General features: G+C 69.1%; 36 protein-coding genes (1 of these 36 cut by a window edge). 23 read left to right on the top strand and 13 right to left on the bottom strand.

What is annotated here, in order from left to right; genetic code table 11:
- Window positions 1-214: 214 nt before the first annotated feature.
- The 3 genes from GQ56_RS0121150 to GQ56_RS0121140 are packed head-to-tail and all read right to left on the bottom strand — an operon-like array spanning window position 215 to window position 3,620.
- Window positions 215-1,492 (bottom strand): c-type cytochrome, encoded by a 1,278-nt coding sequence (locus GQ56_RS0121150; protein ID WP_031400525.1) that lies wholly within the window; start codon window positions 1,490-1,492, stop codon window positions 215-217.
- A 2-nt stretch (window positions 1,493-1,494) separates the two neighbouring features.
- The gene (locus GQ56_RS0121145) at window positions 1,495-3,114 is read right to left on the bottom strand and encodes a GMC family oxidoreductase (RefSeq protein WP_031400524.1); all 1,620 of its coding nucleotides are present in this window, start codon (window positions 3,112-3,114) and stop codon (window positions 1,495-1,497) included.
- The gene (locus GQ56_RS0121140) at window positions 3,114-3,620 is read right to left on the bottom strand and encodes a sugar dehydrogenase complex small subunit (RefSeq protein ID WP_031400523.1); all 507 of its coding nucleotides are present in this window, start codon (window positions 3,618-3,620) and stop codon (window positions 3,114-3,116) included. The genes GQ56_RS0121145 and GQ56_RS0121140 overlap by 1 nt, the downstream gene beginning before the upstream one ends.
- 307 nt (window positions 3,621-3,927) lie before the next feature.
- On the opposite strand from GQ56_RS0121140, the gene GQ56_RS0121135 reads away from it, so the two are divergent.
- The 3 genes from GQ56_RS0121135 (at window position 3,928) to GQ56_RS0121125 (ending at window position 13,238) form a co-directional block, all read left to right on the top strand.
- Entirely contained in the window at window positions 3,928-9,969 is a 6,042-nt protein-coding gene (locus GQ56_RS0121135; RefSeq protein ID WP_031400522.1) for an alpha-2-macroglobulin family protein, read from the top strand.
- A 10-nt stretch (window positions 9,970-9,979) separates the two neighbouring features.
- Window positions 9,980-12,217: a penicillin-binding protein 1C gene (pbpC, locus tag GQ56_RS0121130; RefSeq protein ID WP_031400521.1), complete on the top strand. Its 2,238-nt coding sequence runs from the start codon at window positions 9,980-9,982 to the stop codon at window positions 12,215-12,217.
- A gap of 325 nt (window positions 12,218-12,542) precedes the next feature.
- Window positions 12,543-13,238 (top strand): hypothetical protein, encoded by a 696-nt coding sequence (locus GQ56_RS0121125; protein ID WP_031400520.1) that lies wholly within the window; start codon window positions 12,543-12,545, stop codon window positions 13,236-13,238.
- A 39-nt stretch (window positions 13,239-13,277) separates the two neighbouring features.
- On the opposite strand, the gene GQ56_RS0121120 is transcribed toward GQ56_RS0121125, so the two are convergent.
- From GQ56_RS0121120 to GQ56_RS0121110, 3 genes are all read right to left on the bottom strand, one after another.
- Window positions 13,278-13,823: a GNAT family N-acetyltransferase gene (locus GQ56_RS0121120; protein WP_407638596.1), complete on the bottom strand. Its 546-nt coding sequence runs from the start codon at window positions 13,821-13,823 to the stop codon at window positions 13,278-13,280.
- On the bottom strand, window positions 13,820-15,067 hold the full coding sequence (locus GQ56_RS0121115; protein WP_031400518.1) for a multidrug effflux MFS transporter: 1,248 nt from the start codon (window positions 15,065-15,067) through the stop codon (window positions 13,820-13,822). Before GQ56_RS0121115 ends, GQ56_RS0121120 begins: the two co-directional genes overlap by 4 nt.
- A gap of 453 nt (window positions 15,068-15,520) precedes the next feature.
- On the bottom strand, window positions 15,521-16,417 hold the full coding sequence (locus tag GQ56_RS0121110) for a glutamate/aspartate ABC transporter substrate-binding protein (protein ID WP_052001439.1): 897 nt from the start codon (window positions 16,415-16,417) through the stop codon (window positions 15,521-15,523).
- A gap of 424 nt (window positions 16,418-16,841) precedes the next feature.
- On the opposite strand from GQ56_RS0121110, the gene GQ56_RS0121105 reads away from it, so the two are divergent.
- The 4 genes from GQ56_RS0121105 to GQ56_RS0121095 all read left to right on the top strand — a co-directional run bounded on the left by GQ56_RS0121105 (window position 16,842) and on the right by GQ56_RS0121095 (window position 22,804).
- On the top strand, window positions 16,842-18,500 hold the full coding sequence (locus GQ56_RS0121105; protein WP_031400516.1) for a S8 family peptidase: 1,659 nt from the start codon (window positions 16,842-16,844) through the stop codon (window positions 18,498-18,500).
- A 294-nt stretch (window positions 18,501-18,794) separates the two neighbouring features.
- Entirely contained in the window at window positions 18,795-19,163 is a 369-nt protein-coding gene (locus GQ56_RS45910; protein ID WP_160257549.1) for a hypothetical protein, read from the top strand.
- 47 nt (window positions 19,164-19,210) lie between these two features.
- Window positions 19,211-21,973 carry a magnesium-translocating P-type ATPase gene (mgtA, locus tag GQ56_RS0121100; protein ID WP_031400515.1) on the top strand — a complete coding sequence of 921 codons (2,763 nt, stop codon included), beginning with the start codon at window positions 19,211-19,213 and terminating at the stop codon, window positions 21,971-21,973.
- Between the two features lie 87 nt (window positions 21,974-22,060).
- A complete protein-coding gene (locus tag GQ56_RS0121095) occupies window positions 22,061-22,804 on the top strand; it encodes a transporter (RefSeq protein ID WP_031400514.1) in 744 nt (247 codons plus the stop codon).
- Between the two features lie 70 nt (window positions 22,805-22,874).
- Here the strand turns inward: GQ56_RS0121095 and GQ56_RS39450 are convergent, their stop codons facing one another.
- Window positions 22,875-23,159, bottom strand: a complete 285-nt coding sequence (locus tag GQ56_RS39450; RefSeq protein WP_031400513.1) for a hypothetical protein — start codon at window positions 23,157-23,159, stop codon at window positions 22,875-22,877.
- A 71-nt stretch (window positions 23,160-23,230) separates the two neighbouring features.
- Entirely contained in the window at window positions 23,231-24,106 is an 876-nt protein-coding gene (locus tag GQ56_RS0121085; RefSeq protein WP_031400512.1) for a LysR family transcriptional regulator, read from the bottom strand.
- Window positions 24,107-24,157: 51 nt separating this feature from the next.
- On the opposite strand from GQ56_RS0121085, the gene GQ56_RS0121080 reads away from it, so the two are divergent.
- Window positions 24,158-24,508, top strand: coding sequence for a hypothetical protein (locus tag GQ56_RS0121080; protein ID WP_052001438.1), 351 nt, complete (start codon window positions 24,158-24,160; stop codon window positions 24,506-24,508).
- 485 nt (window positions 24,509-24,993) lie between these two features.
- Here the strand turns inward: GQ56_RS0121080 and GQ56_RS0121070 are convergent, their stop codons facing one another.
- Entirely contained in the window at window positions 24,994-26,442 is a 1,449-nt protein-coding gene (locus tag GQ56_RS0121070) for a hypothetical protein (RefSeq protein WP_152601808.1), read from the bottom strand.
- Between the two features lie 511 nt (window positions 26,443-26,953).
- Here GQ56_RS0121070 and GQ56_RS0121065 point away from each other — a divergent pair.
- The 5 genes from GQ56_RS0121065 (at window position 26,954) to GQ56_RS0121045 (ending at window position 30,938) form a co-directional block, all read left to right on the top strand.
- Window positions 26,954-28,054, top strand: a complete 1,101-nt coding sequence (locus tag GQ56_RS0121065; RefSeq protein WP_031400508.1) for a serine hydrolase — start codon at window positions 26,954-26,956, stop codon at window positions 28,052-28,054.
- 40 nt (window positions 28,055-28,094) lie between these two features.
- Window positions 28,095-28,328 (top strand): DUF7661 family protein, encoded by a 234-nt coding sequence (locus GQ56_RS0121060; RefSeq protein WP_031400507.1) that lies wholly within the window; start codon window positions 28,095-28,097, stop codon window positions 28,326-28,328.
- 72 nt (window positions 28,329-28,400) lie between these two features.
- Complete coding sequence (locus GQ56_RS0121055) at window positions 28,401-28,856, top strand: MarR family winged helix-turn-helix transcriptional regulator (protein ID WP_031400506.1); 456 nt, start codon at window positions 28,401-28,403, stop codon at window positions 28,854-28,856.
- A 67-nt stretch (window positions 28,857-28,923) separates the two neighbouring features.
- On the top strand, window positions 28,924-29,487 hold the full coding sequence (locus GQ56_RS0121050) for an isochorismatase family protein (RefSeq protein ID WP_031400505.1): 564 nt from the start codon (window positions 28,924-28,926) through the stop codon (window positions 29,485-29,487).
- The gene (locus GQ56_RS0121045) at window positions 29,484-30,938 is read left to right on the top strand and encodes a DHA2 family efflux MFS transporter permease subunit (RefSeq protein ID WP_031400504.1); all 1,455 of its coding nucleotides are present in this window, start codon (window positions 29,484-29,486) and stop codon (window positions 30,936-30,938) included. Before GQ56_RS0121050 ends, GQ56_RS0121045 begins: the two co-directional genes overlap by 4 nt.
- Window positions 30,939-30,974: 36 nt before the next feature.
- Here GQ56_RS0121045 and GQ56_RS0121040 read toward each other — a convergent pair whose 3' ends face one another.
- A complete protein-coding gene (locus GQ56_RS0121040; RefSeq protein ID WP_031400503.1) occupies window positions 30,975-31,574 on the bottom strand; it encodes a LysE family translocator in 600 nt (199 codons plus the stop codon).
- Window positions 31,575-31,669: 95 nt separating this feature from the next.
- Between GQ56_RS0121040 and GQ56_RS0121035 the strand changes: the two genes are divergently transcribed.
- Window positions 31,670-32,545, top strand: coding sequence for a LysR substrate-binding domain-containing protein (locus GQ56_RS0121035; RefSeq protein ID WP_031400502.1), 876 nt, complete (start codon window positions 31,670-31,672; stop codon window positions 32,543-32,545).
- 12 nt (window positions 32,546-32,557) lie between these two features.
- Here GQ56_RS0121035 and GQ56_RS0121030 read toward each other — a convergent pair whose 3' ends face one another.
- A complete protein-coding gene (locus GQ56_RS0121030; protein ID WP_031400501.1) occupies window positions 32,558-34,276 on the bottom strand; it encodes a SulP family inorganic anion transporter in 1,719 nt (572 codons plus the stop codon).
- On the opposite strand from GQ56_RS0121030, the gene GQ56_RS45600 reads away from it, so the two are divergent.
- Window positions 34,275-34,439 carry a hypothetical protein gene (locus GQ56_RS45600; RefSeq protein WP_161788568.1) on the top strand — a complete coding sequence of 55 codons (165 nt, stop codon included), beginning with the start codon at window positions 34,275-34,277 and terminating at the stop codon, window positions 34,437-34,439. The two genes, GQ56_RS0121030 and GQ56_RS45600, sit on opposite strands and share 2 nt — an antisense overlap.
- 329 nt (window positions 34,440-34,768) lie before the next feature.
- The gene (locus tag GQ56_RS0121020) at window positions 34,769-36,010 is read left to right on the top strand and encodes a mechanosensitive ion channel family protein (RefSeq protein WP_031400500.1); all 1,242 of its coding nucleotides are present in this window, start codon (window positions 34,769-34,771) and stop codon (window positions 36,008-36,010) included.
- A gap of 58 nt (window positions 36,011-36,068) precedes the next feature.
- On the opposite strand, the gene GQ56_RS0121015 is transcribed toward GQ56_RS0121020, so the two are convergent.
- Window positions 36,069-37,490: an aminotransferase-like domain-containing protein gene (locus tag GQ56_RS0121015; RefSeq protein WP_031400499.1), complete on the bottom strand. Its 1,422-nt coding sequence runs from the start codon at window positions 37,488-37,490 to the stop codon at window positions 36,069-36,071.
- A 155-nt stretch (window positions 37,491-37,645) separates the two neighbouring features.
- On the opposite strand from GQ56_RS0121015, the gene GQ56_RS0121010 reads away from it, so the two are divergent.
- Entirely contained in the window at window positions 37,646-39,970 is a 2,325-nt protein-coding gene (locus GQ56_RS0121010; protein WP_031400498.1) for an FdhF/YdeP family oxidoreductase, read from the top strand.
- Between the two features lie 12 nt (window positions 39,971-39,982).
- Window positions 39,983-40,903, top strand: coding sequence for a bestrophin family protein (locus tag GQ56_RS0121005; protein WP_031400497.1), 921 nt, complete (start codon window positions 39,983-39,985; stop codon window positions 40,901-40,903).
- Window positions 40,904-40,925: 22 nt separating this feature from the next.
- Here the strand turns inward: GQ56_RS0121005 and GQ56_RS0121000 are convergent, their stop codons facing one another.
- Window positions 40,926-42,983: an FUSC family protein gene (locus GQ56_RS0121000; RefSeq protein ID WP_031400496.1), complete on the bottom strand. Its 2,058-nt coding sequence runs from the start codon at window positions 42,981-42,983 to the stop codon at window positions 40,926-40,928.
- Window positions 42,984-43,128: 145 nt separating this feature from the next.
- On the opposite strand from GQ56_RS0121000, the gene GQ56_RS0120995 reads away from it, so the two are divergent.
- The 5 genes from GQ56_RS0120995 to GQ56_RS0120975 form a co-directional block, all read left to right on the top strand.
- Window positions 43,129-44,031, top strand: coding sequence for a LysR family transcriptional regulator (locus GQ56_RS0120995; protein ID WP_031400495.1), 903 nt, complete (start codon window positions 43,129-43,131; stop codon window positions 44,029-44,031).
- A gap of 379 nt (window positions 44,032-44,410) precedes the next feature.
- Window positions 44,411-45,970, top strand: a complete 1,560-nt coding sequence (locus GQ56_RS0120990) for a DHA2 family efflux MFS transporter permease subunit (RefSeq protein ID WP_031400494.1) — start codon at window positions 44,411-44,413, stop codon at window positions 45,968-45,970.
- 169 nt (window positions 45,971-46,139) lie between these two features.
- On the top strand, window positions 46,140-46,469 hold the full coding sequence (locus GQ56_RS0120985; protein ID WP_031400493.1) for a hypothetical protein: 330 nt from the start codon (window positions 46,140-46,142) through the stop codon (window positions 46,467-46,469).
- A gap of 243 nt (window positions 46,470-46,712) precedes the next feature.
- Entirely contained in the window at window positions 46,713-47,051 is a 339-nt protein-coding gene (locus GQ56_RS0120980) for a sugar ABC transporter ATPase (RefSeq protein WP_031400492.1), read from the top strand.
- A 132-nt stretch (window positions 47,052-47,183) separates the two neighbouring features.
- On the top strand, window positions 47,184-47,284 hold the start of the coding sequence (locus tag GQ56_RS0120975) for an ABC transporter substrate-binding protein (protein WP_031400491.1). It continues 1,489 nt past the right edge of the window; the window shows 101 of its 1,590 coding nt (coding positions 1-101); it begins with the start codon at window positions 47,184-47,186; its stop codon lies beyond the right edge, outside the window.

Genomic DNA, 47,284 nt, shown 5'->3' with positions numbered 1-47,284 from the left:
GACGCGAGAACGGTTGATTCGGTGTCATGGTGTCGATCAACGAAAGCGATGCGCGTCTCGGGAACGCCCCCGGCGCACCGGATTGCCAACAAACCGGGGCGGGGGGCCGCCCGGCCCCGCCCCCCCCGCCCTGCAACAACCGGCATCGGGTGAACGCCCGATGTGCTGCGCCCCTCCTCTTGTCAGCGATCGCCCTGCCGCGCCGCACACCGCATCAGCGCAGCTTCGCGACGTCCTGCTCGGTCACCTTCGCGGCCGGATTGCCGAACTGCCCGGTCAGGTAGTTCGTCAGCGCGGCGATCTGCGCATCCGACAGCTCGTGACGGAACGCCGGCATCCCGACGTCCTCGCTGCCGGCCTTGCGCTGCACGCCGTTCAGGATCACCTGCACGAGGTTGGTCGGATTCGGCGCGCCGACCGTCGAGTTGTGGAACAACGGCGGGTAATAGCCGTCCGGCGTCCCCTTGCCCTGCATCTGGTGGCAGGTCGCGCAGTTGCCGAGATACAGGCGCGCCGGATCGATGCCCGACGACGCAAGCGCGACGCCGCGCAGCTTCAGGCCGTCCTCGGCCGGCTTGCCCCACGACGAGCGCGACTGCTTCGCGTCGCCGCCGGCGACGGCCGGCACCGTGCGGATGTACGTCGCTATCGCGCCGATGTCGGCTTCCGTCATCTGCGAGAAGCTGTGCTCCACCGCCTCGGCCATCGGGCCGGCCGCCTGCGCGAGACCCGGCACGCTGCCGGTGCGCAGGTACTGCACGAGTTGCTGCTGCGTCCAGCCGCCGATCCCCGCGTTGGGGTCGGACGTGATGTTGTAGCCGTCCCAGCCCGCGAGCACCGAGCCCGACAGGAAGCTGCCGCCCGTCTCGTCGAGCGACTTCTCCTGCATCGCGATGCCGCGCGGCGTGTGGCACGTGCTGCAGTGCGCGAGGCCCTGCACGAGATACGCGCCGCGGTTCCACTCGGCGCTCTGCGCCGGCTTCGGCTCGTACGCGCCGTCCTTCAGGAACAGCCAGTTCCAGATCTTCAGCGGCCAGCGCATGCTGAGCAGCGCGGGGATCTCGTTCTTCGGCGGCGCCTGCCTGACCGGTTCGACGCCGTGCATGAAGTATGCATACAGCGCCTTCACGTCGTCGTCGTTGATCTTCGCGTACGACACGTACGGCATCGCCGGATACAGGTTGTCGCCGTTCTTCGACACCCCGTGGCGCACCGCGCGCTCGAAGTCCTCGGGCGTCCAGTTGCCGATGCCCGTGTCGGGATCGGGCGTGATGTTGCTCGTATAGATCTTGCCGAGCATCGGGACCGGCATGCCGAGACCGCCCGCGAACGGCTTGCCGCCCTTCGCCGTGTGACACGCCATGCAATCGCCCGCGACCGCGAGGTATTCGCCGCGCTTGACCAGCGCCGGATCGGCCGCGTCGGCCGCGCGTGCGAGCCCCGGCAGCGCGAGGCAGCCGGCGACGAGGAAGGTGAGAGTAGATTTCCGCACGGTCAGACTTCCTTCTTCAGCGTGTCCGACATCCGCAGCGCGAGCGCCGCGATCGTCAGCGTCACGTTCACCGTACCGACGGTCGGCATCGTCGAGCTGCTCGAGATGAACAGGTTCGGATGGTCGAACGTGCGGCAGTCCTTGTCGACGACCGAGTCGCGCGCATCCGCGCCCATGATCGTCGCGCCCGTGATGTGGTTGTTCGGCGCGAACTCGTCGTTGAAGACGACTTCCGTGCCGCCCAGCACCTTCGCGGCCGTCGCATAGACCTCGCGCGTGTGCACCGCGCCGCGCTTCACGTAATCGTCGATCGCATACGTGATCTCGGGGCGCGGAATGCCGATCGCGTCGGTGGCCGTCTTGCTCGGCACGATGCGGTTCTCCGGTTGCGGCAGGATTTCGTGGAAGCAGTCGAACTGCACGTAGCGCGCGGAGCGGTCGCGGATCTGCGCATCGAGCTCGCCCGGCTTCATCAGCTTGCCGCCCTTGAAGATCTTCTGCGTTTCCTGGTTGATGCGCGACATGTTCGACAGGTGGATCTTCTTCGCGGCCTCGGTCGCGCGGAACGGGCCGTCGCGGAAACCGATCAGCGACGTCATCTCCTGCGGGCCGCGCCCCGGCCACAGCTTCTCGTTCGCGTAGAACGACACGCCGGTGCCCGGATGGTCCATCAGGTTGCGGCCGACCATGTCGGAACTGTTCGCGACGCCGTTCGGGAAATCGCGGTTCGCGGACATCAGCAGGATCTTCGGCGTCTCGATGCCGTTCGCGGCGATCACGAAGTACTTGCCTTCCACGCGATGGTCCGCGCCCGTCTTGTCCTTGTAGATCGCGGCGGTGATGCGCTTGTCCGGCCCGGTTTCGAGCTTGTAGACGACCGCGCTGTCGATCAGCTTCGCGCCGGCCTGCTCCGCCTTCTCGACGTGCACGATGCCGTTGTACATCGCGCCGATCGGGCAGATCGGCATGCAGTTGTTGTTCCCGCAACACGTCGGCCGGCCGTCGTACGGGCGGCTGTTGCGCGCGACCGGCTCGGTCACCACGTGAAACTTCGGGTCGTAGCCGTTGAGCGCCGTCTTGATCGTCTGCTCGTTGAACGACAACGGCAGCGGCGGCATCGGGTACGGCTCCTTGCGCGGCGAGTACAGGTCTTCCTCGGGGCCCGGGCCCCACACGCCGAGTTCCTCCTCGGCGCGCTGGTACCAATGCTCGATGTCGTCGTACTGGATCGGCCAGTCGCGGCCGACGCCGTACACGGTCTTCATCCTGAAGTCGTTCGGAATGAAGCGCCACGCCGACGCGGCCCAGTGCCACGTCGTGCCGCCCACCGCGCGGATGTACTGCGAGTTGAACTTGTGCTCGCCCTTCAGGATCAGGTAGTCGTTCGGCGGGCCGTATTCCGGATGCGGCGCCCATGCGCTCGACGGGTACGGCGCCATGAAATCGGTCTTGTCGGGCTGGTTGCGAAAGCGCTCGACGATTTCCCAGCGCGGCATGCGCGGCCCGGCTTCCAGCAGGATCACCGACTTGCCCGCCAGCGCGAGCTGGTGAGCGACGATCGCGCCCGCGACACCCGATCCGACGACGACGACGTCGGCCTTTTGCGTATCGGTATCGGCCATCAGGCTTGCCTCTCGATCGGTTTTTCGGCCCAGAAGCCGGGTTTGTTGGGGCAATACGAAGGGATCACGAGCGTATCCGATACGACGCCGAACATTAATGCTTCCTCGTACGTAATCACGACGTCGTCGACGACGCCGAGATACCACGCTTCGAGGATCTTCAGCGCAAGCGCTTCCTGGTCGGGATTCAGCGCGCCGGACGCAAGTGCGCCGGCGAGTTGCGGCAGGCTGTCGGCCGTCTTGAACGAGCCCTTCTGCAAGGCCTGCAGGAAGCGTTCGCCGAGCACGCGGCTCAGCCCCTTCTTGCCGGTCAGTGCTTCGGAAAGCGTCATGAACGTGTCGAGCGGCGCGGTGCCGGGATCGTCTGCGAGGGCCCGCAACGCCAGCGAGCCCGTCAGGCCCGCCGCCGTCAGCGCCAGTGCGCCCTGCAGCCATTGACGCCGCGTGATGCCGGTTGCGGCTGCGTCGCCAGTGCGACGCGAGTGGGGAGTGTTGTCGTTGTGCATGTTTCCTTCTCTCGAACACCGGATTCGGGAAAACCACGCTTGATATTTCTCAAACATTGGCGCGGACCTGAAATGTACGCGCACATGCGGGATCGAACAATCTTTTTATAGTTCATTAAATGTTCCGCAATCCGACATAATCGACATTCCGCCGCATTTTTGTGTCGTCGACGCGACAACGCCTCGAATCATCTGCACGGGTGTCGCACGCCGATGACATCCTGCCGGGTGCGTTTCTCGTATACGGGCGGTCGGTTAGAATCGCGGGCAATCAAACAGAAAGCTTCCCTCCGAGGGCAATCGAGCGATGAAGCAGCACAACAATCACAACGACGCGAATCGAACCGGCCGCACCACCCGGCTGCTCTGGCGCATCGGCGCCGTCGCGGCACTCGGCGGCGCCGCGGCCGTATCGCTGCACGCGCTCGCCGCGCGCACGGTAAGCGTGTCACCGCAAGGCACCGTCACCGAGGTCCGGCAGGCGGTGGTCAAGTTCGACGAGCCGATGGTCGCGTTCGGCTCGGCCGCCGCGCCGAATCCCGCCCGGGTCACCTGCAACGACGCCGCCGCCGCGCGCGGCCAGGGTCACTGGCTCGACGACAAGACCTGGGTCTACGATTTCGAGAACGACCTGCCGCCCGGCGTGCGCTGCTCGGTCGCGCTCAACGACACGCTGCGCTCGGTCGCCGGCAACGCGGCGAGCGGCCAGCGCCGCTTCACGTTCCAGACGGGCGGCCCGTTCCCGGTGACGGTGCGCCCCGGCTCGCGCGAGATCGAGGAGCGCCAGGTCTTCGTGCTGAAGCTGAACGGCCCGGCCGAACCGCGCTCGGCGCTCGCGAACATCTGGTGCGAGGCCGCCGGCATCGGCAACCGCATCCCGGTCACGGCCGCCGACGACGATACGCGCAACGCGCTGCTCGACCATTTCGGGCTGAAGCAGGACGCCGCGCGCGTGCTGACGCTGTCGTGCGCGCAGGCGCTGCCGGCGAGCGCGAAGATGCAGCTCGTCTACGGCAAGGGCGTCACGAGCCCGAGCGGCATCCCGAACGAAACGGAACGGCGCTTCGATTTCGCCGTGCGCGCCCCGTTCGCCGCGAGCTTCTCGTGCGAACGCGAGAACGCGAAGGCGCCCTGCACGCCGCTGCGCCCGCTCACGCTGTCGTTCAATGCGCCGATCTCGCGCAAGAACGCCGAGGCGATCAAGCTGCGCGGCCCCGACGGTTCGCTGTCGCCGACCTTCGCGGCCGACGACAAGAGCGAGGAAGTCACCACCGTCAACTTCAACCCGCCGCTGCCCGAGCAGGCCGGCCTGACGGTCGAGTTGCCGTCCGACCTGCGCGACGTGACCGATCGCCCGCTGTCCAACGCCGACCTGTTCCCGCTTGCGACGCGCACCGCGCCGATGCCGCCGCTCGCGAAGTTCTCGTCGGGCACGTTCGGGATCGTCGAGCGCTTCGCCGAACCCGATACGCCCGCGCTCGTGCCCGTCACGCTGCGCAACGTCGAGGCCGACCTGCATATCGACGGCCTCAACACCAAGGGTGCGCAGTTCTCCAACCTGAAGATCGACGACGACACCGCGATCCGCCAGTGGATGCGCACCGTCGACCGCTTCGACAACGGGTCGATGACGGCCGGTTCGATCGACGGCCAGATTCCCGGCCTGCTCCAGCGCAAGGGCCAGCACGCCGTCTACGTGCCGCGCCAGGCCGGCGAGCAGGCGCCCGCGCCGAAGGATCGCCTCATCGACGTGCGTTCGCTGACGCTGCTCAAGGGCCAGCCCGGCGTGCAGGCGCTGACGATGCCGCAGGCCGACCCGAAGACGCTGCGCCCGTTCGAAGTCGTCGGCGTGCCGATCGAGAAGCCCGGCTTCTACGTGCTCGAACTCGCGTCGCCCGCGCTCGGCCGCTCGCTGCTCGCGAAGCCGTCGAGCATGTACGTGCGCACCACCGTGCTCGTCACGAACCTCGGCGTGCACCTGAAACAGGGCCGCGAGAACAACCTCGTGTGGGTCACGACGCTCGACAAGGGCAAGCCCGTGCCGAACGCGCAGATCCGCGTGTCGGACTGCAACGGCGACGAGATCGCCTCCGGCAAGACCGACGCGCAGGGCCTGCTGAAGATCGACGGCGCGTTCGAGCCGAAGCGCGCATGCAATTCGTCCGATTCGGAGCAACGCTTCGACGACTACTTCGTGTCGGCGCGCGTGAACGATCCGAAGACGGGCCCCGACATGGCGTTCGTCAGCTCGGGCTGGAACCGCGGGATCGAGTCGTGGCGCTTCAATGTGCCGACCGATACCGACAGCGCGCCGACCGTGCGCGCGCACACGGTGTTCGACCGCACGCTGCTGCGCGCGGGCGAGACCGTGTCGATGAAGCATTTCCTGCGCACCGAGACGCTGCAGAGCCTCGCGTTCCCGTCGCAATACCCGACGCGCGTGACGATCCGCCATCTCGGCACGGGCCAGACGTACAAGCTGCCGCTCACGTGGGCGGCCGACCACAGCGCGGACACGCAGTTCACGCTGCCGGCCGCCGCGAAGCTCGGCGAATACAGCGTCGAACTCGAAGGCGGCCCGGAAGACGCGCCGACCGCCACTTATTACAGTGGCAGCTTCCGCGTCGAGGCGTTCCGCCTGCCGGTGCTGAAGGGTTCGATCGGCGCGCGCGACGCGCAGAAGAGCCCGCTCGTCGCCGTGAAGGAGGCGCCGCTCGCGGTGCAGATCGACTACGTGTCGGGCGGCGGCGCATCGAACCTGCCCGTGCAGGTGTCCGCGCTGATGAAGTGGGCGACGCCGCCGTTCGCCGATCGTTTCGAGGATTTCAGCTTCACGCCGTATCGCCCCGACACGGGCGACGGCAACGCCGACGACGATTCGCAGGACGGCGACAACGCGTCGGCGTCGAACAACGATCCCGATGCGACGAAGCTGATCGCCGACAAGCTGCCGCTGACGCTCGACCGCAACGGCGCCGGCTCGGTCACGCTCAAGGGCCTGCCCGACGTCGACGCGCCGAAGCGCATCGCGCTCGAGGCGACGTTCGCCGACCCGAACGGCGAAGTGCAGACGATCCGCGGCGACACGATCCTGTGGCCTGCCGCCGTCGCGGCCGGCATCAAGGCCGGCCACTGGGTGTCGGTCGGCCAGCGCGTGCCCGTGCAGGCGCTGGCGGTCGATCTGCAGGGCAAGCCGCGCGCGTCGGTGCCGATCGAGATCAAGGGCGTCGCGCACGTCACGACCTCGTCGCGCAAGCGCATGGTCGGCGGCTTCTATGCGTACGACAACAAGAGCGACACGCGCGATCTCGGCGTGCTGTGCTCGGGCAAGACCGACGACAAGGGCCGCATGGCTTGCGACGCGACGCTCGAACAGGCCGGCAACGTGCAGCTGATCGCGGTCGCGAAGGACGGCGACGGCCACACGTCGAACGCGTCGACGTCGGTATGGGTCACGCGCGAGGACGAGCTCTGGTTCGGCGGCGACAACACCGACCGGATCGACGTGATCCCGGAAAAGACCTCGTACGAACCGGGCGAGACCGCCCGCTTCCAGGTGCGGATGCCGTTCCGCTACGCGACCGCGCTGGTCGCGGTCGAGCGCGGCGGCGTGATGGAAACGCATGTGGTCGAGCTGAACGGCAAGAACCCGACCGTCGACCTGAAGGTCGGCGACACGTGGGGGCCGAACGTCTACGTCTCGGTGCTCGCGCTGCGCGGCCGGATCCGCGAGGTGCCGTGGTACTCGTTCTTCACATGGGGCTGGAAGGCGCCGATCGAATGGGCGCGCGCATTCTGGCGCGAAGGCCGTCACTATGAAGCGCCGACCGCGTTCGTCGACCTGTCGAAGCCCGCGTTCCGCTACGGCCTCGGCGAGATCAAGGTCGGCACGGGCGCCCATCGCCTCGGCGTGACCGTGACGACCGACGCGACGCGCTACACGGTGCGCGGCAAGGCCCAGGCGCACGTGAAGGTCACGCTGCCGAACGGCCAGCCCGCGCCGGCCGGCACGCAGATCGCGGTCGCGGCCGTCGACGAGGCGCTGCTCGAACTGATGCCGAACAACAGCTGGGACCTGCTCGACGCGATGTTGCGGCGGCGCGCGTACGGCGTCGAGACGGCCACCGCGCAGATGGAAATCGTCGGCCGCCGCCACTTCGGCCGCAAGGCCGTGCCGGCCGGCGGCGGCGGCGGCAGCGCGCCGACGCGCGAGCTGTTCGACACCCTGCTGCTGTGGAATCCGCGCGTGACGCTGGACGCCAACGGCAGCGCGACCGTCGAGGTGCCGCTGAACGACGCGCTGACGAGCTTCCGCATCGTCGCGATCGCGGCGGTCGGCCCGGACCGCTTCGGCTCGGGCAGCACGTCGATCCGCAGCATCCAGGACCTGCAACTGATCTCGGGCCTGCCGCCGCTGGTGCGCGAAGGCGACGCGTTCCGGGCGCAAGTGACGCTGCGCAACACGACCGACCGCGCGATGCAGGTCGTCGTCACGCCGCGCGTGACCGGCCTCGACGTCGCGCCGCAAACCGTGTCGCTCGCGGCCAACACGGCGACCGAAGTCGCATGGACGATCACCGTGCCCGAGCAGGCGCTCGACGCGGCCGGCGCGCTGAACTGGCGCATCGAGGCCGCCGAGCAAGGCGGCAAGCGCGCGTCCGACGCGCTGGCGGTCGCGCAGAAGGTCGTGCCCGCGCTGCCGGTGACCGTGCAGCAGGCGACGCTCGCGCAGGTCGACGGCACGCTGACGGTGCCCGTGTCGGCGCCGGCCGGCGCCGCGAACAACGCGCAGGGCGCGCCGCGCGGCGGCATCGCCGTCTCGCTGCAATCGAAGCTCGCCGACGGCCTGCCGGGCGTGCGGCGCTGGTTCGAGCGCTATCCGTACCGCTGCCTCGAGCAGCAGACGTCGCGCGCGATCGGCCTGCGCGACCCCGCGCAATGGCAGGCGCTGGTCGCCCGCATGCCCGTCTATCTCGACAGCGACGGGCTCGCGAGCTACTTCCCGCCGTCGTCCGACGATTCGCACGCGGGCAGCGCGACGCTGTCGTCGTATCTGCTCGTGGTGTCCGACGAAGCCAGCCGTCTCGATCCGCGCTTCGCGCTGCCGGAAGATGTACGTACGCAGCTCGAGGCCGGGCTCGCGCGCTTCGTCGACGGCCGCATCGAGCGCAACACGTGGGCGCCGCGCCAGGATCGCGACCTGCGCAAGCTCGCCGCGATCGAGGCGCTGTCGCGCTACGGCGCCGCGCAGGGCCGCATGCTCGGCTCGATCGAGATCGCGCCGAACCAGTGGCCGACGTCGGCGGTGATCGACTATCACGCGATCCTCACGCGCGTGAAGGACATCCCGCAACGCGACGAGAAGCGCGCGCAGGTCGAACAGATCCTGCGGGCGCGCCTCACGTACCAGGGCACGCAGCTCGTGTTCTCCACCGCGCGCGACGACGACCTGTGGTGGCTGATGACCAGCAACGAGACCAACGCGGCGCGTCTCGCGCTGGAATTCGCCGGCGACCCGGCGTGGAAGGACGAGATGCCGCGCGTCACCGCCGGCCTGCTCGCCCTGCAGCGCCAGGGCGCGTGGCAGACCACCACGTCGAACGCACTCGGCCTGCTGGCGGTCGAGCGCTTCTCGCGCACCTACGAGAGCACGCCGGTTGCCGGCGCGACGAAAGTCGCGCTCGGCGGCGACGAACGCACGATCTCGTGGTCGCGGGCGCCGGCGCCCGCCGACACGCCGGCGTCGGCCACCGCCGCCACGCGTGCCGCCGCCGCCCGCAGCGTGCTGCTGTCATGGCCGCGCGCGTCGCAGGCGCCGGCCACGCTGTCCGTCACGCAGGACGGCACGGGTCGCCCGTGGGCGACGATCGAAAGCCTCGCGGCCGTGCCGCTGCGTGCGCCGTTCGCGGCCGGCTACCGGATCACGAAGACCGTCACCCCCATGTCGCCCGCCGTCAAGGGCGTGCTGACACGCGGCGACGTCGTGCGCGTGCATCTCGACATCGATGCGCAGAGCGACATGACGTGGGTCGTCGTCAACGATCCGATCCCGTCCGGCGCGACGATCCTCGGTTCGGGCCTCGGCCGCGACTCCGAGGCCGCCACGCAGGGCGAGAAAACGCCGGACGGCGCGTGGCCCGCGTTCGTCGAACGCGATTTCGACGGCTACCGCGCGTATTACGACTATTTGCCGAAGGGCAAATTCTCGGTCGAGTACACGGTGCGGCTGAACAACGTCGGCACGTTCGGGCTGCCGCCCACGCGCGTCGAGGCGCTGTACGCGCCGTCCGTGTACGGCCTGTGGCCAAACCCGCCGATGACCGTGAAACCGGCCGACGCGGGCAAGTAACGAGGCCGTGATGATCGATCGGGTATTGCCGCGGCCGGCGCGTTTCGCCGGCCGCGTAGTCGTCGCCGTCGTGCTGGCCATGCCGCTCGTCGCGCATGCGCTGCCGAACTACGACGAAGTGCGCCGCAACTGGCGCAGCTCCGACTGGGTACTGCTCGCCCGCGACGGCACCCCGCTGCAGCGCACGCGCGTCGACCTCACCGAACGGCGCGGCGACTGGGTGTCGCTCGCGGACGTCTCGCCCGCGTTTCGCGAGGCGATCGTCGTGTCCGAGGACAAGCGCTTCCATGAGCACAGCGGCGTCGACTGGCGCGGGATCGCCGGCGCCGCATGGGGCAACCTGTGGAACGAGCGCACGCGCGGCGCGTCGACCGTCACGATGCAGCTCGCCGGCTTGCTCGGCGACGCGCAGCGCCGCTCGGGCCAGCGCTCGCTGCCGCAGAAGGCCACGCAGGCGGTCAACGCGTTGCTGCTCGAACGCGGCTGGCGCAAGGACCAGATCCTCGAGGCCTACCTGAACCTGGTGCCGTTCCGCGGCGAGACGGTCGGGCTCGCCGCCCTGTCGCAGGTGCTGTTCGGCAAGGCGCCGTCGGGGCTCGACGCGCGCGAGGCCGCGATCGCGGCCGCGCTCGTGCGCGCGCCGAATGCCTCGCCCGCGAAAATCGCCGAGCGCGCATGCCGGATCCTGCGCGACATGCATGCCGAGCAGGCATGCGCGTCGCTCGACGGCTACGTGCAGCTCGTCACCTCGCGTCCGGCCGGCGCCGCGCGCGACGACGGCGCCGCCCTCGCGCCGCACTTCGCGCGCCGCATCGCGGCCGAGGTCCGGCCGGCGGCCGGCGCGCAGGTCCGCACGACGCTGGATGCGCCGCTGCAGCGCTTCGCGCGCGATACGCTGATGCGCGCGCTGACCGAACTGAACGCGCCCGCGCACCGCCGCAACGTGCAGGATGGCGCGGTCGTCGTGATCGACAACGCGACCGGCGAGATTCGCGCGTGGGTCGGATCGTCCGGCGCGCTGTCGAGCGCGCGCGACGTCGACGCCGTGCTCGCGCCGCGCCAGGCCGGCTCGACGCTCAAGCCGTTCCTCTATGCGCAGGCGATCGACGAGAAGCGGCTGACGGCCGCGTCGCTGCTGGACGACGCGCCGATCAACCTCGCCACCGGCGGCGGCCTGTACATCCCGCAGAACTACGACAAGGATTTCAAGGGCTGGGTAAGCGTGCGCAGCGCGCTCGGCGGCTCGCTGAACGTCCCGGCCGTGCGCACGCTCGTGCTCGTCACGCCGCACCGCTTCGCGCGCACGCTGACCGCGCTCGGCCTGCCGCTCACGCAGGAAGGAGACTACTACGGTTTCAGCCTCGCGCTCGGCAGCGCGGACGTCACGCTGCTGTCGCTGACCAACGCCTATCGCGCGCTGGCGAACGGCGGCGTCGCGCGCAAGGTCGTCGACCTGCCGGCGCCGACGCCGGCGGCCGGCGCGTCGGCCCCCGCGAAGGCGGACGCCGGCACGCGCGTGTTCAGCGAGGCGGCCAGCTTCGTCGTCACGGACATCATTGCCGACAACAACGCGCGCGTGCGCACGTTCGGTTTCGACAACCCGCTCGCGACGCGCTTCTTCTCGGCAGTCAAGACCGGCACGAGCAAGGACATGCGCGACAACTGGACCGTCGGCTTCACGTCGCGCTATACGGTCGGCGTGTGGGTGGGCAATGCGGACGGCTCGCCGATGTGGGACGTCTCGGGCGTCACCGGCGCGTCGCCCGTGTGGTCGGCGGTGGTCGGCTACCTGCACCGCGACCAGCCGAGCCGCGCGCCGCGCCCGCCCGCCGGCGTCGAGACGCGCCGCATTACGTTCGAACGCGATATCGAACCGTCCCGCAACGAGTGGTTCGTCGCGGGCACGGCGCTCGACACGGTCCGGCTCGCCGCGCCCGTCACCCCGGGCAAGGACGGCGCACGCGCGCCGCTGACGATCGGCGCGCCGACCGACGGCACGATCTTCGCGATCGATCCGGACATTCCGCCGAAGAACCAGCGGATCTGGTTCGAGCGCTCGGCCGGGCGCACCGCCAAGTTCGCATGGCGGCTCGACGACAAGGTGATCGGGCGCGCCGATCGCATCGCGTGGATGCCGTGGCCGGGCCGGCATCGCCTCGAACTCGTCGATGCGCGCGGCAACGTCGCGGATGCGATCAGCTTCGAGGTGCGCGGCGCGTTCGCAAAGACGGCCGCACGCAAGCCCTGAGCGCGCGCGGCGGCCGGGTTCGCCGGCCGTGCTCGCGTTCGGCGGCCGCCGGGCGAGGAATCGGGCCGCGGCTCGGCCGGGATCGCCGCCCGGTTCGCGACGTTGAAATCCGGACGCGGCCGGTCGCTGCCGCGCGTCGCGATCGCGACGGCCGCGCGCCGGCGGATCTGCCCGCCATAGCGCCGCACCGTCCCGGTGAAAGCGGGCCGGCTCAGGCGTTCGTCATTTCAGGATCCCGTCGTACCGCCCCGATGTCGGACGTAGAATGCAAACGGCGCCGCTGCGGCGCGTGCCGGTTGCCCCACTTCATACGAGGCCAGCGACCATGAACCTGCGTATCCAGCACTTCCGCTTCCGCCGCCCCGCGCTGGGCGCCCTCTGCATTGCCGCCGTCTCGACGCTGCAGGCGTGCAACGGCGATGCCTGCTTCGGCGTGGATGTCTGCTTCAACGACAACACGCAAGCCGTCGCACTGTCGGGCACGGCCGCCACGGGCGATGCGCTCGCGAGCGCGCAGGTGACGGTCAGTTGCGCGACGGGCTCCGCGACGACGCTGACGGACGGCGGCGGCAACTACAGCGTGACCGTCAACGCCGTGCTGCCGTGCGCGATCACCGTCACGTCGGGCGGCACGAGCCTGCATTCGCTCGCCTACGCGGGCGGCACGTTCAATACGACGCCCGAGACCGAGCTGCTGCTGGTCTATCTCGCGGCCCAGCTCGGCACGAACACGGCCGGGCTGATCGGCAATTTCCAGGGCAATGCGCGGTACCGGCAAGCGATGGGAAGCGCGAACACGGTGCAGGCCGCGCAATCGGCCGTGGCGGGCAACCTGCAGCAGCGCTATTCGCTGACGCTCGCGGCCCCGGCGTTCCTGACCACGCCGTTCACGGTCGGACAACCGGGTGTCGACAGCGATCTCGTCGCGCTGGCCAACGCCGGCGCGATCGACTCCAACGGATTGCCCGACCCGGTCGCCGTTACGCTTCTGACGCAGGCAGGCGCGGCCCACCCGCTGTAAGCGGCCTGCGATGCTGACGCACCGGGCCGGCATCGGGCGTCAGGCGTCCGCCTCGCTCGTGCCGTCAGCCAGCAGCGCCCACCGTTCGTGGTCGCGCCATTCGCCGCCGAGGCGCAGATAGCGCGGCGAAAAGCCCTCTTTCATGAAGCCGAGCCGCCGCACCAGCGCGATCGACGCGAGGTTGCCGGGCTGGATGTTGGCCTCGAGCCGATGCAGCCCGAGTTCGCCGAACGCGACGCCGATCGCCGCGCGCAACGCATCCGTCATCAGCCCCTGGCGGCTGAACGCCGCCATTCCGTAGTAGCCGAGATACGCACTCTGGAACACGCCGCCGACGATCTCGTTGAGGTTCACCACGCCGACCACCGCCCCCGACGCGCGCTCACGCGCGACGAGGCCGACGTTCGGCCCGGTCAGGCAGCGGGAGAACCACTGATCGAATCCCGCCTGGTCGACGAACGAATCGACCCAGGGCAGATGGTGGTTCCGGCTCGCGCGGTTGGCGGCGATCAGGTCGGCGGCGTCGGAACGGGCGACACGGTTCAGCACGACCGGATTCAGGGCGCCGCCGGCGGCGGCGCTCACGCGGCCTCCCCGCTCGCGCACACGACGGGCGCGGCCTGCTGCTGCGACAGGTAGCGCAGCAGCTTGGCGACCATCCACACGACGATGCACGACAGCGCGACGAAGAACACCGCGAGCGGCGTCAGCACGTGGATCGACACGAAGCCGGCCAGGCCCATCATCGCGGACGACACGAGCAGCAGCGCGCACCCGAGGATCGCGCTCGTCAGGCCGGCGATGTGCGGAAACAGCGAATTGCCCTTGGCCATCAGCGTCGGGTACATCGCGCCGGCGCAGAAGCCCATCACGAGCACCGGCGTCGCGAGCGTCCAAACGCGCAAGCCGACGGTCAGCGCCAGGACCAGCATCGCGACCGACGCGCCCGCCATCGTGCGCGCGCCGATGCGCAGCCGCTGCTCGGCGCTCGGCAGCCCGGGCCCGTGGAGCCGGTTCGACAGGCCGCCGAGGAAGTACATGAGGCCGATCCCGAGCGCGAGATAGCCGAAGAAGGTCGGCGGCTTGTGCAAGGTGGTCTGCACCATGAACGGCCCGACGATGTTGAACACGAGCAGGATGCTGTAGCACAGCCCCTGCGCGAGGAAGCAGCTCTGGAACACCGGGCTCGCCAGCACCTTGCCCGCGTTCGTCACCAGCGTGCGCGGCTCGAGATGCACCGGCTTCGGCAAGGTCTCCCGGTAGCGCCACAGCAGCGCCCACATCACCAGCGAGTACACCAGCAGGAACACCAGGCACGCGCGCCAGCCGAACCATTCCTGCAGGTGCGCGCCGATCACCGGCGCGACGATCGGCGCGAGCCCCCATGCGATCGACATGTACGTGAACGCGTGCAGCAGCGCCTGCCCGGCAAACGAATCGGTGATGATCGCCTTCGCGAGCAGGTTGGTGGTCGCGATGCCGAAGCCCTGCAGGCAGCGCGCCAGCACGAACGTCTCGAGGTTCTGCGCGCCGAGCGACAGCAGGCAGCCGATCGTATAGATCACGAGCCCGAACGCGAGCACGCGCTTGCGCCCGTAGGCGTCGGCGATCGGACCGAAGATGAGCTGGCCGAGCGCATAGGCGGCCATGTAGCCCGACACGCTCGACTGGATCGCCTGCGGCGTGGTCGCGAACGAACGCGCCATGTCGGGCAGCGCGGGCACGTAGATGTCGATCGCCAGCTGGCCGGCGGACGCGAACAGGCAAATCAGGAACAGCAGAAAGCGCGGCGAGTTCGACTCGCGCGCAGGGGTAAGCGTGGCGTTCATGGAGACCGGGATCGATGTGGACAGCAGTGACGCAGCCGCGCGATGTTCGAAATGCGAACATGCGTGCGTCGTGGCGAATGTCGTATTGTGCCTGTTGTCGCGTCAGGCAGCCGGATGTCCCTGGCACGGACGCGGTTGAATGCCGGTTGCGGCCCGGGCGGACATGCGCTGGCCGGGGGGGCGGCCGAGGCCGCCTTGATCCGGCACCGTCAACGTTCCCGATGGCGCGTTGCGCGAGCCGCACGATTCGTTCGCGGCTGATCCGGGCCGTTACGTTTGAGCGAACGACGAAGATGCGATGCCGTTCGTACATGGCGGCGGGCGCAACGGCGCCGGCCGCGCGCGGGCCGGAAATCAAGGTCCGGCGTGTTTTCCGATCCCGCTTTCGCCCCGGAACCGCCGGCATGCGCCGACGGTCTTTCATTGCCGGACTCCGCTCGGCGCCACGCCGGATCAGTACTGCGCCTGATCCGTCGGATTCCTGAACAGCTGCCGCATCTCCGCCGACAGCGGATAGTTCAGACTCACGCCCTTGGGCGGAATCGGCTGCGTGAACCACTGGTTGTACAGCTTCTCGGCCGCACCGGACGTCTGCATCCTTGCGATCACGTCGTCGACCACATGCTTGAACGCGGGATCGTCCCTGCGCATCATGCACGCATAGTTTTCGTGGACGAGCGGCGTGCCTGCCACCGTGTACGCGCCCGGGTTGCGATCCTTCGCGATTTCGCCGTACAGCAGCGGCTCGTCCATCACGAACGCCACTGCGCGCCCGGTCGTGACGTTCATGAACGCTTCGGCGTGATCCTTCGCGCTGATGATCGTCATGTTCATCGCCTTCTCTTCGTTGAGCTTGCGCAACAGGCGTTCGTCCGACGTGCCGGCCGTCGTCGCGACCGTCTTGCCGGCCAGGTCCGAGAAGTCCTTCACGCCGGAATCCTTGCGCGTGCTGAAACGGATGCCGTAGAGAAAGATGCTGTTCGAGAACGCGGCCTGTTTCTGCCGTTCGAGCGTGTTCGTCGTCGATCCGCATTCGAAATCGATCGTCCCGTTCTGCAGCAGCGGAATCCGGTTCTGCGACGTGATCGGAATCTCCTTCACCGCGAGGTTCGGCAGGTTCAGTTCCGTCTTCAGCCGGTCGACGATGCGCGACGCGATATCGCGCGAATAGCCGATGTTCTTCTGCTGGTTGTCCGAATACGAGAACGGCACCGACGATTCGCGAATGCCCAGCGACACGACGCCGGTGTCCTTGATCTTCTTCAGCGTACCGGTGAGGGCCTGTGCGTGCGCGGCGCCCGCCAGCGCACAGGACAACGCGACAGCCAGCCAACGGAAGCGGCGATCCATGCTTTTCTCCTGACGAAAGGTTGATCGAATCGCGATCGTACGCCCGACAAAAATTCGCATCGCATCAGGCGATGCGTAAACAACCTTCCAGCGTGGCCGCGCGCTGAAAGACGTTTTCCGTGCCGCGCAACGCCGCCCGCGCCGGACGCCCCGCCCGAGCGGACGCGCACGACCCCGCGGCGGCTTTCCGTACCGGCCGTTCCAAACGCGCGTTCGTGCTGCGACGCAGCAACGTAATCGTTTGCGCCCGCCCCGTTTTTTCTCGTGAAACGCACTCAAGAAGCCGTCGCGCACGCCGTTACCCAGTGCATGGCGCGACGCAGCAACCCCGCTGCGGCCGCCAGAAAAAAAACGACAAGGTCCGGCATTGCCGGACCGGCGCCACCGCCGGCACGACGGTTATCTACGAGGATCGAGTTTCAACATGAGAACCAAACGTTTCAATATCGCGCTGGCGCGCTCCGCACATGTGCGCATGCTCGCCGGCATGTTGTCCGCCGCGGCCCTCCTGCCCCTCGCCGGTTGCGGCGGCGGTGGCGGCGGCGACGGCAGCAACCCGTCTTCCTCCAATGCGGCACCGGCACCGGCCCCGACGCCGGCCCCGACGCCCACGCCCACCACGACCGGCAGCAATGCCTGCGCGACCCAGCAGGCCGCCGTGCAGATGGCGGCGCAGACCACGCAGACCGCGCAGGCTGCCCCGACCGAACCGCCGATCGATCACCTGATCGTCAAGCTGAAGACGCTGACGGCCACGCGTGCGATGGCCGCGACCGACGACGGGACGCGGCTCAATGCGGTCATCCAGCGCTCGATGACGCGCTGGACGGCGCCGGCCACCGGCAGCGCACGCGCCTATGCGAGCACGATCCCGCAAACGCAGCTGAACGTGCAGGTCGAGCGGACGATCTCGAGCGGCGCCGCCGTGCTGTCGATCGGCCAGCGCATCGCGGCCAGCGACGCGGCCGCGCTCGCGCAGGCGTTCGCGGCCGATGCGGACGTCGACTACGCGGAACCGGATCACCCGATGCGGATTCGCGACACGCCGAGCGATCCGCTCTACAGCCAGCAGTGGTACCTGTTCGACCCGACCGCCGGCATCGACATGCCGCCGGCGTGGACCGTGACCAAGGGTTCGCCGACCGTCGTCACGGCCGTGCTCGACACCGGCTACCGTCCGCATGCCGACCTCATCGGCAACCTGCTGCCCGGCTACAACTTCATCAGCAACGTCAACACCAGCAACAACGGCGAGACGCGCGGCCCCGATGCAACCGATCCGGGCGACTGGGTCACGCAGCAGGACCTCAGCAACGCGAGCGGCCCGTACTATCAATGCGCGAGCGAGCCGAGCAACAGCAGCTGGCACGGCACGCGCGTGATGGGCGTGATCGGTGCGACCGCCAACAACGGCGTCGGCATCGCCGGCATCTCGTGGCTCGGCCAGATCCTGCCGGTGCGCGTGCTCGGCAAGTGCGGCGGCACCACGAGCGACATCGCGGACGGGATGCGCTGGGCAGCCGGCATTCCGGTGAGCGGCGTGCCGAACAACCCGACGCCCGCCAAGGTCATCAACCTGAGCCTCGGCGGCGTCGGCACGTGCAGCACGACGTTCCAGCAGGCGATCGACGACGTGACCGCGAAGGGCGTGACCGTGGTCGTCGCGGCCGGCAACGACGGCCTGTCGACCGGGCTCGACCAGCCCGCGAACTGCCGCGGCGTGATCAGCGTCGGTGCGACCGACACGAACGGCCTGCGCGCATCGTTCAGCAACTTCGGCTCCGACGTCGCACTGAGCGCGCCGGGCGTCAACATCCTGTCGACGTCGAACACCGGCACGACGACGCCGGGCTCGGACACCTACGGTCTGGCGAACGGCACCAGCCTCGCGACGCCGCAGGTGACGGGGGTCGCCGCGCTGATGCTGTCGATCAACAGCAACCTCACGCCCACGCAGATCCAGCAGAAGCTGCAGGGCGGCACGCGCACGACCAAGCTGTCGGCCAGCACGTCCTGCACCGCGATGCCGGCAGGCTCGGGCATCCTCGATGCAGGGGCCGCCGTCGCATCGGCCAACCCGTAACCGCCACCCTCTCCCGCGCGGCCGCGCGCATGCCGATCCGGCGTGCGCGCGGCCATTTTGTTGCGGCCCGTCCCGCGCCTCGCCGCCCGCACCTCGACCCGATTACGTTTCTCGAAATAACAGCTGACAAAAGGGTTGACGCTTCGCACAGCGACCCATTACCATCGCTCCCGTCTAATTACATGGAGTGTTCTGTGAACACCGATGCGAGTTGTAGTTGGTGCTTGACCAACTTGACTGCTGCCTGAGGAAAACGCGCAGAGCCTCGTCTTCTGCCGCATCCCGGGAAGCAGGATGCGGCGTCTTTCCGGCCTGAACGGCCGGATCTCCCGCCGAATTTTCGATGTTGTCGAACGCATGCGACGCGCCGTCGCGCGTGCGTTCGCGTTGCGCGCAGCGCCAGCCGCGCGCGCATTCCGTTCGCGTGCCGTCCGGCCGTACGCCTTCGTGCGTGCGGCGCCGTCGATCGCCCGCGCCGACTATCCGCAACCGACAGGAGTGCAGATGAACTCAGACGACAGTAGTCGATTACCGCTCGCCGGTGCGACGCTGCGCATCGTCCCTCCGGTCGCACCGCACGCGCCGGCGAGCGTTCCCGCATTCTCCGATCCACAGCCGATCGCGCCTGACGCGACGCGGCGGGGAGCGCTCGTGCGTCGATAACGTCACGGCCGCTCCCCGCCCGCCGCCTCGTGCGCAAGGAGCGACTCATGACACGACACAATCCGTCCCAAAAGAAACAGCGCGGCTTCATCAAGGCCGGCGCCGGCCAGCAGAACGATCCGCGCATCATGCGCGCCGCGCAGGAAGCGGCCCGCCCGCTCGAGGCCACGCTGAAGTCGCTGAACACCAGCACGCGCGGCCTCACCTACGACCAGGCCGCCGACCGCCTGCAGCACTACGGCCCGAACGAAATCGCGCACGACAAGCCGCCGCACTGGACCCGCCAGTTGCTGCTCTCGTTCCACAACCCGTTTGTCTACGTACTGCTGGTGCTCGCCGCCATCAGCTTCTTCACCGACGTCTACTTCGCCGCGCCCGACGATCGGGACTACGTCGGCATGACGATCCTGCTGACGATGGTCACGATCAGCGCGCTGCTGCGCTTCGCGCAGGAATTCCGTTCGCTGCGCGCGGCCGAGAAGCTGAAGGCGATGGTCCGCACGACGGCCACCGTGCAGCGCTCGGTGACCGACACGTCCGAACCGGCGCGCCGCGAGGTACCGATGCGCGAAGTCGTGACCGGCGACATCGTGCACCTGTCGGCCGGCGACATGATCCCGGCGGACGTACGCCTGCTGGCGTCGCGCGACCTGTTCATCAGCCAGGCCGTGCTGACCGGCGAGGCGCTGCCCGTCGAGAAATACGACACGCTCGGCGCGGTCGCCGGCAAATCCGCCGGCACGCGCGCGGCCGGCGCGGCGACCGACGCGTCGGCATCGCTGCTCGATCTCGAGAACGTCTGCTTCATGGGCACCAACGTCGTCAGCGGCACGGCGACGGCCGTCGTCGTCGCGACCGGCGAAGACACGTACTTCGGCTCGCTCGCGCGCAACGTCGTGAGCCACAAGCGCATCGAGACGAGCTTCGACCGCGGCGTCTCGAGCGTGAGCTGGCTGCTGATCAAGTTCATGTTCGTGATGGTGCCGATCGTGTTCATGATCAACGGGCTGACCAAGGGCGACTGGCTGAGCGCGCTCACGTTCGCGCTCGCGGTGGCCGTAGGTCTCACGCCCGAGATGCTGCCGATGATCGTCAGCGCGAACCTCGCGCGCGGCGCGGTCGCGATGGCGCGCCGCAAGGTCGTCGTGAAGCGCCTGAACTCGGTGCAGAACTTCGGCGCGATGGACGTGCTGTGCACCGACAAGACCGGCACGCTCACGCAGGACAAGATCATCCTCGAGCACCACCTCGACCTGTCCGGTCACAAGGACGAGGAGATCCTGCGGCTCGGCTGGCTGAACAGCTTCCACCAGAGCGGCCAGAAGAACCTGATCGACATCGCGGTCGTCGCGCGCGCCGACGAGATCGGCGAACGCGCGAAACCGCAGGGCTACAAGAAGATCGACGAGCTGCCGTTCGACTTCGTGCGGCGGCGCCTGTCGGTCGTCGTCGAGGACACCCGGGGCGCGCACCTGCTGATCTGCAAGGGCGCGGTCGAGGAAATGCTGGCCGTCTCCACGCACGTGCAGGACGAGGACGGCGTGCGTCCGCTCGATTTCGTCGCGCGCAAGCGGCTGCTCGAGCAGGCCGGCGCATACAACGAGGACGGCTTCCGCGTGCTCGTGGTCGCGACGCGCACGATCCCGCGCGGCGACGAGCGCCAGCAGTACCGCACCGCCGACGAGCGCGATCTCGTCGTGCGCGGCTTCCTGACCTTCCTCGATCCGCCGAAGGAATCGGCCGCTCCGGCGCTCGCCGCGCTGCGCGAGAACGGCGTCGCTGTGAAGGTGCTGACGGGCGACAACCCGATCGTCACGATGAAGGTGTGCCGCCAGGTCGGCCTCGAGCCCGGCAAGCCGATGCTCGGCATGGAAATCGAAGCGCTCGACGACACGGCGCTCGCGCAGGTCGTCGAACACACGACCGTGTTCGCGAAGCTGACGCCGCTGCAGAAGGCGCGCATCGTCAAGGCGCTGCAGGCGAACGGCCACACCGTCGGCTTCCTCGGCGACGGCATCAACGATGCGCCCGCGCTGCGCGACGCCGACGTCGGCATCTCGGTCGACAGCGGCGCCGACATCGCGAAGGAAACCGCCGACATCATCCTGCTCGAAAAGAGCCTGATGGTGCTCGAGGAAGGCGTGATCAAGGGCCGCGAGACGTTCGGCAACATCCTGAAGTACCTGAACATGACCGCGAGCTCGAACTTCGGCAACGTGTTCTCGGTGCTCGTCGCCAGCGCGTTCCTGCCGTGGGAGCCGATGCTCGCGACGCAACTGCTCGTGCTGAACCTGATCTACGACACGTCGCAGATGCTGCTGCCGTGGGACAAGATGGATCCGGAGTTCCTGAAGAAGCCGCGCAAGTGGGAAGCCGGCAATATCGGCCGCTTCATGCTGTGGGTCGGGCCGACGTCGTCGGTGTTCGACATCACGACGTACATCCTGATGTGGACGGTGTTCGGCGCGGGCGCGATGTATCACCTGAACGGCGGCACGGGCGGCCAGATCGTGATGAACTCGGGCTGGTTCATCGAGAGCCTGGTGTCGCAGACGCTCGTCGTGCACCTGCTGCGCACGCAGAAGATCCCGTTCCTGCAGAGCACGGCCGCGCTGCCGGTGCTGCTGTCGACCTTCACCGCGATCGCGATCGGCTGCTGGCTGCCGTTCTCGCCGTTCGCGGAATCGCTCGGCTTCATGCACCTGCCGGGCACCTTCTGGCTGTGGCTCGCCGCGACGATGGCCGGCTACATCCTGCTCGCGCAGATCGTCAAGACGATCTACGTGCGCCGCTACAAGCAGTGGTTCTGACGCCGGCCCGATTCCGGCCGGACGACAGGGCGGCCGGCCCGCGCCACGCGCGCGGGCCGGCCCTCACGACGCACTACGGATAACGTGATGAAGAGAATCCTTCCGCTCGCCGCCGCGAGCGCCCTCCTCGCGCCGTTCGACGCCCTCGCCACCCATCCGCTCGTCAGCGACGACACGGGTACGCAGGGCAACGCGAACTGGCAATTCGAATTCAACGCCGAGGAAACCTCGAAACAGGAAGAAAACGGCCGCCACCAGCTGTGGAACGCGACGCTCACGCGCGGGTTCGGCGAGCACGTCGATCTTTACGTGAACGCGCCGTATACGCATCTGCAGACGCGCACCGACGAGAACGGCGCCGGGATCGGCGATGTCGAGATCGGCATGAAATGGCGCTTCGTCGAGCGCGGCCCGCTGTCGATCGCGCTGAAGCCGAAACTGACGGCGCCGACCGGCAACGACCGGCGCGGGCTCGGCACCGGCCGCGCGGGCGCCGGCGCAACGCTGCTCGCGCAGCTCGACGTCGCGCGGCTGTCGTTCCTCGCCAACGCGGGCGTGACGTACCAGCCGAACCGCCAGGGCGACCTGACGTCGATCTGGGCCGTGTCGGGCGCGGCGATCTACAAGGCGACCGACAGGCTGCAGATCGTGGCCGACATCGGCACGTCGCGCAACACGGCAAGCGGCGCCGGCGCGAACCCTGCATTCGTGATCGCGGGCGCGATCTATTCGCCGAAGCCGTGGCTCGATCTCGACGTCGGCTACCGGCGCGGGCTGAACGACCAGACCTACGATCATTCGGTGATGGGCGGCGTGACCGTGCGCTGGTAACGCACCGGCGCGCCGTCCCGACCCGCCGGTCGAATCGACGGACCACGGGCCGCTTCCAGCGGCCCGTTTCTTATCGGGTGTCGTTCGCGCCGAACAGTTGCGCGCACACGGCGCGCCCTTCTTCGGTCAGCGTCGCGCTGCCGGTGCCGTCCTCGTTCAGCGTGGTCGCGCTCAGGCCAGCGGTGTCGAGCTGGGTCAGCACGCGACGCAGCGTGCTCATCGGCAACTGCGCGCGCTTCGCGATCTTCGGCAGCGACCAGCGCTTGCCGGCCGGATCGCCGGCGGCCTCGTTCAGCGTCGCGAGCGTCGCGACGAGCGCGGGATCGAGCGGGGATTCGTCGGATTCTGATGTCATCGGTTGGGATTCGTGAGCCGGCGCCGGGCCGGCATTCGTCGGAGCGGTGCCCATCGACACTATACGCGCCGTCATGCGCTCCTGATCGCGGCGCGCATGAACGACACGAAATGCGTCGTGACGGGATCGTCCCGATCCGACCGCCATGCGAGCCCGACCCGCCACTTCGCGTCCCGGCCGCCGAGCGGCAGCACCGTCGCGTCGCGCAGCAGATATCGGGCGCGCGACGGGACGAACGCCACGCCGACGCCGGCCGCGACCGACGTCAGCACCGACTGTACATCCTCCGCCTGCTGCGTCACGTGCGGCACGAAGCGGCGTTCGACGCACCACCGGTCGATCTGCGCGGCGAGCCCCGGGCCGCGCGCGCGCTGCAGCGCAATGAAGCCGATTTCGTTGAGCACGTCGAGATCGGCCGGCACGCGCCTGAAGCCGAGGTGCGGCGGCACCGCGAGCGCCAGCCCTTCGTCGATCACCTTGAACGAGGACAAGCCTTCGTCGGACGGCAGGCGCAGGAACCCGGCATCGAGCTTGCCGGCGCGCAACCGGCGGGTCTGCTCGGACGACGACAGGTCGCTCAGCGTGACGGCGATGCCCGGATTGCGGCGGCGAAATTCCGCGACGAGCTTCGGCACGAGCGTCAGCACGGACAGGCAGATGCCGAGCCGCAGGTGGCCGCGCTGCCCGCTCGTCGCTTCCCGCGCGCGGGCGAGAATCTCGTCGGCATCGCGCACGAGCGCCTGCGCGTCGGACAGGAAGCGTTCGCCGAACGGCGTCAGTTCCGCGCCGTGCCGGCCGCGTTCGAACAGCTTGCCGCCGAGGCTCGCCTCGAGCGCGCCGATCTGCTTGCTCAGCGCCGGCTGGCTCATGTGCAGCGCATCGGCCGCGCGGCTGAAATGGCACAGCTCGGTGACCGTCAGAAACGTTCGCAGCAGTTTCAATTCCATTCTTTAAAGGAATCGTAGCGATCGAAACATTCATTTTACCGATCGAATGCGATGACGTTCAATATGCGCATGCCCTTCCTCGAATCGACCGACATGTCCCTGCTGCCCACATGCGAATGCCCGCCTGACGACCCCTCGTGTACGGCGAGCGCCATCGACGCGCCCGCCGCGACGGCCGATCCGCGCGCCCCGCGGCAGCGGACCGAACGCGCCGACGGCCGCGGCCGCCGCTTTCGCTTCGGCGACGCGGTGGATGCCATGAGCGCGGCGAACGGTACGCCTCCGCGCGCCGCGACCGGCTCGATCGCGATCAGTTTCGCGGTGGTGTCGCGGCGGAACTGGCCGCCTCAAGGGTGGCCGGCTCCGGCCGTCCCCGAGGGATCGAGCGGATCGACACGGTAGCGGTTGCCGCCCGTGGCGACGGCGTACGACACACGGCCACGGCCGCGACCAACCATTCGTGCGATCTCGACCGCCGCGGATATCGATCCTGCCGGCACGCGAGGCGTGCGGAATCAGCCAGGCTTGTGATCGGCACGTCGGTCGGCGCAGCGCCGTGAACGGCGGGATTGCGCACCGGCTGCCGCGCTCGCGCCGACAATCGTCGAAAACCGGGCGCCGCGCAGTTCGACGCGATCGACGATTTCAACCGCGAAACGCGCTCCATCGAGATTGACTGCTCACTGCCGCCGGCGCGAACGATCCGCACACGGCGGCCGACCGTCGGCTGGCACGGCTGGCCGTCAGCGACTCCGCACGATCGTCGGATCGACGCCAGCGCAACGCGCTGGCCATGACCGTCTCGCGTCTGTTTCCGCTCCCGTGGAACACACGTGGATGCCGCGTTCGCCCACCGTCCGGCACGACAACGCCACGCCCCTTCCGAACTATTGCGGGTTGTTCGTGCCTTGTAGCTGGATGTCGTCCCCGCACCAGGTCGCCCGCATCCGCTTGCCGTTGCCGAGATCGACCACCGTATCGTCGAGCGTCGTATCGACCGCGGTCTTGAACAGATATCGATAGCGACTGTTTTCATACCCGACGGAATAGCCCGCCGGCAATTTCTTTGGCGCGATGGCCCTGAGCGGGCCAAACCGGTGCGCTAGCTCCGGAGTCGGAGCGGCGAGCTTCGCGAGCGCACCGCACAATGGCCCGTCGTTCCTCGACAACCCGCTCCGCAGGTTGATGAACCCGAGTTCGTCGGCAAGATAGCCGGCTGCCGGGCCGCTCAAGTGCCCGGAAAACTGCACGCCAGCCGTTATCGTCTTGCCGCCGAAATTCTGATGCAGCGGATCGAGATCGAAGATTTGCTTTCCACCGAGACCGAGATACGACGAGCCTTCCATCAGGAAATAAACGAAATCGGGCACGTTGGCGATTCGCTTGATATCGTCGAACTCGTGGAAATACAGCACATCCTGTCCGCTGCGAGCGACCCGGAACTCGTCCGGCTGGGCGTCGGGGACGCATTTCAGGTCCGGCGCACCCGGCACCGGGCACACCGGAACCAGCATCTGGAACGTTGCCGCCCGCACGCCGTCCATGGGCTTCTGGCCCAGGTAGATGTGCTCGCCGTCGCTGATGAGGGCCGGCTGAAGCGTGGCCGGAGGGCTCAGCAGCTGCAGTTGCGCTTTTACATCCGGCCGGTAAACGGGACCGTCGAGCGCATCGATTGAAAACACCCGCCCGGCATTGACGGCGAACGTAGCGCCGACCACCTCGACCGGCCCGGGCACCATCCGCGGGTCCGATCGCTCCTCCAGATAGACGTGGTTGCGGTCGTACGCCCACCCGTCGGTCGCCTTGGCCCCCTTGGGCACGAAGGTCTTGAAGGTCGCGGGATCGGCGCCCGGAATCACGTCCGCGCCGTCGAACACCTGCTGGCCGTCGGTTGCATGGAGCCGGTCCAGGACGCGCAGCGCCGCGCCCCGTTGCGTGAGCAGATAATAGTGTCGTGTCTCGTTGTCCTCATGACGGCGCAGACTCGACGGCAGCAGACACGCAAAGTCCGGTACCGGCCCCCCGTGCGAACACGAATCGTTGTATTCGTGCAATTCCGAAATGAAATACCCGCGGCCGTCCACCACGCCATACTGATCGCTCAGCATCTTGACGGCCGCATGCCCGCACGTCCCCCCGCGCTCGGCGGCCAGCGCGCCCATGCTTTTACCGGCACGCGCCAACGGGTACCAGTACTCCCGACAGACATTCACCGTGTAAGCGTGCGCCGAACCGGCGACACCGAGCAATGCGAGTGCCAGCACCAATGCGCGACGCACTCGCGCGCTCGACCGCAGGTTCACGCGAACACCGGCTTGCAAAGTCTTTTTTTGCATAAAAATGGGTTCAGTTTTGCTGGACCGTCTATCGTCGAAGAGAGGCAGCCCCGTTCGACCAGACCGTTTTTGAATTTTTCAGGTGGAACATCCGGGGCGCTCGTGCTGCCGATCCGGCCGCAGGCAGCGCGGCGAAGCATGCGTCATCGGGCGTCCGGTCCCGGGTTGCGCGGGCAAGCGCGGCTGCGAGACAACGGTGGCGATGATACCGGGATCGGGGCCGGGTCAGCCCGCGAATTCATCCCGCAATCGTTGCCCGCGCCACCATCGGACCCGCCCGGTTCGACGTGACAACGCCCTTGCCGGTCGCGCTTCCGTTGGTCCGGCACGCGCGACATATCGACGCGAATCGGCACAAATCGCCGCACAACGCAGCGATAACCCGCAAAACTGCGCTGCCGGAACGGCGCGCCACCCTCATCCGCGCCCGATCGACCGTATAATTTTCCGCACCCGCTGACCGCCCACGCATCTCGCGTCGCCTTGCCGCGCGCGAGAAGGAGACTTTCGCTTGACCGGCTTCATCGCGCGCCTGCCCCTCGCCCGGACCATCCTGCCCGTCGTCCTGTCGATCCTGATGTTCGCCGTTTCGGCGCACGCGTCGTCCACGCCACGCAAACCGCCGCCGCGCGCCGCCCATTCGCATGCACCGGCGAAGGCCGTCAAGAAAACCGTGAAGAAGCAGCCGGCCCGGCATCGCAAGCCGGCCGTCAAGCCTCGCCGCCCGCACGTGAAGCACCATGCCGTCAACCGTCACGCGGCGCCCGCCGCGCGGCATCGCGCCGCCAGACGCACGCCCGCCGCGCCCCCGCACCCGCACCCGGCGGGCAAACCGCGCCTGATGGCGAGCTGCGGCTACAGCCCGCGCGCGGTCAATGCGCTGCACTCGCGTGCGGCCTACGTGCTCGACGTCGACTCCGGCACGCCGCTGCTGGCCCGCAATGCGCGCACGGTGAGGCCGATCGCGTCGATCTCGAAGCTGATGACGGCCGTCGTCGCACGCGACGCCGATCGTCCGCTGAACGGCGTGCTGCGCGTCACCGCGCACGACCGCGACACGATCAAGTTCACCGGGTCGCGCCTGCAGGTCGGCTCGGAACTGTCCCGCCGCGAGATGTTCCATATCGCGCTGATGTCGTCGGAAAACCGCGCGGCCGCCGCGCTGAGCCGCGACTATCCGGGCGGGCGGGCCGCGTTCGTCGATGCGATGAACCGCGAAGCGCGCCGGCTCGGCATGCGCCACACGCGCTTCCGCGAACCGACCGGCCTGTCGCCGCACAACGTATCGACGGCAGAGGATCTCGCGAAACTCGTCGGCGCGGCGGCGCAGGATCCGCTGATCCGCTATTTCTCGACGGATACGTCGACCACCGTACGCCCCGGCGGCGACGAGCTGCTGTACGTGAATTCCGACCCGCTCGTCCGCTACCGCCGCCTGCCGATCCGGCTGCAGAAGACCGGCTTCATCAACGAGTCGGGGCACGGCGTCGTGATGCGCATGCGCGTGAAAGGCCGGCGCGAGACGGTCGTCCTGCTCGGCGCGCCGACCCGCGCGGGCGTCTCGAGCGATGCCATCAAGATCCATCGCTGGCTGTCCTGCTCGATCCGGTAAGCGCCGGCGGCCGGCGCGCTCGCCCCACGGGAGCGCTGCCATGCAGGACGAATACCGCTTCAACGCATTCGGACGGCGGCTCGCCGTCGTCCCGAAGAACGGCCGCCGGGCCGGGTTCGATCTCGGCGCCGAAGGCAAGCGGCGACCGGCCAACCTGCATGTGCCGTCCGCGTTCGCCGCGGACGAACCCGCGCAATACCTCGGCGACCTGCTGCCCGAAAACGCGCCGCCGAGACGCGGCGAAGCCGTCCCCGCCACCTCCGGTCACACGTAGCCGGGCGACCGGCCGCACCGCGATCCGGCGCCAACTCGACAGTCAAACTTGCAAGTTTGACTGTCATGTCCTATGATCCGCCGCATGAATCCGCCACGCAAACCCGGCGTTTCCGCCGACATCGTCGCCGCCGACCTGACCCTCGCGGTCGGCCAGTTGATCCGCCGGCTCCGCTCCGAGATCGACTCGCAAGGGCTCGGCATGTCCCAGACCAGCGCACTCGCGCGGCTCGAACGGCACGGGCCGATGACGACCGCCGATCTCGCGCGCGCCGAAGCCATGAAGCCGCAGTCGATGAAGTCGATTCTCGCGAGCCTCGAGGAAGACGGGCTGGTCGAGCGCGAGCCGCATCCGACCGACGGCCGGCAGATCCTGTTCAGGCTGACCGCGGCCGGCCTCGACGCGCGGCTCAAGCGCAATGCCGCAAAACACCGGTGGCTCGGCGCCGCGATCGAGCAGCTCGATCCCGACGAGATCGGCGCGCTCGCCGCCGCGATCCCGCTGATCCGCCGCATCGGCGAGCAATGAATCCCGCCGGCGCGCCCCACCGCATCCGCGCGCACGGCTTTCCTCGTCCATTTCACGGAGTTCCATCATGAGCGCAACCCGTCTCGACCCGCACACGGCACTCGTCGTCATCGACCTGCAGAAAGGCATCGTCGCCCTCCCCACCGCGCACCCGGTCGAACCGGTGATCGCGCAGACCCGCGAGTTGCTCGACGCATTCCGCGCCCGCGGCCTGCCGGTCGTGCTCGTCAACGTTGCCGGCGGCGCACCGGGCCGCACGGAGCAAGCGCCGCGCACCGCGCCGCTCCCCGCCGACTGGGCCGAACTCCTGCCGGAACTGAACCGGCAGCCAAGCGACCACCTCGTGACGAAAAAAACCTGGGGCGCGTTTACCGGCACGGATCTCGACGCATACCTGAAGGCAGCCGGCGTCACGCAAATCGTGCTGACCGGCATCGCGACGAGCATCGGCGTCGAATCGACCGCGCGGCAGGCGCACGAACTCGGCTACAACGTCACGCTCGCCGTCGACGCGATGACCGACCTCAACGCGGATGCGCACGTCAACAGCATCGAGCGCCTGTTCCCCCGCCTCGGCGAAACGGGCACGACGCAGGACATCGTCGCGCTGCTCGACCAGCGCGGCGCGTGAGCGATCCGCGCCGTCGGCCGGCGCCGGATCACGCGGCCGGCCGGCTCGATCCGGCGATCTGGAAGGTCAGCGCGGTCGCGGTGCTGGGCTCGCTGCTGTCGCAGCTCGACGCGACGATCGTCAACGTGTCGCTGTCGAGCCTCGCAACCGACCTGCACGCGAGCCTCGCGACGATCCAGTGGGTGACGAGCGGCTACCTGCTCGCGCTGACGCTGGTGCTGCCGCTGAACGGCTGGCTCGTCGACCGGATCGGCGCAAAGGCGCTGTACCTGTGGTGCTTCTCGGCGTTCACGCTCACGTCGGCCCTGTGCGGGCTCGCGTGGTCGGCGCCGTCGTTGATCGCGTTCCGCGTGCTGCAAGGGGTGAGCGGCGGGCTGCTCGCACCGATGGCGCAGATGATGATCGCGCGGGTCGCCGGCCAGCAGATGGCGCGCGTGATCGGGTACGCGGCCGTACCCGTGCTGCTCGCGCCGATCCTCGGCCCCGTCGTCGCCGGGGCGATCCTGCAGTACACGTCGTGGCGCTGGCTGTTTCTCGTGAACCTGCCCGTCGGCATGCTGGCGCTTGCGCTGGCCGTGCGGTTCCTGCCCGGCGACCGTGAAGACACGCAGCAGCGCGAGCTCGACTACGTCGGCCTCGCGCTGCTGTCGCCGGGGCTCGTGCTGTTCCTGTACGGCATCGAGCGGATCAACGAAGTGCTCGGCATCGCGGCGATCGTCGCGTCGGCGCTGTTGCTCGCGGCGTTCCTGCGGGTCGAAACGCGCAAGGGCGACCATGCGCTGATCGATCTTGCGCTGTTTCGCGGCAAAGTCTTCGCCGCGGCCGCGTCGACGCAGTTCCTGTCGAACGGCGCGCTGTTCGCGGGCCAGATGCTGATTCCGATATTCCTGATCCAGGCGTGCGGCCGCACGCCCGGCGAAATGGGCTGGCTGCTCGCGCCGATGGGCCTCGGCATGCTCGTCACCTATCCGTCGATGGGCGCGCTGACGAGCCGGTTCGGCGTGCGCCGGCTGGCCGCCGCCGGCGCGCTGCTCGCGCTCGTCGCGACGCTGCCGTTCGCTTACCTTGCACTGACCGGCTACGATCCTTACGTGCTGGTGCCGGCGCTGTTCCTGCGCGGCATGGGCCAGAGCGCGATCGGCGCGCCGTCGATCTCCGCCGCGTATGCGTCGGTCGAGCGCCGCAACCTGCCGATGGCGACGACCTCGCTCAATATCGTGCAGCGTCTCGGCGGCCCGACCTTCACCACCGTGTGCACGCTGTTCCTCGCGTGGCGGCTGCAGGCCGAATCGGCGACGGGCGGCGGCACGCAGGCCCACGCGTACGCGTGGGCGTTCGGCCTGCTTTGCGTGCTGCACGCGGCGAGCTTCGTCACGGCGCTGCGGCTGCCGTTGTGGTCGGCCGGTGCGGGCGGGCAGCCGGCCGGCACCGCGCGCGCCGCTTCGCGCTGACCTTCGGGCGGCCGCACGACGCGTGCGGCCGCCCCGCTACGGCAGCCACATCGGCACGATCGAGATCACGAGCAGCACGCCGAGCCCGGCATTCAGCCAGTGCCACTGCCGCTCCGTGCGCAACACGCGTGCGAACAGCAGCCCGGCGAAACACCAGAGCGACAGCGACACCATCGCGGCCACGCCGAACGCCAGCCCGAGCAATGCGCCGAGCCGGGCCGGCCCGGACGCGAGCGCGGCGAACGACGCGGCCGCACCGAGCGTCATCGCCCAGCCTTTCGGGTTGTGCCAGAGCATCCAGACGCCGCTGATGAACCCCTGCGGCCGGTGCACCGCGGCATCGAGCCGCGGCTTGCCGCCGCGCCCGATGCGCACGGCCAGCCACACGAGGTACACCGAACCGGCCGCCTTCATCGCGAGCTGCAACGCGGGCAGCGCAAGCAGCACGCCGCCGAGCCCGGCCGCGGCGGCAGCGGCCATCGACGCCAGGCCGACCGCGATGCCCGCCATCATCGGCAGCGAACGCCGATAGCCGAAATGCGCGCCCGAGGCGGTCGCGAGCGTCGTTGCGCCGCCCGGCGTCACGGTGGACACGATCACGAACAGCATCAGCGGCAGGTAGTCGCGGAACGGCACGGCAGCTCCCGGTTGTCGTTGTCGAAACCCCGTTTTACCCGCGATCGTCCCATTACGACAGCGAAAGCTTTTTATGCCTGCCATTAGCATTCATAATGCATCGCATGGCACGTAACCTCGACATCGCGCTGCTGCGCGCCTTCGTCACGGTCGCCGATCATCGCAGCATGACGGCGGCCAGCCGTGCGCTGCACCTGACGCAAGGCGCGATCAGCCAGCAGGTCGCCCGGCTCGAAACGCTGTCCGGCCCGCTGTTCGTCCGCGAGCACCGCAACCTGCTGCTCACGGCCGACGGCGAGCGCCTGCTCGGGCAGGCGCGCCGGCTGCTCGCCGTGCACGATGCGCTGCTGACCGACATGACGGCCGGCGCGGTCGAAGGCACCGTGCGTCTCGGCGCGCCGCAGGATCTCGTCGGCGCCTGTCTCGCGCCGATCCTGAAAGCCTATGCGCAGGCGCATCCGCAGGTCGCGCTCACGCTCGTGTGCGCGGCGTCGCCGGAGCTGCGCCGGGGGCTCGCGCAGGGCGAACTCGACGTCGCGCTGATCGAGGCGCCAGTCGGGCCGTCACGCGGCGAATGCATCGCAGTCGACCGCCTGGTCTGGGTCGGCGCGAAGGGCGGCACCGCGTACCGGAACACGCCGCTGCCCGTATCGATGGTCGCGCAGTCCTGCGCGTTCCGCCCGACGGTGCTCGACGCGCTGCGCGGCTGCGATCGCGCGTGGCGCACCGTGTTCGAGCACGGCAGCATCGACGCGACTACCGCGACCGTGCGCGCCGACCTCGCCGTGACCACCTGGCTCGCGTCGACCGTGCCGGCCGATCTCGACATCCTGCCGGCCGGCAGCGGCCTGCCCGCACTGCCGAACTTCGCGATCAACCTTCATCTGCCGCGCGGCCAGCGCACGCCGGCCGCGACGGAACTCGCCCGCCACCTGCGCAACGGCTTCGCGCGCCTGCGCGCGGCCGCCTAGCGCCGGCTCACGCTACACCATGCCCGGCTCCTGCGGCGCGGGCGTCGTGCCGGCAGCCTCGAGCGCCTGGTGCAACGTCGAAAAGATGCACGATGCGCCGACGATCTCCGTGATCCGGTGACGATCCATGTCCGCTCGCAGGTAACGGTTGACACGCCCGAACAGCACGCCGATCCCGCGTGCATGCAGCATCCTGACGAGGTCGGCCAGCGTGCGCGCGGCCGAATAGTCGATGTCGGTGACCGCCCCCGCATCGATGACGAACCAGCGCGCCGGCACCGGCGCCGCATCGACGAGCTCGGTCACTTCGGCGGCGAACAGGTGATCGTTCGCGAAGAACAGGTCGGAGCCGAACCGGTAGACGATCAGCCCCGGCGCCGTCATCGCGCCGCGCCGCGCTGGCACCGGCTGCCACCGGCCGTTGCCTTCGACGGGTTCGAGCACCATCGTGTGGGGCTGGTAGCTGTGGCGCACGTGCCGCATCAGCGACAGCGCGACGGCCAGCAGGATGCCGTGCTCGACGCCGACCGTCACGACGGCCACGGCCGTTACCAGCGCAAGCGTGAATTCGCCGGGGCTTTCCTTGCGGATCGCGGCGAGGCTGCGCACGTTGATCAAGCCGAGCGCGATCGTGAACACGATGCCGGCCAACACCGCATGCGGCAAATACTGCAGCGTCGTGCTGAAGAACAGCAGCACCGCCGCCACCACGGCCGCAAACGCGAGATGCCCGATCTGGCTGCGCACGCCCGCGCCGTCGGCCATCGCGGTCTGCGTCGGGCTGCCGTTGACGACGAACGCGCCGCCCACCGCCGCGGCGGCATTCGCGGCCGCGAGGCCGAGGATGTCGGCATTGGTATCGACGTCCTCGCCATACTGCTGCGCGAACACGCGCGCGGCGGCCGCGCTCTGCGCAATGATCATCACGAAACACGACGCGGCGACCGGCACGAGATCGAGGCACTGCTGCCAAGTGACGGACGGCCAGCGCAACGGCGGCAGCCCGCCCGCGACCGGCCCGAGCACCGCGATGCCGTGCGCGGCGAATCCGAACACGTTGCTCGCCGCGATGCTGCCCGCGACCGCGATCATCGGCATCGGCACGCGCGGCAGGAACCGCTTGCACGCGAGAATCGCGACGACGACGAGTGCCGCCAGCGCGAACGTCGGCCGGTTCGTGTGGACGAGATGCGTGACGACGTAGTCGAGCTGCGCCAGGCTGCGCGAGGCCGGGTACGGCACGGCCAGCCCGAGCATGTCGCCGAGCATCGCGATCGACACCTGCACGCCGACGCCGGCGAGAAAGCCGACCAGCACCGTGCGCGACAGGAAATCGGCGAGAAAACCGAGCTTGAAGATGCGCGCGAGCAGCAGCATCGCGGCGGTCAGCAGCGCGACCATGCCGGCCAGCGCCACATACTCGGCGCTGCCGGCCGGCGCCATCGACGAAAGCCGGCTCGCGAAGATCGTCGCGGTCGCGGAATCGGCGGCCACCACCAGGTGCCGCGACGCACCGAAGCACGCGAACGCGACGAGCGGCAGGAACACCGTGTAGAGGCCCGTCACGGCCGGCATGCCGGCGATGCGCGCGTAGCCGAGCACTTGCGGGATGTCCATCGACGCGAGCGACATGCCCGCGAATACATCGCGGATGGCGGTCGCGCGGCGGATCGGAAGGATGCCTTTCAGCAGCCGCACGCCCGACGGGCGGCTTTCGTTGGAATCTTGCATGCGTGAAGTGCGTGAGGTCGAAATGACGGGGTTCGCGAAGTCGTTCGCGCATCGTGCCCCGGCCGGCATCCCGTGGCAAGTGCGCGAACGGATCGCCGGCCGCTCACCGCCGGCGAACGGGCCGCGCGCCGGCGCGCCGCCGACGCATGCGACGTCCGCATGATTGCATGGATCGCCGTTCGCGCGCCGCGAAGCCCCGGGCCCGCCGCGACAGCCTCCCGCCGGTCGCGAGCCGACACGCAAGCCGCCGCGCGCCGCTGCCGGCGGCCCCTGCGCTCGCCGGCCGGCGGTGCGGCGGCCTGCCCGCCCGGCCTCACCCGATTACAGAGGAGACCTGCCCAATGGTGAGCAAGTTCGGGAGCCGTGCGATGCACGAACAGCAACGCGCCCGGAACCCGATGGCACAATCACGGTCCCTTTCATGCGCCCTTCATCGGGCGCGCGCCGCATGACGGCGCCGATTCAACGCACCAGAAGGCCCCTGCCCACCCCATGACCCCGCACGAATCCTGGATGACGCCGCTCGCCGGCCTCCTCGTCCTGCTCGCCGCCGCCGGCGCGATCGCCGCCGCCGTCCATTTCCTGCTGTTTCGCGTGGTTGCGCGGCTCGCGCGGCTGTCCGCCACGCGCGTCGACGACGCGCTGTTCGAATTCGGCGCGTTCAAATGGCTGAACCGCATCGTCCCGTTCGTCGTGATCAGGCTCGGGCTCGGCGCGGTGCCCGGCGTGCCGGATCAGGTCGCGCAGGTTGCCGACAAGATCCTGTTCGCGCTGATCGCGTTCCTCGTGACGATGACCGTGAGCGCGACGCTGTCCGCCCTCGAGCACGCGCACCGCACGCACCATCGCGACCAGCCGCGCCTGTCGCTCAAAGGCGCGATGCAGCTCGTCAAGCTCGTGATGTTCATCACGGCCGCGCTCGTCGTGCTCGGCGATGCGACCGGCAAGCAGATCGGCCTGCTGCTGTCCGGCATCGGCGCGATGTCCGCGGTGCTGATGCTGATCTTCAAGGACACGCTGCTCGGCCTCGTCGCGGGCGTGCAACTGTCGTCGAACGACATGCTGCGGATCGGCGACTGGATCACGATGCCGTCGGCCGGCGCCGACGGCACGGTCATCGACATCACGCTGAACACCGTCAAGGTCGCGAACTTCGATCACACGATCATCACGGTGCCGACCTGGAAACTGATCACCGAGAGCTATCAGAACTGGCGCGGCATGACCGAAGCGGGCGGACGCCGGATCAAGCGCGCGCTGTTCGTCGACGCGACGAGCGTGCGGTTCCTCGGCAACGACGAAATCGAACGGCTCGAGCGCCTGACGCTGCTGAAGGACTATCTCGAGGACAAGGTCGACGCGATCGCGCAATGGAACGGCACGCTCGGCGCGGCCGGCGACTGCGCGGCGAACCGCCGCCAGCTGACCAATCTCGGCACGTTCCGCGCGTATGTCGCGAATTACCTGAAAGGCCATCCGCGCATCCGCCGCGACATGACCTGCATGGCGCGGCAGCTGCCGCTCACGGCCGAAGGCATTCCGCTCGAACTGTACTGCTTCACCGATACGACGTCGTGGGTCGACTACGAGACCATCCAGTCCGACCTGTTCGATCACCTGATCGCGGTGCTGCCGGAGTTCGGGCTGCGCGTGTATCAGCACCCGTCGGGGTTCGACATGCGGCAGATGGCCGGCGCCCTGCAAGCCGGGGCGCAGGCGCCGCACGCGGGTTGATGCGCGCGACGGCGGCCGGCGGCCAGCGACCGGCCACCGCTTGCCGCGCCCCCTGCGCTCACCGCGCCGCGCACTCCGACGCGAGCCGCCCGAGCGTCTTCAATGCGTCCTCGATCTGCCGCGACCACGGATAGCTGTAGTTGAGCCGGATGAAATTCCGGTAGTCGGCGCCCGCCGAAAACATGTGGCCGGGCCCGACCGTGATCCGCTGCGCGAGCGCCTGCGCATACAGCGTCATCGCATCGACCCGCGGCGGCAGCTCGACCCACAGCACGTACCCGCCCTGCGGCTGCGACAGCCGCGTGCCTTCGGGGAAGAAACGGCGCACCATCGCGCTCATCAGGCTCGCCTGCTGCGCGTACTGCTTGCGCATGCGCCGCAGATGGAAATCGTAGCCGTCGTGCTTCAGGTACTCGGCGATCGCGAGCTGCTCGATCGCGGGCGTCGCGAGCGTGTTCAGGAATTTCAGCTTCTCGACCTGGTCGCGGTAGCGGCCCGGCATCGCCCAGCCGATCCGGTAGCGCGGCGACAGGCTCTTCGTGAACGACGCGCAATGCAGCACCAGCCCGTCGCGGTCGAACGACTTCAGCGCGCTCGGCGTCGCGTCGCCGAAATGCAGCTCGTGATAGACGTCGCTCTCGATCGCCGGCACGCGGTGCTTCGCCAGCAGCGCGACGAGCGCGCGCTTGCGCGCGTCCGACATCTGGAAGCCCAGCGGATTCTGGAAATTCGGCATCACCATGCACGCGGCGATGCGCTCGCGCTCGAGGATCCGTTCGAGCGCGTCGAGATCGATGCCCTCGACCGGGTGCGTCGCGACTTCGAGCGCGCGCATGCCCATCCGCTCGATCGCATGCAGCATCGCGTAGAAGGTCGGCGACTCCACGGCGATCGTGTCGCCCGGCCGCGCGACCGCCTGCAGGCACAGGTTGATCGCCTCGGTCGCGCCGATCGTCATCACGATCTCGCCCGGTTCGACGGCAATCCCGCGCTCCGCGTAGCGCCGCGCGATCTGGCGGATCAGCTCCTGGTTGCCGGGCGGCAGGTCGTCGATCACGCCCCAGCGCGTGCGGCGCCGGCCGATCGTCTGCGCATAGCGCGCGAGACGCTGCACCGGGAACTGCGACGCGTCGGGATACGGCGAACCGAGCGGCACCGCGTCGTCGCGCGCGATCGAACGCAGCGTCGACAGCACGAGCCGGCTCACGTCCACGGCCGACGGCTCGGCGGCCGGCGCCGACATGTGCAGCTCGGCCTCGGCCGGCGCCGGCGCGCGGGCCCGCACGAAATAGCCCGACTGCGGCCGGCTCTCGATCAGGCCGCGGCTCTCCAGCACCAGGTACGCGCGCAGCACGGTCGTGACGCTGAGCTGCTGCTGCCGGCTCGCCTGCCGCACCGACGGAATCCGCTCGCCGGGCCGGTACACGCCGCGCTCGATCTGCGCCTGGAGCTCGTCGGCCAGTTGTTCGTAACGCTTCACCCGCCTCCCTTTCAATCACCCTTCGACAACACAGTTGCGATATATCCGCCCGGAATGATCGCAACTGTACTCTTTTTTGAAGTGACGAGGTGTACACACAGCCGGCCGGGCGCGGCGCGTACTCTGCATGCATCGACCCCGACACCCGCTGCACCATGAAAAAGAAATCCGCCACCGCGCGCATCGAACCGTACACTCACCCGGCCGCCGGCTGGGGCGCGCTGAAAGCCGTCACGATCAACCTGATCAAGGAAAAGGTCGCCGGCGGCAATTACCGTACGCTGCTGCGCCAGAACCAGCCGGACGGCTTCGACTGCCCCGGCTGCGCGTGGCCCGATCGCCAGCACGCATCGACGTTCGAATTCTGCGAGAACGGCGTGAAGGCGGTGGCCGCCGAAGCCACGAGCAAGCGCGTGACGCCCGAATTCTTCGCCGCGCACACGGTCACCGAGCTGCTCGAACAGACCGACTTCGAACTCGAACAGCACGGCCGGCTCACCGACCCGATGGTGTACGACGCACCGACCGACCGCTACGTGCCGATCGCGTGGGACGACGCGTTCGAGCTGATCGCGCGTCACCTGCGTGCGCTGCCCGACCCGAACCAGGCCGCGTTCTACACGTCCGGCCGCGCGAGCAACGAAGCCGCGTTCCTGTACCAGCTGCTCGTGCGGCTGTACGGCACCAACAACTTCCCCGACTGCTCGAACATGTGCCACGAGGCGACGAGCCGCGGGCTGCCGCCGTCCGTCGGCGTCGGCAAGGGCACCGTCACGCTCGACGATTTCGAACACGCCGACACGCTGCTGATCTTCGGCCAGAACCCGGCCACCAACCACCCGCGGATGATGGGCGAGCTGCGCGAGTGCGCGAAGCGCGGCGCGACGATCGTGTCGATCAACCCGCTGAAGGAGCGCGGCCTCGAACGCTTCGCCGATCCGCAAAGCCCGATCGAGATGCTGACGATGTCGGGCACGAAAATCGCGTCGACGTTCATCCAGCCGACGATCGGCGGCGATTTCGCGCTGATCAAGGGGATGGCGAAACGCGTGCTCGAACTCGACGACGCCGCGCAGGCCGCCGGTGCGCCGCGTGTGCTCGATACCGCGTTCATCGGCGAGCACACGGCCGGCTTCGACGCATTCGCCGACGATCTGCGCAACGAGAGCTGGGCCGCGCTGACGGCCGAGAGCGGCGTGCCGTACGAGCAGATCGACAGCCTCGCGCAGCTCTACGCCCGCAGCGAACGCGTGATCGCGACGTGGGGCATGGGCATCACGCAGCACAAGCATTCGGTCGCGACCGTGCAGATGCTGACGAACCTGATGCTGATGCGCGGCAACATCGGCCGCCCCGGCGCCGGCCTGTGCCCGGTGCGCGGCCACTCGAACGTGCAGGGCAACCGCACGGTCGGCATCGAGGAAAAGCCGACGCAGGCGTTCCTCGACCGGCTCGGCCGCGTGTTCGATTTCGAACCGCCGCGCCATCACGGCTACGACGTCGTCGAGACGATCGAGGAGATGCTCGAAGGCCACGTGAAGGTGTTGATCGGCCTCGGCGGCAACTTCGCGATGGCGACGCCCGACACGCCGCGCACGTGGGAAGGCATGCGCCGCTGCGACCTCTCCGTGCACATCACGACGAAACTGAACCGCAGCCACCTGATCCACGGCCGCGACGCGCTGATCCTGCCGACGCTCGGCCGCACCGAGATCGACCTGCAGGACAACGTCGCGCAAGGCGTGACGGTCGAGGATTCGATGAGCATGGTCCACGTGTCGTACGGGATGAACAAGCCGGCGTCGCCGAACCTGATGTCGGAGCCCGCGATCGTCGCGCACATCGGCCACGCGCTGTTCGGCAGCGGCAAGATCGACTGGCTGGCGTACAAGGACGACTACGCGAAGATCCGCGACGCGATCGAGGCGACCTTCGACGGCTTCTACGACTACAACGCGCGCATCGCGAAGCCGGGCGGCTTCCACCTGCGCGTGGCGTCGCGCGACCGCGAATGGCTCACGCCGACCGGCAAGGCCAACTTCTTCGCGCACGCGCTGCCGACCGACACGCCGATCCAGCTCGCCCGCGCGCAGCACGGCGAACGGCTGATGACGCTGATGACGACGCGCTCGCACGACCAGTACAACACGACCGTCTACGGGCTCGACGACCGCTATCGCGGCGTGTTCGGCCAGCGCCGCGTGGTGTTCATCAACCGTGACGATCTCGCGATGCTCGGCCTGAAGGCCGGCGAATGGGTCGACATGGAAACCGTGTGGCACGACGGCATCGAGCGGCGCGCGGACGGCTTCCTGCTCGTCGAGTACGACATTCCGCGCGGCTGCATCGGCGCCTACTACCCGGAAACCAACCCGCTCGTGCCACTCGACAGCGTCGGCGACGTGTGCAACACGCCGACCTCGAAATCGGTGCCCGTGCTGCTGCATCGCGCCGCCGCGCCGGCATCGATCGCCGCCTGACGGAGCCCGACGATGATCGTTCGGCCGCGCGAGCACTGGCTGCGGATGCTGCTCGTCTGGAATGGTTCGGTGCTGCCGACCATCCTGCCGCAGCTCGTGCTGACGCTCGCGATCAGCATCGTCGCGGTATGGGGCGGCGGCCGCGTGCTCGGCGAGAAGGTGCCGCTGAACCCGACGCCGTTCACGCTGATCGGCCTGACGCTCGCGATCTTCGCGGGGTTTCGCAACAACGCGAGCTACGACCGCTACCGCGAGGCGCGGCAGCTCTGGGGCGGCGTGCTGACCGCGTCGCGCACGCTGGTGTCGCAGGCGCTCTCCTACGGCGCGATCGGCCCGGACGACGGCGCGCGGCGCGCATTCGTGCGCACGGTCGTCGCGTTCGTCTATGCGCTCAAGCATCAGCTGCGCGGCACCGATCCGGCCGCCGACCTGCGCGGCCTGCTCGACGACGGCGCCTACGCGCGCATCGTCGCATCCCGGTTCCGCCCGGTCGCGATCGTGCACGGGCTGCGCGAGGCCTTCGCCGCGCGCGCCGACGCGGGCCATCTCGCCGACACGCGGCTGTGGATGCTCGACGCGCGCCTCGACGACCTCGTCGCGATGGTGAGCGGCTGCGAGCGCATCGCGTCGACGCCGATCCCGTTCTCGTACGACGTGCTGCTGCACCGGACCATCTATGCGTACTGCGTGCTGCTGCCGTTCGGTCTCGTCGATTCGATCGGCGCGGCGACGCCGTTCGTCAGCGTGTTCGTCGCCTATACGCTGATCGCGCTGGACGCGATCGCGCACGCGATCGCCGAACCGTTCGGCGACGGGCCGAACCATCTCGCGCTCGATGCGATCACGCGGCAGATCGAGCGCTCGCTGCTCGAACTGAACCGCGAGCCGCTGCCGGCGGAAGTGACGCCCGGCAAGGCCTACCGCCTCAGCTGACGCGCGCGCCGCGCCGACTCGTTCAGTCGCCGTGCCCGCGCAGGAAGCCGCCATGCGCGGCGGCCGCATCCGCGATCCGCTGCAGCAGCATGGCGCCGCGCCACAACGCGTGCGCGTCGCCGCCGTCGCGCGCGGCGGCGCGCCGCCGCAGCACGCGGGCCGCCGCGTCGCAGGTCCGGTCGAGCCGCGCGAATTCCGCCCGCGCGATCCGCCCGCGCACCACGGCGGCGGCCCGGCGCACCGCCGGCTCGCGCGTCGCCAGGCCGGCGAGCGACAGCAGGCTGTCGCCGAGCCCCCAGATCGCCAGCAGGTCGCGCAGGTCGTGCTCGATCAGCGTCTGCGGCAGGCTGCCCGCGAAGCCGAGCGCGCGCGCGAGGCGATCCGCCGTGCAGCTCAGCCACGTGCTCGCGGACCACGCGCCCGGGTCGCGCGCCATGCCGGCCAGATCGCGCCGCACCGCGCGATGCAGGCGCCGCCGGCTCGTGCCGGGATCGCCGGGGAACACGAGCGCGTACACAAGCGCGCCGAAGGCGATGCCGAGCAGCGTGGCGAGCGCCGAGTTGAGAAACGCGGCATCGCCGATGCGCGCCACATTGTTCGGCGACGTGAAATTCCAGAAGAAGATCGAAAACGCGCTGCCCATCGCCGCCGTGCGCGGATGGCGGATCGCGATGCCCGCGCCGATCAGGAACACGCCGAGGATATAGGCCAGCATCTCGAACCCCGACACGGCGGGCAGCAGCGCGAAATTGCAGATCACGCCCGCGGCGGCCGCGCATGCCGTGCCTTTCAGGAAGCCGACGGCGGCGCGCACCGAGTTCGGCCGGGTCGAGAACAGCGCGCAGACCACGGCCACGATCGCAACGAAGCCGCCGCCCGACGGCCACGCGGTGACGATCCAGATCGCCGACGCGGCCAGCACCGCGAGGAACGCGCGGAGGCCGTTGTGCCACGCGAGCACCGGATCGCGGTGAAACGCATAGCGCACGCGCAACGGCGGCGGCTCCGGCCGGTCGAGCCGCGCCCGGCTCGCGAACGCGCGCTCGAAGCCCGCGAGCAGCGCCGCCAGCGCGTCGAGCGTCAGCAGGCGCGACGGAGCGGAGCCGGCCGGATCCGCGGAAGTCGCGCGCAACGCGTCGTCCACCCGCGCGCGCAACGCGGCCATCTCGCGCGCCCGGTCGTCCGCATCGTCCGCGTCACCCGAGTCGGGCAACCCGGCGACGCGGTCGAGCGCGCGCGCCACCTCGTCCACCAGCGGATCCGGAGCGTCGCCGCCGCGCGCGGCGTGTTCGCGAATCGCCTGCCCCGCGGCCTGCGCGGTCAGCACGCCCAGCGCCGCCGCACGCAGGTGGCCGATCGCGTTGCGCACCGGCGGCGCGCCGGCGGCCGCATATTCGGCCGCCGTGTCGAGTTCGAGCGCATCCGCGAACAGCCGGTGCACGGCCCCGCCGTTCGGCTCGCGCCGCAGCGCGCCCGCCGTGACGGCAACCGCGCGATCGACATAGCGCGCGAGCCGCGTGCGCATGTCCGCCACCGGCGAGCCCGGCGCGAACACCGTCTCGAACGTCGCGCCGCACAGGATGCCCACCACCACGTACAGGCACCGCGCGGTCGCGATGTCGAACGCGTGCAGCGGCGCGGACACGGCGTCCATCGCGACGATCGCCGCCGTGTAGCCGGACAGCACCGCCGCATACGCGCGGAAATTCCGCAGGAAGGTCGCGACGCCCGCGCACAGGCCGATCCACGCCGCGAGCGCGAGCAGGAACAGCTCGGGCGTCTGCGCGAACAGGCCGGTCAGCACGAGCGCGACGGCCGCGCCGATCACCGTGCCGAGGATCCGGTACTGGCTTTTCGACAGGCCCATCCCGCGGCTGCCCTGCGCGACGATCCATACGGTCGAGGCGGCCCATACCGGGTCGTCGAGGTTCATCCGGAAGGCGATGTAGAGCGCGAGCAGCGAGGCGGCCGTATTGCGCAACGCGAAGCCGACGGCGCCGGGCGGCAGCGCGGGCCGCGCGTCGCGCAGCGCGGTGCGCACGGCCGCGAGCGGCGGCAAAGGGGGAAAGGCGAATTTCATCCGGCGAGGATACGGGCGCGCGCCGCCACCGCTAAGGTGCGCGGGCAGGATGCGTTATTGCACCGGGCGGGATAATCGCCGCCGCGCGCGGCGATCCGCGCAGCGACGGTAAGATGCGCGCAGACCGAACCCTGAAGCGACCTGTATGGACTTCGAAAGCATCCGGATATTCCTGCGCGTGGTGGAACGCGGCAGCTTCACCGCCGCCGCCACGCAACTCGACATGCCGCTCAGCCGTGTGAGCCGCAAGGTCAGGCAGATCGAGGACGATCTCGGCGTCCAGCTGCTGTACCGCACCACGCGCCGCGTGTCCGTCACCGAGGCCGGGCGCGACTACTACGAGCGCTGCCTGCGCGCCGAGGAGATCCTGCTCGACGCGGACCGTCAGGCCCGCGCGCTGCGCGTCGCGCCCGAGGGAACGCTGCGCGTGCTGGTGCCCTACTCGATCGGCCTGTTCGAGCTGGAGCCGGCGCTCGCCGAGTTTCGCCGGCGCTACCCGCTGGTCCTGCTCGTGCTGATCTACGACAACAGCCCGCTCGATCTCGTCGAGCACGGCTTCGACGTGGCGCTGCGCGCGGGCGTGCTGACCGACTCCAGCTACATCGCGCGCTCGCTCGGCTGGTCGCAGGCGAAGCTCGCCGCGAGCCCCGCCTATCTCGACCGCGCCGGCCGGCCCGCCACGCCGCAGGATCTCGCGCGACACGACCTGCTGCTCGTCGGCCGCGACGCGCCCAGCCAGACGCTGCGGCTCACCAACACGGCCGGCGAGGTGGCCGACGTGCCGGTGCGGCCCGTGCTGATCACCAACGAATCGGTGACGGTGCTGCGCCAGGCCGCCGGCGGCGGCGGCATCGCGCTGATCTCGACGCACTACACGGCCCGCCGCCTCGAACGGAACGAGCTCGAAATCGTGCTGCCCGACTGGCACCGGTCCGACGACGTCGAGCTGCACGCGCTGTACCCGCGGCGCGCGACGCTCGACAGCAAGGTGCGCGCGTTCGTCGACTTCCTCGCGGAAGTGTTCACCACCTGGCGCACCGCGCCGTGACCGGCATGACCCCGTCGATTATTGCGAACGGCGAAATCGATTAATGAGCGCGCCCGTGTTGATGGCGGCTCGCCGCGCCATTAGGCTGTCGCGATGCCAAACGACTCCACTCCCGACGGCAGCCGCCTGACCGCTGCCCGCAGGCGCGTCACGCGCGTCCCGCCCTCCTGACCGGCAGCACGCCGTCCCGCGAAGCCCGCGATGGGCTTTGCACATCCGATCGAGCAGCACGTCGCGCGCGTCGGCCCAGCATGCGGGGCCGCACCGTGCGCGGCGTGCATCCGTCCAGCACGCCGGTCCGTGCGTGCGCCGCTTTCGCGCGCGCGGACCGGTACCCCGCGCCAGCCGCCGCGGGCCCCATCCGTCAAGCAGGAAACCCATGTCCTCTCCGTCATCTCCCGCCCCGCTGTCGGGCGGCCGCCTGGCGATCGGCACGATCGCCGTGTCGCTCGCGATGTTCATGAACGTGCTCGACTCGTCGATCGCGAACGTCGCGATCCCGACGATCTCGGGCGACCTCGGCGTGTCGGTCGACGAAGGCACGTGGGTCATCACGATCTTCGCGGCCGCGAACGCGGTGTCGATTCCGTTGACGGGCTGGCTCACGCAGCGCTTCGGCCAGGTGCGCCTGTTCGTCACGTCGATCCTGCTGTTCGTGATCGCGTCGTGGCTGTGCGGGATCGCGCCGAACCTGCCGACGCTGCTCGCCGCGCGGATCCTGCAGGGCGCGGTCGCCGGGCCGCTCGCGCCGCTGTCGCAGGCGCTGCTGCTCGGCGCATGGCCGCGACAGAAATCGTCGAGCGCGCTGGCGCTATGGTCGATGACGGCGCTGGTCGGCCCGATCGCGGGGCCGTCGCTCGGCGGCTGGATCACCTACGACTACAACTGGTCGTGGATCTTCTACATCAACATCCCGGTCGGCTTCTTCGCGGCCGCCGTCACCTGGATCGTGTTCCGCGACCGCGAATCGGCCACGCGCCGCCTGCCGATCGACAAGGTCGGCCTGCTGCTGCTCGTGCTGTGGGTCGCGTCGCTGCAGATCATGCTCGACAAGGGCAAGGATCTCGACTGGTTCAATTCGCCCGTCGTGATCGCGCTGGGCATCGTCGCGCTGATCGGCTTCGCGTTCTTCCTCGTGTGGGAGCTTCACGAGGCCAACCCGATCGTCGACCTGCGACTCTTCACGCAGCGCAATTTCGCGGGCGGCACGATCGCGATCTCGGTCGCATACGGGATGTTCTTCGGCACGCTCGTGCTGCTGCCCCAGTGGATGCAGGGCTATCTCGGCTACCGCGCGGTCGATTCGGGGCTCGCCACCGCGCCGCTCGGGCTGTTCGCGGTCCTGCTCACGCCGGTCATGGGGCGCCTGCTGCCGCGCACCGACCCGCGCTATATCGCGACGCTCGCGTTCGTCGGCTTCGCGGTCGTGTTCATGATGCGCACGACCTTCTACACCGACGTGTCGCGCTGGGACCTCATACTGCCGACGCTGCTGCAGGGCATTCCGATGGCGATGTTCTTCGTGCCGCTGACGTCGATCATCCTGTCCGGGCTGCCGCCGGAAAAGATCCCGGCCGCCGCCGGCCTGTCGAATTTCGGCCGGACGTTCTGCGGCGCGGTGGGCACCTCGCTGATCAGCAACGCATGGAACGACCGCACGATCCTGCATCACGTGCGGCTCACCGAGCAGGCGAGCGTCACCAACCCGGTCTTCACGCAGCAGGTCGACACGACGCGGTCGCTGCTGCACCTCAGCCCCGATTCGGCACTCGCGCTGTTCAACTCGTCGGTCGATTCGCAGGCGGCCGTCATGGGGCTGAACGACATCTTCTACGTGTCGGCGCTGATCTTCATCGCGATCATTCCGCTCATCTGGATCACGAAGCCGAAGCGCTCGGGCGGCGGCGATGCCGACGCGGCGGCGGCCGGCGCGCACTGATCCGCGGCGGCCGGGCCCCGCGCCGCGCGCGCCGGGCCCGCGCCGCAATCCGCAGACGTAACAAAGACTTGCAATCGATACGGGCAGAAACGTCAACAGCCGGTGTCCGCTCCGCGTTTTTTGGTCAAGCGCCCACGATCCGCGGCGCGCAACGACAGGAGAACACACCATGCGAGCCCTTACCCGCCACTTCGCGATTGCCGCCACCCTGATGTCGGTGCTGACCGGCACCGCGTTCGCCGAGACGCCGTGGCAACAGGCGCACCCGCGCCGCGAAGAGGTCAACCAGCGTCTCGCCAACCAGAATCGCCGCATCCACCAGGACGTGAAGGACGGCGAGATGTCGCACGCCCAGGCCGCGCGCCTGCATCGCGACGACCGCAAGATCCGCCAGGAAGAGCGGGACATGGCCGCGCAGGATCACGGCCACATCACCAAGAGCGAACAGCACGTGCTGAACCAGCAGGAAAACGCGGTCAGCAACAAGATCGGCCAGTAACGCCGGCCCGCGCCCAGTCGCCATTGCCCTGAACGCCCGCTGCCGCCGCGCGGCGGCGGGTGCCTGTTGTATCGAATCGTTTCAACGCCCCGACTGCGTCAAACGCTGCGGGTATACTCCGACGTCAGCCGCCCGGCGTATCGACCGTCAAAAACGGCCCGATACCCGGCGGTTTCGTCGCGAAGCCTCGCGCTTCGCCTCCCCCGCGCCCCGGCCTCGATACGGGACACCCGACGACCGACCATGAAACGATTCCTGCTGCTCCTTCCCGCCGCCCTGCTCGCCGCCTGCGGTTCCGCGCCCTCGTCCGATCCGTCCTCCGCCTCCACCGGCGACGCGCCGATGATCTTCGTATCGTCGCAACGTCCGGCCTACGCGATCGCCGAGTGCCTCGACGGCCGCCTGTCGGGCACCGAGCAATCGCAGCACAACGGCGTGACCGACATCGCCGTCGGCTCGAACTCGTACTTCGTCACGCTGACGCCGTCGGGCAACGGTTCGGTCATCAAGGTCGTGCGCGGCTCGGGCAACGAGCCGGCCGAGGAAGCGATGCGCTTCGCAATCGCGCGCTGCGCGATCTGATCCGCTCCGCAACCCGCCGATGCCGGGCGCCCGCCCGGCCTTCCCGCGCACCGCCGCGCGCACGCCGGATATTTTCATCCGGCCCCCGTCGATGAGAGAATCGCACCACGATTCCTTTCCGATGGAGCCTGCATGAAGCACCTGCTGTCCCGACTGTTCGTCAGCGCCGCGCTCGTCGCGCTGGTTCCGGCGCTGCCGGCGCACGCCGCGACGCCGCCCGGCATTTTCGTGGT

Source organism: Burkholderia paludis (assembly GCF_000732615.1).
GTDB lineage: Bacteria > Pseudomonadota > Gammaproteobacteria > Burkholderiales > Burkholderiaceae > Burkholderia > Burkholderia paludis.
The sequence above is the reverse complement of the archived record's forward strand: the minus strand, read 5'-3'. Positions and strand labels throughout refer to the sequence as shown.

Coding starts and splice junctions, on each gene's coding strand:
- GQ56_RS0121145 (WP_031400524.1), bottom strand. CDS start 3,114: ATGGCCGATACCGATACGCAAAAGGCCGACGTCGTCGTCGTCGGATCG.
- GQ56_RS0121140 (WP_031400523.1), bottom strand. CDS start 3,620: ATGCACAACGACAACACTCCCCACTCGCGTCGCACTGGCGACGCAGCC.
- GQ56_RS0121135 (WP_031400522.1), top strand. CDS start 3,928: ATGAAGCAGCACAACAATCACAACGACGCGAATCGAACCGGCCGCACC.
- pbpC (WP_031400521.1), top strand. CDS start 9,980: ATGATCGATCGGGTATTGCCGCGGCCGGCGCGTTTCGCCGGCCGCGTA.
- GQ56_RS0121125 (WP_031400520.1), top strand. CDS start 12,543: ATGAACCTGCGTATCCAGCACTTCCGCTTCCGCCGCCCCGCGCTGGGC.
- GQ56_RS0121115 (WP_031400518.1), bottom strand. CDS start 15,067: ATGAACGCCACGCTTACCCCTGCGCGCGAGTCGAACTCGCCGCGCTTT.
- GQ56_RS0121110 (WP_052001439.1), bottom strand. CDS start 16,417: ATGGATCGCCGCTTCCGTTGGCTGGCTGTCGCGTTGTCCTGTGCGCTG.
- GQ56_RS0121105 (WP_031400516.1), top strand. CDS start 16,842: ATGAGAACCAAACGTTTCAATATCGCGCTGGCGCGCTCCGCACATGTG.
- GQ56_RS45910 (WP_160257549.1), top strand. CDS start 18,795: ATGCGGCGTCTTTCCGGCCTGAACGGCCGGATCTCCCGCCGAATTTTC.
- mgtA (WP_031400515.1), top strand. CDS start 19,211: ATGACACGACACAATCCGTCCCAAAAGAAACAGCGCGGCTTCATCAAG.
- GQ56_RS0121095 (WP_031400514.1), top strand. CDS start 22,061: ATGAAGAGAATCCTTCCGCTCGCCGCCGCGAGCGCCCTCCTCGCGCCG.
- GQ56_RS39450 (WP_031400513.1), bottom strand. CDS start 23,159: ATGACATCAGAATCCGACGAATCCCCGCTCGATCCCGCGCTCGTCGCG.
- GQ56_RS0121085 (WP_031400512.1), bottom strand. CDS start 24,106: ATGGAATTGAAACTGCTGCGAACGTTTCTGACGGTCACCGAGCTGTGC.
- GQ56_RS0121080 (WP_052001438.1), top strand. CDS start 24,158: ATGACGTTCAATATGCGCATGCCCTTCCTCGAATCGACCGACATGTCC.
- GQ56_RS0121070 (WP_152601808.1), bottom strand. CDS start 26,442: ATGCAAAAAAAGACTTTGCAAGCCGGTGTTCGCGTGAACCTGCGGTCG.
- GQ56_RS0121060 (WP_031400507.1), top strand. CDS start 28,095: ATGCAGGACGAATACCGCTTCAACGCATTCGGACGGCGGCTCGCCGTC.
- GQ56_RS0121055 (WP_031400506.1), top strand. CDS start 28,401: ATGATCCGCCGCATGAATCCGCCACGCAAACCCGGCGTTTCCGCCGAC.
- GQ56_RS0121050 (WP_031400505.1), top strand. CDS start 28,924: ATGAGCGCAACCCGTCTCGACCCGCACACGGCACTCGTCGTCATCGAC.
- GQ56_RS0121035 (WP_031400502.1), top strand. CDS start 31,670: ATGCATCGCATGGCACGTAACCTCGACATCGCGCTGCTGCGCGCCTTC.
- GQ56_RS45600 (WP_161788568.1), top strand. CDS start 34,275: ATGCGTGAAGTGCGTGAGGTCGAAATGACGGGGTTCGCGAAGTCGTTC.
- GQ56_RS0121030 (WP_031400501.1), bottom strand. CDS start 34,276: ATGCAAGATTCCAACGAAAGCCGCCCGTCGGGCGTGCGGCTGCTGAAA.
- GQ56_RS0121020 (WP_031400500.1), top strand. CDS start 34,769: ATGACCCCGCACGAATCCTGGATGACGCCGCTCGCCGGCCTCCTCGTC.
- GQ56_RS0121010 (WP_031400498.1), top strand. CDS start 37,646: ATGAAAAAGAAATCCGCCACCGCGCGCATCGAACCGTACACTCACCCG.
- GQ56_RS0121005 (WP_031400497.1), top strand. CDS start 39,983: ATGATCGTTCGGCCGCGCGAGCACTGGCTGCGGATGCTGCTCGTCTGG.
- GQ56_RS0121000 (WP_031400496.1), bottom strand. CDS start 42,983: ATGAAATTCGCCTTTCCCCCTTTGCCGCCGCTCGCGGCCGTGCGCACC.
- GQ56_RS0120995 (WP_031400495.1), top strand. CDS start 43,129: ATGGACTTCGAAAGCATCCGGATATTCCTGCGCGTGGTGGAACGCGGC.
- GQ56_RS0120990 (WP_031400494.1), top strand. CDS start 44,411: ATGTCCTCTCCGTCATCTCCCGCCCCGCTGTCGGGCGGCCGCCTGGCG.
- GQ56_RS0120985 (WP_031400493.1), top strand. CDS start 46,140: ATGCGAGCCCTTACCCGCCACTTCGCGATTGCCGCCACCCTGATGTCG.
- GQ56_RS0120980 (WP_031400492.1), top strand. CDS start 46,713: ATGAAACGATTCCTGCTGCTCCTTCCCGCCGCCCTGCTCGCCGCCTGC.